This window comes from Faecalibacillus sp. MSK20_93 (assembly GCF_020589945.1).
GTDB lineage: Bacteria > Bacillota_I > Bacilli_A > Erysipelotrichales > Coprobacillaceae > Faecalibacillus > Faecalibacillus intestinalis.
Genome location: NZ_JAJDKA010000015.1, coordinates 1 through 50661, shown reverse-complemented (window position 1 = coordinate 50661; position 50661 = coordinate 1). Strand labels below are relative to the sequence as shown.

The 50661-nt window shown below is 29.2% G+C and carries 52 protein-coding genes, 2 tRNA genes, 1 CRISPR repeat array and 2 other annotated features; of the genes, 4 read left to right on the top strand and 50 right to left on the bottom strand.

Features of this window, described 5'->3' with window-relative positions:
- Positions 1 to 63: 63 nt before the first annotated feature.
- The 35 genes from dnaJ to LJD34_RS06320 form a co-directional block, all read right to left on the bottom strand.
- Entirely contained in the window at positions 64 to 1185 is a 1122-nt protein-coding gene (gene dnaJ / locus LJD34_RS06490) for a molecular chaperone DnaJ (RefSeq protein WP_227359479.1), read from the bottom strand.
- A 61-nt stretch (positions 1186 to 1246) separates the two neighbouring features.
- On the bottom strand, positions 1247 to 3064 hold the full coding sequence (gene dnaK, locus LJD34_RS06485) for a molecular chaperone DnaK (protein ID WP_227359478.1): 1818 nt from the start codon (positions 3062 to 3064) through the stop codon (positions 1247 to 1249).
- 18 nt (positions 3065 to 3082) lie between these two features.
- Positions 3083 to 3640 (bottom strand): nucleotide exchange factor GrpE, encoded by a 558-nt coding sequence (gene grpE, locus LJD34_RS06480; protein ID WP_032091580.1) that lies wholly within the window; start codon positions 3638 to 3640, stop codon positions 3083 to 3085.
- Positions 3641 to 3642: 2 nt separating this feature from the next.
- The gene (hrcA, locus tag LJD34_RS06475) at positions 3643 to 4671 is read right to left on the bottom strand and encodes a heat-inducible transcriptional repressor HrcA (RefSeq protein WP_032091581.1); all 1029 of its coding nucleotides are present in this window, start codon (positions 4669 to 4671) and stop codon (positions 3643 to 3645) included.
- A 140-nt stretch (positions 4672 to 4811) separates the two neighbouring features.
- A complete protein-coding gene (locus LJD34_RS06470) occupies positions 4812 to 6455 on the bottom strand; it encodes an AAA family ATPase (protein ID WP_227359477.1) in 1644 nt (547 codons plus the stop codon).
- A 51-nt stretch (positions 6456 to 6506) separates the two neighbouring features.
- Positions 6507 to 7580, bottom strand: coding sequence for a radical SAM family heme chaperone HemW (hemW, locus tag LJD34_RS06465; protein WP_264474797.1), 1074 nt, complete (start codon positions 7578 to 7580; stop codon positions 6507 to 6509).
- A 4-nt stretch (positions 7581 to 7584) separates the two neighbouring features.
- On the bottom strand, positions 7585 to 8796 hold the full coding sequence (locus LJD34_RS06460; protein ID WP_227359475.1) for an L-serine ammonia-lyase, iron-sulfur-dependent, subunit alpha: 1212 nt from the start codon (positions 8794 to 8796) through the stop codon (positions 7585 to 7587).
- Between the two features lie 8 nt (positions 8797 to 8804).
- Positions 8805 to 9755, bottom strand: a complete 951-nt coding sequence (holA, locus tag LJD34_RS06455) for a DNA polymerase III subunit delta (protein ID WP_147579948.1) — start codon at positions 9753 to 9755, stop codon at positions 8805 to 8807.
- Between the two features lie 23 nt (positions 9756 to 9778).
- On the bottom strand, positions 9779 to 11785 hold the full coding sequence (locus tag LJD34_RS06450; protein ID WP_227359474.1) for a ComEC/Rec2 family competence protein: 2007 nt from the start codon (positions 11783 to 11785) through the stop codon (positions 9779 to 9781).
- Entirely contained in the window at positions 11776 to 12234 is a 459-nt protein-coding gene (locus LJD34_RS06445) for a ComEA family DNA-binding protein (RefSeq protein WP_175301556.1), read from the bottom strand. The genes LJD34_RS06450 and LJD34_RS06445 overlap by 10 nt, the downstream gene beginning before the upstream one ends.
- Positions 12227 to 13216, bottom strand: a complete 990-nt coding sequence (ruvB, locus tag LJD34_RS06440) for a Holliday junction branch migration DNA helicase RuvB (RefSeq protein WP_022002220.1) — start codon at positions 13214 to 13216, stop codon at positions 12227 to 12229. The genes LJD34_RS06445 and ruvB overlap by 8 nt, the downstream gene beginning before the upstream one ends.
- Before the next feature lie 10 nt (positions 13217 to 13226).
- Complete coding sequence (ruvA, locus tag LJD34_RS06435) at positions 13227 to 13784, bottom strand: Holliday junction branch migration protein RuvA (RefSeq protein ID WP_022002221.1); 558 nt, start codon at positions 13782 to 13784, stop codon at positions 13227 to 13229.
- Positions 13785 to 13913: 129 nt separating this feature from the next.
- Positions 13914 to 15194, bottom strand: a complete 1281-nt coding sequence (gene obgE, locus LJD34_RS06430) for a GTPase ObgE (protein WP_032091588.1) — start codon at positions 15192 to 15194, stop codon at positions 13914 to 13916.
- A gap of 45 nt (positions 15195 to 15239) precedes the next feature.
- A complete protein-coding gene (gene rpmA / locus LJD34_RS06425) occupies positions 15240 to 15524 on the bottom strand; it encodes a 50S ribosomal protein L27 (protein ID WP_022002223.1) in 285 nt (94 codons plus the stop codon).
- Positions 15525 to 15528: 4 nt separating this feature from the next.
- Positions 15529 to 15852 (bottom strand): ribosomal-processing cysteine protease Prp, encoded by a 324-nt coding sequence (locus tag LJD34_RS06420; RefSeq protein WP_032091589.1) that lies wholly within the window; start codon positions 15850 to 15852, stop codon positions 15529 to 15531.
- Positions 15852 to 16163 carry a 50S ribosomal protein L21 gene (rplU, locus tag LJD34_RS06415; RefSeq protein ID WP_032091590.1) on the bottom strand — a complete coding sequence of 104 codons (312 nt, stop codon included), beginning with the start codon at positions 16161 to 16163 and terminating at the stop codon, positions 15852 to 15854. Before rplU ends, LJD34_RS06420 begins: the two co-directional genes overlap by 1 nt.
- Positions 16164 to 16179: 16 nt before the next feature.
- Positions 16180 to 16250, bottom strand: a sequence feature (ribosomal protein L21 leader region).
- Positions 16251 to 16291: 41 nt separating this feature from the next.
- Positions 16292 to 16996 carry a site-2 protease family protein gene (locus LJD34_RS06410; protein ID WP_227359473.1) on the bottom strand — a complete coding sequence of 235 codons (705 nt, stop codon included), beginning with the start codon at positions 16994 to 16996 and terminating at the stop codon, positions 16292 to 16294.
- Between the two features lie 99 nt (positions 16997 to 17095).
- Positions 17096 to 17533, bottom strand: coding sequence for a M23 family peptidase (locus tag LJD34_RS06405; RefSeq protein ID WP_227359472.1), 438 nt, complete (start codon positions 17531 to 17533; stop codon positions 17096 to 17098).
- A 26-nt stretch (positions 17534 to 17559) separates the two neighbouring features.
- Positions 17560 to 18339, bottom strand: coding sequence for a septum site-determining protein MinD (gene minD, locus LJD34_RS06400; RefSeq protein WP_022002228.1), 780 nt, complete (start codon positions 18337 to 18339; stop codon positions 17560 to 17562).
- Positions 18332 to 18907: a hypothetical protein gene (locus tag LJD34_RS06395; RefSeq protein ID WP_227359471.1), complete on the bottom strand. Its 576-nt coding sequence runs from the start codon at positions 18905 to 18907 to the stop codon at positions 18332 to 18334. The genes minD and LJD34_RS06395 overlap by 8 nt, the downstream gene beginning before the upstream one ends.
- Entirely contained in the window at positions 18891 to 19415 is a 525-nt protein-coding gene (locus LJD34_RS06390; RefSeq protein WP_227359470.1) for a hypothetical protein, read from the bottom strand. Before LJD34_RS06390 ends, LJD34_RS06395 begins: the two co-directional genes overlap by 17 nt.
- Positions 19405 to 20262: a rod shape-determining protein MreC gene (gene mreC, locus LJD34_RS06385; RefSeq protein WP_227359469.1), complete on the bottom strand. Its 858-nt coding sequence runs from the start codon at positions 20260 to 20262 to the stop codon at positions 19405 to 19407. Before mreC ends, LJD34_RS06390 begins: the two co-directional genes overlap by 11 nt.
- 47 nt (positions 20263 to 20309) lie before the next feature.
- Positions 20310 to 20993: a RadC family protein gene (gene radC, locus LJD34_RS06380; protein WP_032091596.1), complete on the bottom strand. Its 684-nt coding sequence runs from the start codon at positions 20991 to 20993 to the stop codon at positions 20310 to 20312.
- On the bottom strand, positions 20994 to 21500 hold the full coding sequence (locus LJD34_RS06375) for a biotin transporter BioY (RefSeq protein WP_032091597.1): 507 nt from the start codon (positions 21498 to 21500) through the stop codon (positions 20994 to 20996). It lies immediately after the preceding gene.
- A 46-nt stretch (positions 21501 to 21546) separates the two neighbouring features.
- The gene (locus LJD34_RS06370; RefSeq protein ID WP_032091598.1) at positions 21547 to 21930 is read right to left on the bottom strand and encodes an SPOR domain-containing protein; all 384 of its coding nucleotides are present in this window, start codon (positions 21928 to 21930) and stop codon (positions 21547 to 21549) included.
- 67 nt (positions 21931 to 21997) lie between these two features.
- Entirely contained in the window at positions 21998 to 22156 is a 159-nt protein-coding gene (locus tag LJD34_RS06365) for a hypothetical protein (RefSeq protein WP_167389340.1), read from the bottom strand.
- Between the two features lie 125 nt (positions 22157 to 22281).
- A complete protein-coding gene (locus tag LJD34_RS06360) occupies positions 22282 to 24903 on the bottom strand; it encodes a valine--tRNA ligase (RefSeq protein WP_032091599.1) in 2622 nt (873 codons plus the stop codon).
- On the bottom strand, positions 24881 to 25555 hold the full coding sequence (locus LJD34_RS06355) for a hypothetical protein (RefSeq protein WP_032091600.1): 675 nt from the start codon (positions 25553 to 25555) through the stop codon (positions 24881 to 24883). Before LJD34_RS06355 ends, LJD34_RS06360 begins: the two co-directional genes overlap by 23 nt.
- A 32-nt stretch (positions 25556 to 25587) precedes the next feature.
- Positions 25588 to 25795, bottom strand: a binding site (T-box leader).
- A 15-nt stretch (positions 25796 to 25810) separates the two neighbouring features.
- Positions 25811 to 26731 carry a hypothetical protein gene (locus LJD34_RS06350; protein WP_227359467.1) on the bottom strand — a complete coding sequence of 307 codons (921 nt, stop codon included), beginning with the start codon at positions 26729 to 26731 and terminating at the stop codon, positions 25811 to 25813.
- Positions 26700 to 27389, bottom strand: a complete 690-nt coding sequence (locus LJD34_RS06345; RefSeq protein WP_117845227.1) for a LysM peptidoglycan-binding domain-containing protein — start codon at positions 27387 to 27389, stop codon at positions 26700 to 26702. The genes LJD34_RS06350 and LJD34_RS06345 overlap by 32 nt, the downstream gene beginning before the upstream one ends.
- 61 nt (positions 27390 to 27450) lie before the next feature.
- Complete coding sequence (gene yihA, locus LJD34_RS06340; protein ID WP_032091603.1) at positions 27451 to 28050, bottom strand: ribosome biogenesis GTP-binding protein YihA/YsxC; 600 nt, start codon at positions 28048 to 28050, stop codon at positions 27451 to 27453.
- A 52-nt stretch (positions 28051 to 28102) separates the two neighbouring features.
- A complete protein-coding gene (gene lon / locus LJD34_RS06335; RefSeq protein ID WP_032091604.1) occupies positions 28103 to 30424 on the bottom strand; it encodes an endopeptidase La in 2322 nt (773 codons plus the stop codon).
- 43 nt (positions 30425 to 30467) lie between these two features.
- A complete protein-coding gene (gene tig, locus LJD34_RS06330; RefSeq protein WP_107029915.1) occupies positions 30468 to 31751 on the bottom strand; it encodes a trigger factor in 1284 nt (427 codons plus the stop codon).
- Positions 31752 to 31827: 76 nt separating this feature from the next.
- The gene (locus LJD34_RS06325; protein ID WP_022002243.1) at positions 31828 to 32748 is read right to left on the bottom strand and encodes a hypothetical protein; all 921 of its coding nucleotides are present in this window, start codon (positions 32746 to 32748) and stop codon (positions 31828 to 31830) included.
- On the bottom strand, positions 32745 to 32894 hold the full coding sequence (locus LJD34_RS06320; RefSeq protein WP_227359466.1) for a hypothetical protein: 150 nt from the start codon (positions 32892 to 32894) through the stop codon (positions 32745 to 32747). The genes LJD34_RS06325 and LJD34_RS06320 overlap by 4 nt, the downstream gene beginning before the upstream one ends.
- A 111-nt stretch (positions 32895 to 33005) precedes the next feature.
- Here LJD34_RS06320 and LJD34_RS06315 point away from each other — a divergent pair, with 111 nt between their 5' ends.
- From LJD34_RS06315 to LJD34_RS06300, 4 genes are all read left to right on the top strand, one after another.
- Positions 33006 to 33911 carry a GerMN domain-containing protein gene (locus LJD34_RS06315; RefSeq protein WP_032091607.1) on the top strand — a complete coding sequence of 302 codons (906 nt, stop codon included), beginning with the start codon at positions 33006 to 33008 and terminating at the stop codon, positions 33909 to 33911.
- Between the two features lie 33 nt (positions 33912 to 33944).
- Positions 33945 to 34415: a metallophosphoesterase family protein gene (locus LJD34_RS06310; protein WP_227359465.1), complete on the top strand. Its 471-nt coding sequence runs from the start codon at positions 33945 to 33947 to the stop codon at positions 34413 to 34415.
- A 61-nt stretch (positions 34416 to 34476) separates the two neighbouring features.
- Positions 34477 to 34553 (top strand) — tRNA-Arg (locus LJD34_RS06305).
- A 146-nt stretch (positions 34554 to 34699) separates the two neighbouring features.
- Positions 34700 to 34776: transfer RNA gene (locus LJD34_RS06300), tRNA-Arg, on the top strand.
- A gap of 162 nt (positions 34777 to 34938) precedes the next feature.
- A CRISPR array of direct repeats spans positions 34939 to 36030; the repeat unit is 36 nt; unit sequence GTCTTATTCTAGCAAAAATCCATATGGTAACAAAAC.
- A 49-nt stretch (positions 36031 to 36079) separates the two neighbouring features.
- On the opposite strand, the gene LJD34_RS06295 is transcribed toward LJD34_RS06300, so the two are convergent.
- The 15 genes from LJD34_RS06295 to LJD34_RS06225 form a co-directional block, all read right to left on the bottom strand.
- A complete protein-coding gene (locus LJD34_RS06295; RefSeq protein WP_227359464.1) occupies positions 36080 to 36913 on the bottom strand; it encodes a hypothetical protein in 834 nt (277 codons plus the stop codon).
- Positions 36910 to 37218 (bottom strand): CRISPR-associated endonuclease Cas2, encoded by a 309-nt coding sequence (gene cas2, locus LJD34_RS06290; protein ID WP_032091802.1) that lies wholly within the window; start codon positions 37216 to 37218, stop codon positions 36910 to 36912. Before cas2 ends, LJD34_RS06295 begins: the two co-directional genes overlap by 4 nt.
- 4 nt (positions 37219 to 37222) lie before the next feature.
- Entirely contained in the window at positions 37223 to 38116 is an 894-nt protein-coding gene (gene cas1 / locus LJD34_RS06285) for a type II CRISPR-associated endonuclease Cas1 (protein ID WP_227359463.1), read from the bottom strand.
- Between the two features lie 102 nt (positions 38117 to 38218).
- Complete coding sequence (cas9, locus tag LJD34_RS06280; RefSeq protein WP_227359462.1) at positions 38219 to 41533, bottom strand: type II CRISPR RNA-guided endonuclease Cas9; 3315 nt, start codon at positions 41531 to 41533, stop codon at positions 38219 to 38221.
- A 354-nt stretch (positions 41534 to 41887) separates the two neighbouring features.
- Positions 41888 to 42151 carry a metal-sensing transcriptional repressor gene (locus LJD34_RS06275; RefSeq protein WP_032091612.1) on the bottom strand — a complete coding sequence of 88 codons (264 nt, stop codon included), beginning with the start codon at positions 42149 to 42151 and terminating at the stop codon, positions 41888 to 41890.
- A 2-nt stretch (positions 42152 to 42153) separates the two neighbouring features.
- On the bottom strand, positions 42154 to 44640 hold the full coding sequence (locus LJD34_RS06270; RefSeq protein ID WP_227359461.1) for a heavy metal translocating P-type ATPase: 2487 nt from the start codon (positions 44638 to 44640) through the stop codon (positions 42154 to 42156).
- Positions 44641 to 44710: 70 nt separating this feature from the next.
- Positions 44711 to 45010 (bottom strand): helix-turn-helix domain-containing protein, encoded by a 300-nt coding sequence (locus LJD34_RS06265; protein ID WP_052011157.1) that lies wholly within the window; start codon positions 45008 to 45010, stop codon positions 44711 to 44713.
- A gap of 60 nt (positions 45011 to 45070) precedes the next feature.
- The gene (locus LJD34_RS06260; protein ID WP_227359460.1) at positions 45071 to 46306 is read right to left on the bottom strand and encodes an MFS transporter; all 1236 of its coding nucleotides are present in this window, start codon (positions 46304 to 46306) and stop codon (positions 45071 to 45073) included.
- 3 nt (positions 46307 to 46309) lie between these two features.
- Complete coding sequence (locus LJD34_RS06255) at positions 46310 to 47119, bottom strand: zinc dependent phospholipase C family protein (RefSeq protein ID WP_227359459.1); 810 nt, start codon at positions 47117 to 47119, stop codon at positions 46310 to 46312.
- A gap of 152 nt (positions 47120 to 47271) precedes the next feature.
- On the bottom strand, positions 47272 to 48186 hold the full coding sequence (locus LJD34_RS06250) for a hypothetical protein (protein WP_032091616.1): 915 nt from the start codon (positions 48184 to 48186) through the stop codon (positions 47272 to 47274).
- 74 nt (positions 48187 to 48260) lie between these two features.
- Complete coding sequence (locus LJD34_RS06245) at positions 48261 to 48797, bottom strand: phosphohydrolase (protein WP_176827854.1); 537 nt, start codon at positions 48795 to 48797, stop codon at positions 48261 to 48263.
- A gap of 11 nt (positions 48798 to 48808) precedes the next feature.
- Positions 48809 to 49207, bottom strand: a complete 399-nt coding sequence (locus LJD34_RS06240; RefSeq protein ID WP_227359458.1) for a hypothetical protein — start codon at positions 49205 to 49207, stop codon at positions 48809 to 48811.
- Positions 49208 to 49210: 3 nt separating this feature from the next.
- Positions 49211 to 49720, bottom strand: a complete 510-nt coding sequence (locus tag LJD34_RS06235) for a GrpB family protein (protein ID WP_227359457.1) — start codon at positions 49718 to 49720, stop codon at positions 49211 to 49213.
- Positions 49717 to 50010: a Dabb family protein gene (locus LJD34_RS06230; RefSeq protein WP_032091620.1), complete on the bottom strand. Its 294-nt coding sequence runs from the start codon at positions 50008 to 50010 to the stop codon at positions 49717 to 49719. Before LJD34_RS06230 ends, LJD34_RS06235 begins: the two co-directional genes overlap by 4 nt.
- Complete coding sequence (locus LJD34_RS06225) at positions 50003 to 50512, bottom strand: AAA family ATPase (RefSeq protein ID WP_227359456.1); 510 nt, start codon at positions 50510 to 50512, stop codon at positions 50003 to 50005. The genes LJD34_RS06230 and LJD34_RS06225 overlap by 8 nt, the downstream gene beginning before the upstream one ends.
- Positions 50513 to 50661 lie beyond the last annotated feature (149 nt).

Sequence of the window (50661 nt, the reverse complement as noted above, 5' to 3'; positions counted from 1 at the left end):
CAACTATAAAAGCCAAAAAAGTGAGATGAAACTGAACTCACCCCACTATATTTACTCGCTATTCTATCTTTTAAATCCTTTCTTAAATGATTCAAAGATAGATTCTTTTTTACTTAATTTTTGTAATTGTTCATACAATGATTTTTCTTTACTAGAAAGTTTTGTAGGAATTTTAACTTCAACCTTAACCATTTGATCTCCGTATCCGTTTCCTCTTAAATCTTTGACCCCTTTACCTTTTAATCTTAAAGTTGTTCCAGATTGTGTTCCTGCAGGAATTTTAACTTTCACGTCACCTTGTACTGTTGGTACATCTACCTCACATCCTAAAGTTGCATCAACTGAACTAATAGGAATTGTAACATAAATATTACGTCCTTCACGAATAAAGTGTGTATTGTTTCTTACACGGATTTCTACAAATAAGTCACCATTAGATCCACCATTAGATCCTCTTCCACCTTTACCAGCAACACGTAATTGTTGACCATCATTGATACCAGCAGGGATATCTAATTGAACAGTAACTGTTTTTGTAATATATCCTTTACCATGACAGTCAGGACATTTAACTTTAATTTTTTTACCAGTACCATTACAATGTGGACATGTTGTTTGTGTTACAAATGTACCAAATGGAGATTGTTGTTGTTTAGAAACAGTTCCTGTACCATTACAATGCGAACATGTTTGTACATCGTTTGGTGTTTTTGCACCACTACCATGACAATGAGGACATTCTGCATCATAAGTTACTTTAATATCTTTTTTAACACCATTGATTGCATCCATGAAATCAATTTCTAGACGCATTAAATGATCATCACCACGACGTGGTCCATTTTGTCTTTGACGACGACTTCCCCCGCCACCAAAGAATGATCCAAAAATATCTCCTAAATCGACATCTTCAAAACCAAATCCACCAAAGCCACTGGCTCCAGCACCACCTGCACCTTGTTCAAAGGCTGCATGTCCATAACGATCATAAGCCGCTCTTTTATTATCATCAGATAAAACTTCGTAAGCTTCTTGAACTTCTTTAAATTTTTCTTCTGCATCAGGTTCTTTACAGATATCGGGATGATATTGTTTTGCTTTTTTACGGTATGCACGTTTTATTTCATCAGCGTTTGCTGTTTTTGAAATCCCTAAGACTTCATAAAAATCTCTTTTACTTGCCATAAAATCATCCTTTCTATAATACTTTTAAAAAACCAAGGAAGAACCTTGGTTTTTTAAGTGATTAGTTCTTTTCTTCGAAATCAGCATCAACAACATTATCATCATTGTTATTTGATGTTGTTTGTCCAGCACCACTATTAGGGTTTGCTTGTTGTTGTTGATAAGCATATGATGCCATTTGTTGAGCCATTTGTTCTAATTCTGACATTTTAGCTTCAAGAGTAGTCATATCATTGTTATCTAAAGCAGTTTTTAATTCAGTTTTTAATTGTTCTGCTTGTTGTTTTTGATTAGCATCAATCTTATCACCTTGTTCAGCTAAAGCTTTATCAATTTCATTGATCATTTGTTCAGCTTTATTTCTTGTTTCGATATCTTTACGTTTCTTTTCATCTTCAGCTTTATTAGCTTCAGCTTCTTTTACCATACGATCGATTTCTTCATCAGATAATCCTGTAGAGTTTTGAATAACGATCGATTGTTCTTTTTGAGTTTTTAAATCTTTAGCTTTAACATTTACGATACCGTTAACGTCAATTGAGAAAGTAACTTCGATTTGAGGTACTCCTCTTGGAGCTGGTTCGATACCATCTAATTTGAATAAACCTAATTGTTTATTATCTCTAGCCATTGATCTTTCACCTTGTAATACGTTGATATCAACAGCTGGTTGATTATCAGCAGCAGTAGAGAATACTTGTGATTTAGTAGTTGGAATTGTAGTATTTCTTTCAATCAATACTGTCATAACTCCACCCATTGTTTCGATACCTAATGAAAGTGGTGTAACATCTAATAATAAGACATCTTTAACGTCACCAGCGATAACTCCACCTTGGATAGCAGCACCCATAGATACAACTTCATCTGGGTTTACTGATTTGTTAGGTTCTTTTCCAAGTAAACGTTTAACAGATTCTTGAACAGCAGGAATACGAGTAGATCCACCAACTAATAATACTTGATCAATTTCACTTGGTTGCATTCCAGCATCACTTAATGCTTGTCTAACTGGTCCTTCAGTAGCTACAACTAAGTCTCTTGTAATTTCATCAAATTTAGCTCTTGTTAATGATAATTCTAAGTGTAATGGTCCAGCAGCACCAGCTGAAATGAATGGTAATGAAATTTGAGTTTGCATTACACCAGATAAGTCTTTTTTAGCTTTTTCTGCAGCTTCTTTAATACGTTGCATTGCCATTTTATCGTTAGATAAATCAATTCCGTTTTCTTTTTTGAATTCATCTACGATGTAGTCCATGATTTTCTTATCGAAATCATCCCCACCTAATTTATTGTTACCAGCAGTAGCTAATACTTCAAATGTACCATCAGCTAAGTCTAAGATAGATACGTCGAAAGTACCACCACCTAAGTCATATACTAATACTTTTTGTTCTTGATCTAATTTATCAAGACCGAATGCTAATGCTGCAGCAGTTGGTTCGTTGATGATACGTTCAACATCTAAACCAGCGATTTTACCAGCATCTTTTGTTGCTTGTCTTTGAGCATCATTGAAATATGCAGGTACAGTGATAACTGCTTTTGTTACTGTTTCACCTAAATAAGCTTCAGCAGTTGCTTTTAAGTTTTGTAAGATCATTGCTGAAATTTCTTGTGGTGTATAAGATTTACCATTTACGTTTTCTTTATGATCAGTACCCATATAACGTTTAACCGACATTACTGTATCAGGGTTTGTTACTGCTTGTCTTTTTGCAGCTTCCCCAACAATAATTTCACCATTTTTGAAAGATACAACTGAAGGAGTTGTACGATTTCCTTCTGGGTTTGCAATTACTTTTACTTCATTGTTTTCTAACACACTTACACATGAGTTTGTAGTTCCTAAGTCAATACCAATAATTTTTGCCATAATATAAATCCTCCTATTTTATTCACTTACTTTTACTAAAGATGCACGAATAACGCGATCTTTTAACATATAACCTTTTTGTAACTCTTCAACAACCATACCAGGTTTAAAGTTTTCATCACTTACAGTCATTACTGCTTGATGGAAGTTAGGATCAAATTCTTTACCTTCAGCTTCAATCACTTTAACTCCTTGGTTTTCTAATAATGTCATGATTTGTTTATAAATCATTTCATATCCTTTTAAGAAGTTTGCCACTTCTTCACTTGGATTTTCAATTGCTAATGATCTTTCAAAGTTATCAACGATTGGTAACATTTGTTCAATAAAACCTTGCATCATGAACTTTAAGTTATTTGCATGTTCATTTTGCATACGTCTTTTAATGTTTTCCATATCCGCAAACACTTTATAATAATCATTTTTCCATTTATCAACTTCACCTTGAAGAATTTTAATTTGATCTTCTTGATCAACTTTTTCCTCTTCAACAACTTCAGCCTCAGCTTCTTTGTTTTCTTCAACTTCTTCAGTTACTTCTTTTTCAACTTTAGTTTCCTCAGCCAATTTGTTCACCTCTATTTCTCATCTTGTTTATCTTCTAAACAAGCCTTTTCAATATTTTCAGATATATACTCTACTAATGCCACTACTTTTTCATAAGGCATTCTTGTTGGACCAATTACCGAAATAGAACCTTTTGATGTTTCCCCTGTTTTAAATGAAGCAGAGATTACTGAAACATCATTCATTTTTCCTAGAGGTGTTTCATTTCCAATATTGATTTGAATACCATCCTCACTCGATAATGGTAGAGTTTTCCACACTTTTGAATTTTCAAAAGCACTTACAAGTCTTCTTAATTTATCCACATCATTAAATTCTGGTTGATAGAGAATATTTTCTTTTCCAGAAAAATAAACACTATTTGAAGCAAATTTAACGAATGCTTCCAAAAACGCATTAAATAATTCTTCATGTTGCTTCACTTGCGTTGTAAGAATTGGTCGAACATCTCGTTCTAAACGAAATGCTACTTCACTGATAGGTGTTCCTATCAATAATTCATTCATCACATTAACACAACTTAATAAATCTTCCATTTCTACATCACTTGAAAATTGGAAAACTTTATTTTCAACATGACCTTGACTTGTAATGATAATTGCTGTTACACGTCCATCATCCAAAGGAACAACAGAGATGCGTTGCAGCATATCATCTGAAGCATTTCCTAATGCAACACTTGTAAGATGAGTTAATTCACTCAACATGTTACAACTTTCATGCACCATCTCATTTAAATTTCGACGATGCTTATTAATAATTGTAGCAACTTGATTTTTTGTTCCTTCATCCAAATCAACTTTTCCTAAATTATGAACATAGAAACGATAGCCTTCTTTAGAAGGTACTCTTCCAGAAGAAATATGTGTTTTTTCTAGATAACCATAATTTTCTAGAAAATTCATTTCATTACGAATCGTTGCACTTGAATAAGGAAGTTGATATTTTACCATCAATGCCTTGGATCCAACCGGTTCAGCATTTTCAATAAACTCTTCAACTATACATTTAAATATCAGCATTTGTCTTGCTGTTAACATCAAGTTCACCACCTTTAGCACTCCTATTTCTCTTGTGCTAAATACATTATACATTTTATTTTAGCACTGTCAATAACTTGGTGCTAAAAAATCAAAAAAAATCGTAAAATAAAGAACCTCTGTCTACTTAACAGAGGCCCTTAACTTTCAACCCATTTAATACTTACATCTTTACCATGATGGGCAAGTCCTATATAAATGACTTTTCCTTTTAATCCATAATCATATTTATTATCCTTGATTTGTTGAATAGCTTTATTAGATAATTCATCTAATGCTTTTTCAAGATCTTTTTTATCTTCTTTTAGATATTTGAATTCTAAGACGAATGATGTTTTCTTTTCATCTTTGGCTTTTAAGATGAGATCATCTCTTCCTTTTCCTACTTCTCTATTAGAAATGATTTCATAATCTTTATTTAAACATAAACACATTCCTAGCATCATCATATGATAACTGTTTTCTTTCTGTAAATCATGATAACTTGGTACCATTAAGATTTCTTGATAGCTTTCTAAAAATGTTTCTTGATCTTCTTTGGTTAGACTTTCAGTTACTGTATCTAATGTTCCACTGCTTAATCCTAACTGATATTCTGTCAGTTTTATAAATTCCTGTTCGACTTCTTTATTTGGTATTTCGATACAATATTTACCTTTTAAAAGATCTATTTCTTTTGTAACTGTAAGATACCCTGCATTGACAAACAATCCCCATAAAGTTGAATTATCCGCTTCTTCAAAGAAACTTGTCTGCATTGAAACATAGGTATCTAACTTACCATCTTTAATGAGTTTATCATATTGATTTTTAAATGTATAGCTTGCTTGTTTCAAAGCTGTCTTGATCATACTGTTGGCACTGGTATTGACCCAATAAGATGTCAATTCTTTTGTATCAACATAATTTAATAATGACCATGGATTATAGATATCTCGATTGCCTATATGATAGCCATCATACATCTCTTTGACTTTATTATTTAATTCTAATCCATAGTATTCTAGTAATTCTTTTGTTTCATCACTGTCAAAGCCAAAATAAGCAGCATAACGTTGATCCGTTACATCACAAACAACAAGATTATTTAAATCACTGAAGATATTTTCTTTAGCTACTCTTTGAATACCTGTAATAAAGGCATACTTTAAACTGTTCGATGTTTTAAGAGAATTATGAAGCAAACCTGATAATCCTCCTCTTACTTCTTCATAGAACCCTTTTGTATGTGCTTCTATAAAAGGTGTATCATATTCATCAATAAAGACCATTACTTCCTTATGATAGTAATCTTGTAATTTATCCATTAAAAAAGCTATCGCATCATTTATTCCTACAAGACTTCCATCTTCTGTTTGTGTTAATATTTTTAATAGGGATTGATATATTGGTAAATCAAACTCATCTAAACCTTTAAAGATATATTTATATTTTTTCCATTGCTTTAATATTTGCATCTTTATTGTGGAAACAACCGCTACTTTATCTCTTTTTGCATCCGCAAAAGAGATAAAGATCGTTGGATATTGATTTATTTCACTTACATAAGGTGTATCCATGATTTTAGTACCTTTAAAGATTTCTTTAGAATCTTTCGTAATATCAAAGAATTCTGACATCATTGACATATTAATTGTTTTTCCAAATCTTCTAGGTCTTGTAACAAGTGTTACTTCTGATCCTATTTCTAAAAAATCTTTAATCATTAACGTTTTATCAACAAAGTAGTAATTTTCTTCTTTAAGCTTACTAAAACTTTTTATTCCTGTTGGTATTTTCTTCATGTTCATCACCTCTTTGTTTTATTATAAACCATTTATTATCCGTATACCACTTTACATAAAATCAATTAATATATCATTTAAAACATACTGACCTTCTTGAGTTGCTTTTAAATAATCATTTTCAATCATCAATCTACCCTTTTCTATATTTCTAGTAATCGCTTCTTTATATAGAATACGGGCATCTTCTTGATATCTTTCTTTAAATTTATTTAAATCTAGCCCTTCTTTTAAACGAAGTGACATCATTATTTGATTAAACATTGTTTCTTCTTTTGTTTCATCAATTGTTGTTGTTTTAAAATCACCATTTAAATATTTAGTAAGTGATCGACTATGTTCTATAATTTGTCCATCAATTTTGCTACAAGCACCTAATCCTATTCCATAATAATTATTATAGTACCAATACATAAGATTATGTTTCGATTGATATCTTTGTTTAGCATAATTAGAAATTTCATATTTTTCAAAACCTATTTTTTCTAATTCTTGATCAATGAATAATGTTAATTGATATTCGCTTTCTTCATCTAAAGGCTGATAATTTTTATATTTTAAAATCGTTCCTTCTTCTAAAATCAAAGAATAATAAGAAACATGTTGCAAATCTAAAGATTTTAAAATTTCTATATCCTTTTGAATATCTTCTTTTGTTTGTTTTGGTAACCCATACATCAAATCAATTGAGATATTATCAAAACCTATTTCTTTAGCATATTTAATAATATTTTTTACTTGGATTGTATTATGATGACGCTCTATTTCTTTTAATAAATGATCTTGAAACGTTTGTACACCAATACTTAAACGATTAATACCACCTTTTTTTAAAATCTTTAACTTATAATAATCCATTGACTCTGGATTAACTTCCATACAATATTCTTCCACTTCTAAACTATAGGGTTTTAACATTGACATTAATTTTTCTAATTGTTCATCATTTAAAGCACTAGGGGTTCCCCCTCCAATATAAATCGTTTTTAAATGATGTTGCTCTATTTGTGATAATTCTTCATTTAATCTTTGTAAATAGAGATCACTTTGTTTTTGATCATAATAGACCTTGCAAAAATCACAATAACTACAAATAGATTCACAAAAAGGAATGTGTACATACAAACTTCTAGTCTCCATCTTTTAAACCAAATTCCTTTGCTAGTCCACCTAAAGAAGTTTCCTTATAAGCACTATTTAAATCTTTTCCAGTTTCTTTCATAACATTCACAATTGAATCAAATGAAACTTTGTTCTTTCTTAAATAACCTAATTGTTTAGCATAACTTGCTGCATCGATTGCACGTAAAGCACCAAAACCATTTCTTTCAATACAAGGAATTTGAACATAGCCACCAACCGGATCACATGTTAGTCCTAAATTATGTTCAAGCCCCATCTCTGCAGCATATTCAATTAAAGAATTATTAAGTTCTAAAATCCAACCATAGGCTGCTGCAGCCATTGCACAAGCACTGCCAACTTCTGCTTGACATCCGCCATCAGCCCCTGAAATTGTCGCATTATGTTTAATGACATTTCCAAATAAACCAGCAACCGCTAAAGCTTTGATCAATTCTTTACGAGGAATTTCTAATTGTTTATAACAATAAAATAAAACAGCTGGTAAAATTCCACTTGCTCCACATGTTGGCGCAGTAACAATTTTATTACCACAGGCATTTTCCTCAGAAACAGCATAAGCATAGCTTGAAACAAGCAATCTTTCTCGATCACTTTCTCTTCGCGTATTGATTGCTTGTTGATACATACTTTTAGCAACTCTTTTTAGTTGTAACCTTCCAGGAATCACTCCTTCATGATGTAAGCCATTTTGTACACAGGTAAACATACTATCTAACACTTCAAATAAGTAGGCCTTAAAATGTTCATCTTCATAATTTAAAACATAATCATAGAAGGAAATACCATTGTCTTCAATATATTGAATAATTTCTTTAAGATTTTTATGAGGATAGATTTGTTTTGTTTGTTGCAACTTACTTCCTTCATATTCAACAGTTCCTCCACCTATAGAATAAGCAGTAATTGTATCAAGAACTTTTTCATCTTGGTACACATAAAATTTCATGCCATTTGGATGATAAGGTAAACGATCACTTTTAAAACGAACAATCGTTTGCTTGCCCAATGTTTGTTTAATAATATAATCTGTTAAATGACCTTTTCCAGTTAAGGCAAGCGACCCATATAATTCAACTTCGAAACGTGAAGCATTTGGATACTGTTCTTTTATTTTAGAAGCTGCTCTTTGAGGACCCATTGTATGTGAAGAGGATGGTCCAAATCCTATCTTAAACAATTCTCTTAATGATTCCATAATTTCTCCTATATTCTTAACATAAATAATTCTAAGCCTAATTTTTTATCTATTTGTCCCGTCTTAATTTTAACATCCAATAAAGATAATTCATTTAAACATCTAAGTAGTTCATCTATTTGAAAAAATTGGCCTTCTTTTCTTACATATTTTAAGCGAAAAGGATTAACTGCCAACATTTTAGCAATTTCTTGATCAGTATACCCTTTTCTATCTAATAATTTTACTTGATAAATCAAACGCATAGAATTAGCTACCAAAACAATCAATTTAACTGGTTCTTCATTAATTGTCATTAAATCTTTATAAATAGACATCATCTTTTGTTTATCTTTACTTAAAATAGCTGTTGTTAAATCAAAAACATTTTCATCTAAGGGACGATTGACAAGTTCTTCAACACAATGAATATCAATATGCTGTGTATATAAACAAAGCTTTTCTACTTCACTAGCAATATCCATTAAATTTGTTCCTTTTCTACTTAAAAGTAACTCTAAAGCATCATCATCAATAGTACAATTTCTTTTTTTAACAGCCTGTCTTGCTGTATCAGAAACTTTATAATAATTTAAAGGATTGATTTCATAAAACTGTGCTTCTTTTCTTAACATCTTGACAACTTTTTTTCTTTCATCAAAATTCTTTTCATCATTAAAAATAACAAGATGTACTGTTTTATCTAAATAAGGTAAACATTGCATAAAATAATCTATATCATGATTATCTTTTTTTATTTTTTTGGTTGTTAGAAAATCTGCTTTTTTAATAACAACCATTTTTTCATCACTTAAAAAAGGAGGTGTCATTACATCTTCTAAAACAACTTTCATTCCCTCTTTAGAAACATCATAAACTGTATAATTCATCTGTTCTTGATTACAATGATGATCTTTTTTTAACTTATCTAAACGTTGATCCATCAGTAATCTCTCTGTTCCATATAATACATATAACATATCATCACCATAGCTATTATAAACTAAAAACCACTTGAAGTCATGACATAATTCTTACCTACATAATAAACAATCTTAACCATTCCTTGAAGATCACTGCGATAAATTTTCACCCCATATGCTTCTAATCTTTTTAATGTTAAATAAGATGGATGTCTATAACGATTATTCTTTCCTACAGAAATAAGCGCTACTTTAGGATCAATCATTTTAAACAAATCTTCACTTGAAGAACTGCTACTTCCATGATGTGCCACTTTTAAAACGTCGACATCTAAATGATGATATGTCTGATATAAATCACTTTCCACCTCTTTAGAAATATCACCTGTAAATAAATAATTTAAATGGTTGATAGTCACGTAAATAATAGAAGAGCGATCATTTGAATTTGTATAATATTTATCTAAAGCTAAATTTTTAAAAACTAAATCGCCAATTTTCTTTTTTTTAAAATCATAGAGAACCTTTTTAACTTTAAAATGTTCTTTCAAAGACGCTAACGCTCCACAATGATCATAGTCTTCATGTGAAATAAAAACGGCATCCAAATAAAAAACGCCCTGACTTTGTAAATAAGGAATCAACCGAGAAGTCGCAAGATCACTCTTTTGTAATCCCCCCGTATCAATCAATACATTTCCTCTGGCATAAGGCTGTTGAATAAAAAAACAATCCCCTTGGCCCACATCAATCATCACAACTTGTCCTTTCATGTTGTAATAAGGATAAAAATAAAAAGCAAGTAACACACTTAATAATAGACATACTTCTTGGATTACTTTTCTATTGACATTCAATTTATAAATTCCTTTTAAATAAAGATAATAATAAACACCTATAAAAAATAAAGTCGGTTGACTAAAAGGCAATGTAAAAGAAAAATCATAAATAAAAGCAATCATTTTTAATAACAATTCATATTCTAAAGATAAAAAAGGTAAAACATATTTTCCAAGTAATAAATAATAAAGCATACTTTTATAAATCATTTCTATATAAGGCATTAGAAGAATACCTATCAAAAAAGAAAACACCGGTAAAACATGTTGAATAGAAATAATAATGGGAATTGAACCTAAAAATAAATAATATTTCCCTGCTTTTTGATTTTGTAAAAGTAAAATAAAAAAATAAATCAAATAAGAAAAAATAAAAGATAAATTATAAATCAAATAAGGATTATACATTAACATACCAACTGTTAAAAAAGAAAAAATATCCAACTGATTTAACCATTTACCAAAAATCATTGGTAAAAAAAGCATTAGATACGCTCTTAAATAAGAAATATTATAAGGAATACTAAACATGTAACCCCCAATCAATATAAGAGATATACATTTTTGTCCTTTTTTTGAAAAAAAGAATTTTAAAAAATTCATCAACCATTTCTGTAAAATTGTAAGATGCATACCCGAAAGAGCAAATAAATGAACAATCGAGAGTTGCGTTAACTTTTGATAATATTCTTTCATTTGTTCATCTTTTGTTCCTAAAATAAATAAAGATAACAGACTTTTTACTTTGGAAGATGTCTTGATTCTTTTTTCTAAATAATGATATAGATGATCTTGATGTTGATTACTTTTTATTTTTTCAAGTTGTAAAGTATCAAAAATATTTAAACTATATAAATAATATTGATAATTAAACGCATAATCATTTTGTATTTGATGGAAGTTATAAGGTTTTCCTATCAAAGAAATATCATCAAACAACGAGATATTTTTAAATTCTCCATAAACCTTTACTTTATGATACCCCCTCTTGACAACAATACTTTGATCATCTTTACTTACGACCTTTCCTGAAATTTCATTTTGATTTAAAGGTTGTGGTAAATAAAAAAAGAGAAATAAGAGAAATGATAACAGTAAACTTACACTCAATAGTATTTTAAAATGTTTTAAATACAGAAAAATAAAATAAAAAATAAGAAATACATATAAAATAGGATGTAACATTTTAGCTAAAACAACCACCAATAAAGGAAGTGCTAGATAAAAACCTTTTCCTTTTATAAACATAAATACTCCCTTAATCGAAGATATGTCTTTTCACCAATTCCTTGAATATTCATTAAATCTTCAATTGTTTGAAATGGTGTTTTTTGTCGATACTCATCGATCTTTATGGCTGTTTTTTCTCCTATTCCTTTTAATGTCATTAAATCATCAAGTGAAGCATGATTTAATGAAATCAGATTTTGACCATGAGGTAAATAAAGTTTACTTTCATTTGTAAGTTGATAATTTTCATTAAATTGATAATGGTTATCTGTTTGCAGTTTTGTTAAAACATCATTAATTGTTGGTTTTGTTTTAAAGGAGAGTTTTTGTTCAAACTCTCCTTCTACATAAATGATAATATTTTGTTTGGTTTGAATATTTTCAACAATAGCTGTTGGCTTTACATAACTATAAATGAGAGAAATAAAAAATAGGACAATAAGTCCTATCTTTTCAAAACTATTCATAATCTTGTTCAATATTTAAATGACGATAAGCCTCAGCTGTTGCTATACGTCCTCTTGGCGTTCTTTTAATCAAACCAATTTGTAATAAATAAGGTTCATTGACATCTTCTAAAGTTTGTGGTTCTTCCCCAATAGATGCAGCAATTGCTTCAAGTCCTACAGGTCCTCCTTTAAAACGATGAATGATTCCTAATAAATACTTATGATCAACATCATCTAATCCTAAATTGTCTACTTTTAATCTTTCTAATGCTTCAATTGTTCTATCTCTTGTAATTGTTGCATCGCCATAAAACTGTGAAAAGTCTCTAACTCTTCTAAATAATCTATTTGCAATACGTGGTGTCCCACGACTTCTTCTTGCAAGTTCCCTTTTAGCATCATCATCCATAACAATATTATACACACGACTTGTACGATCAATAATTTGAGTCAGTTCTTCTTCACTATAATATTCTAATTTTGAAACAATACCAAAACGGTCTCTTAATGGTGCTGATAAATCACCTGCTCTCGTTGTTGCCCCAACAAGGGTAAAAGGTGGTAAATCAATCCTTACCGATCTTGTAGATGCTTCTTTTCCGATAACAACATCAACACAAAAATCTTCCATCGCTGGATATAAAATTTCTTCTACCACTTTATTTAAACGATGAATTTCATCAATAAATAAAACATCACCTGGTTCAAGAGCTGTTAAAATAGCTACTAGATCCCCTGTTTTTTCAATACTTGGACCTGTTGTAATTTTAATATGAGTTCCCATTTCATGAGCAATGATCATTGACATAGTTGTTTTTCCTAAACCTGGTGGTCCATAAAGTAAAACGTGATCTAACGACTCATCACGAAGCTTTGCAGCCCCTACAAACACTTTTAAATTTTCTTTAAGATTTGTTTGTCCAATATATTCATCAAAATCACTTGGACGAAGCGAACTTTCATCATCTTCTACAATTTCAGGATCTAAAACCTCGTTCATGTTTTCCCTCCTATTTAACAATTAAACTTAATGCTTTTTTGACATAACCATTTGTATCTAAATTTTCATCTGTCAATTTCTTAACAACTTTATCTACTTCACTTTGTTTATAACCTAATGCAATTAATACTTCCATAGCTTCTTCCAATTCTTGATTAACGACAGTTTGTTTTGTAGCAGTTACTTTTCCTTGTAAATCAAGAATAATTTGTCCTGCTGCTTTAGGTCCAATACCTGGTATTTTCTTTAAATAGGTCATATTGCCACTTTCAATAGCTTCACAAATTCCTTCAACATCTCCACTTGCTAGCATTGTACAAGCACTTTTACAACCAATTCCTTTAACTGAAATCAATTTTAAAAATAAATCTTTTTCTTCTTTTAAATTAAATCCATACAATAAAATACCATCTTCTTTTACTTGTTGATAAAGATAAACAACCACTTCTTTTCCTTTAGAAAAAGCATAAGGATTGCTCACATAAATTAAATAACCAATCCCATTATTTTCTAAAACAATATGATCACTTTGAATATCAACAATCAAACCTTTTATATAGCTATACATACATTTCTCCTATTACTATTATATTATAAAAAACGAATCATTTCGTCTCAAATTTGTGTCAAATTTGTCTCAATTATATCATAGTATCTATTAACTGAAAATAAAAAATCAGGCATAAAGCCTGATTCATTAATCATAGAATTCGAATTCAAAATCAAGAATAGAAACAACATCTCCATCTTGACATCCTGCGTTTCTAAGAGCTTCATCAATTCCCATATTACGCATTTTAATAGATAAACGTTTAATTGCATCATCACTTACTAGAGAAGTCATGGATACAAGACGTTCAATCTTCTTACCAGTAATTGTCCATTGACCATTACCTAAATTGTGAACAACAAATGGTGCCTCTTCTTCTTCATAATTATAAACAACTGTATTTTCTTCTACTTCTTCCATATCAAACTTAGGCGCAGTTTCTAAAGCATCTGCAACAGCATATAATACTTGATCAACACCTTCATGAATAATTGCTGAAATAGGGAATACTTTAACATCTTCTCCTACTTTTTCTTTGAAAGCTTTTAAATTTTCTTCAGCATTTTCTTCATCCATTTTATTAGCTACGACAATTTGTGGTCTTTCTAATAAACGATATTGATATTGTCCAAGTTCTTCATTAATTGTACAATAATCTTCATAAGGATCACGTCCTTCAATACCACCCATATCAATAATATGAACAATAACACGACATCTTTCAATATGTCTTAAAAATTGATGACCAAGTCCTTTACCTTGACTTGCCCCTTCAATTAATCCTGGAAGGTCAGCCATAACAAAGTTACGACCATCTTTTGCTTGAACGACTCCTAAATTAGGAACAATAGTCGTAAAATGGTAATCAGCAATTTCTGGTCTTGCACGTGAAACAACAGATAAGAATGTTGATTTACCTACTGAAGGGAACCCTACAAGTCCAACATCTGCTAATAATTTAAGCTCACAGCAAACATCAAATTTTTCTCCCGGTTCTCCTCTTTCACAAATTTGTGGTGCAGGATTTCGAGAAGTTGCAAAACGCGCATTTCCTCTTCCACCACGACCACCTTTAGCAAGAACGACACGTTGTCTGTCTTCTGTTAAATCAGCCATAATTTTTCCAGTTTCTTCATTCGTAATAACTGTCCCCACTGGTACCTTGATTACTAAATCACTTGCATCTGCACCATGCATTTTTTTAGCCATCCCATTACCACCAGGACGTGCCTTATAAACACGTTTATATTTTAAATCTAATAACGTTGATAAAGATGTTGTTGCTTCAAAAATAATACTTCCACCTTTTCCACCGTCTCCACCGGCAGGTCCACCTTTTGGAACATGTGCTTCACGTCTAAAAGCCACCGTTCCATCTCCACCTTTACCAGCTTCAATATATATTTTAGCTTTATCGATAAATTGCATACTTCCACCTCTCTTTCAAAAAAAAATCCCTTTTCAGGGATTTCATTATGCAGCTGGGTAAACTGATACTTTTTTTCTATCTTTTCCCATTCTTTCGAATTTAACAATTCCATCACACATAGCGAATAAAGTGTCATCTCCACCTTTTCCTACGTTAGTACCTGGATGAATTTTAGTACCTCTTTGTCTATAAATAATAGAACCAGCAGTAGCGAATTGTCCGTCTGATAATTTAGCTCCTAATCTTTTTGATTTTGAGTCACGACCGTTTTTAGTTGATCCAACCCCTTTTTTAGAAGCGAATAATTGTAAATCTAATTTAAACATCATGATGTTATTCCTCCTCATAGGTTATCTTGATATATTGATGATAGTCTTCTGTAAATGATTCCAAACTAATCACAAGAGTCTCTAGTATCACTTGCATTATTTCATCATTTTCATACACATCTATCATTATATTACCATTTTTTAAAATAATTGCACACTTTTTTTCTTCTAGAAATCCCTTTTTAGCAAGAGTATTGCAAATACCTGTAGCTACAGCACTTACGCCAGCACACACAAGATCTTTGCCATATTCACCAAACTGGGCATGTCCTTTTATTTTAATTTGAGTAATATATTTATTATTTCTTTTTATTTGAACTTTAATCATTATTTAACGTTGATTGAATCAACAATTAATTTTGTATAAGGTTGTCTATGACCTTGTTTTTTGTGGTAATGTTTTTTAGCGTTATATTTATAAATAGTTACTTTTCTTTCTTTACCTTGTTTTTCTACAGTAGCTTCTACAGTAGCACCTTCAACGTAAGGAGCACCAATAGTTACAGTTTCATCTCCAACTAATAATACTTTATCAAAAGTAACTTTTTCTCCTGCTTCAACTTCTAATTTTTCTACGAAAATTGCATCACCAGCTTCAACTTTTAATTGTTTTCCACCTGTTTCGATAATTGCGTACATACCGCACCTCCTATAATTTTTTTCTAAGACTCGCCAACCAAGGCAGCAAACGCATTTAATACCTCTTATGTGCGGTTGTAGTCTAGAGGTCTACAACAAGTGCATTATACTGAATATTCCAATTAAAGTCAATGCGATTTCTTAGATTTTATCAAATAAATTTTTATTGTGTCAAAATCATAAAATCGTTGATGAAAATGATAGATATTTTGATAAGGTCGAAAATATTCAAGATGTTTATTTATTTTCACTCTTTTTTTACTAAGATGATCACTCATTAATGTTTCCATATAAATCAAACGATAATTTTTAAGATATAAAATAACTTGATAAAATAAATATCCTAAAATAATTTTTCTCCCTATTTGTTTCGTAATAATCCATAGAATACAAATAAACAATAGTGAAACTTTTATTTGTATTTGCATGGCTTTTTGATAATCTATGACATAAGATAAAAATAATAATAAAAGTTTTGAACCATCCAAAGGATAAACTGGAAGTAAGTTGAATATTAAAATATAAATATTGATTTTAGCTAACAATGGTTCTTTTATAAAAAGAAAAAAAATAAAACAAATAAGATTAATAAATGGACCACAAAGAAGCATCCCTATTTCTTCATAAACATAATGTTTTCCTAAATCTTTTAACGATAAAAAAGCCCCAAAAGGAAGTATCATAATCTTTTCAATTTCAAAAGAAAAATAAAGTGCCACAAGATAATGACCTATTTCATGTAAAATAGAAAAAAATAAAAAAGCCACATAATAAGAAGAACCTGATATAAAGGCTAAAAGTAAATAAAGATAAGTAAGGGGATGTATTTTCATTTTACATCCCCAAATATTCTTGATAAGTGATTTGTTTTCCTAAATATTCAAATATCATTTTAAACTTTTGTTGATACAAAGCAATTGTATCCCCTTGTTTTATTTTTTAAATTTATTTACTTGAATATCTTTTAACTTAGAAAAAGTAATTTCCGTACCATTTTCATCTAAAATAGTCACTTGTTGTTTTTTTACATCAATCACTTTACCGTTATTCATTGCAAGAACCTGATTTCCTGTTCCTTTATAATAGTCATCCTTGATCAAGGTATATTGTAATTCTTGACTTACTTTAACATCTTCTGGTAAAAAATCTAAAACACTTTGTGAAACAAAGGTAATCAATTGTTGTAAATATTTTTGATTAAATATTTTTTGTTCAAGTTCTGGATTTTTCAAAACAATCAATGAACCTAAAACAACAATCATCATAACCATCAAACGTACCATCCCATTATAAAGCTTTTTGAAATTATGATCATTAAGTGGTCTTTTCCTTTTTTCAATGCGTTTTCTTACATCATCCAAATCTGACATATAATCACCTATTACATCATATGAAATCATCCCAAAAAGATACGACTTAATAAACCTCTCCTTTTACATTTAGCAAAAGCTCTTTTATGTCCTAACAAACGATGTGCGATATTATCAAAACAATCATGTAAAAGATGACCCTTCAACAAATAAACAGGGCGTCCTTTATTATTAGCTTCAATCATTTCATGATCTTCATAAACAATTCCTAAAAGTGGTAAGGATAAAATATCTAAAGCATCATCGATCGTTAATGATTTGCCATCTTCAATATCATCTAAATTCACTTTATTAATAATCAACTTTAAATCCTGTATTCCCTTTTTAAGCAATAGGCCAATCACTCGGTCATTATCTCTTAATGTTGCAAGATCAAGATTAACAACAATAATTGCTTCATCAGCAATTGATGAGGCATAAGTAAACCCTTGTTCAATTCCTGCTGGTGAATCTACAATAATAAAATCAAAATCATTTTTTAAATAATCAATCAGTGCAGCCATGATCGATGCATCTAAATTTTGAAAAGACAACGTTTTACACGCTGGTAATAAATAAAGCGTTTGTTCTCTTTTATCTTTGACCAACACCTGATGAATTTCACATTTACCAGAAATCACATCATTTAAATCATAAACAACTCTATTTTCCAATCCCATCATAACATCTAAATTCTTTAAACCAAAATCTCCATCAATCAAACATACTTTTAAGTTTTGATGTGCCAAAGCAATTGCTAAATTAACACTGATACTACTTTTACCCACACCACCTTTTCCAGATGTCACAGTAATGATTCTAGACATGTATGTAATCCCCCTTTTCTACAACGATATCGTTATCTTTATAATAAACAAGTGACATTTCGAAAGTTGTAAAATGGTGTATAGATTTTCCAAAAAAGCGAATTGTTGCGTTCTTAAATCTTTGACTGGAAATACAAGCTTCTTCACTTTGGACTTCTATAATCCCAAAAACACCTTGCATGACATATAATTTAGCATACACTTGAACAATGGCCCCTGGATTGATTTTACCTGTAATTAATGTATCTTCATAAATTTCTATTTTTTCTCCCGCATGTATAGAAGCATCGATCATTCTTAATTCTTTTTTCTCCTCCGTTTTTTCTTCTATAAAACCACCAAACAAGAGACTTTTACATTCTATAAGAACACCAAAAAATTGTAATATCTCATCATTTTCCAAAATTCGACCCTTCAAATCAAAAAAGGCCTTTGGGTAATAATCCTTCTTTTTAAAGAAAGATTGCACCAAAAGACCTTTTAATTCATTTAATAAAACTTCAAAATCGACTTCATTATCCATTATAAAAATCAAACGTCCATTAAGATTCTTAACTAAAATATACATCAATATCACCTTCAAGATTTAATTTATCGTGGATAAAATACACCCCATTAAAAATAACAATATTGAATAGTAATGTTGGTAGTAGTCTCTTAATTAGAAATGTTGTTATCACTAATTGAGTTGTATTTGTTATCCACATTAAAGAATATAACACACTCTCCTGTACAAAAATTGTCAAAACAACGATGACAATCGCCTCAAAATAAGTCATAACAGCTTTTTTCATATAACGCTTTTCAAAAAAAGAATACATAAAGAACAATAAGACATATACAAAAATAGAATTTCCATAAATTACACTAAAATAAATTCCACAAATTCCTGCAAAAATATAACGATGATCTTCATCAATTGTATTCGTCAATAAATCAAACATCATCACACCAACATAAGGAACAATTGTCAAATTTAATTTCAAAATTGAAGATGGTAAATAAAAACGTAAAATACTGTCGATAACAAAGGAAATAAACATGATAATTAAATATCTAACAAGCTTATTCTTCATTACCATTGACCTTCTTTACTACACTTACATAAGATAAATCTTTAAACTGCGCAGCCATTTTAACAGTTAAAGTCATTGTTGTTCCATCACTTTGAGTTACCAGTTTTTTTGCTTTACCAATATAAATTCCTTTAGGACATTTTCCATCTCCACCTAAACCAGAAGTATAAACTTTCGCATTTTTTTCTAATTTATCAATTCCTGAAAGTAAAGTAATATTTAAAACTTTCTTATTAACATCATAATTTTTTAATAATCCATAAATCGTTTGATCACCATTAATAATCATTACTGGAATTTGATTTGATGGATTTTCACTTGTAAGTAACGAAACAGTAGAACTAATTTCCGTTACATGACTAACAACACCGATCATTCCTTTAGAATCACAAACTGCCATTCCTTCTTGAACATTATTTAAACTTCCAGCATCAATTGTAATTTCATCATTCCAATTTGTTTGATCACGTATTTGTACACTAGCTGCCTTCGTTTTATAATCATTTGGAAGATAATCCATTTCTGTTAATTTCTTTAATTTTTTAATTTCTGATTGTAAAACTTCATTTTCAGATTCAATATTGACATAAGAATCTAACTTTTCTTTTAAAATTCTATTTTCATCATAAACATCCTTTAAATCATTATATTCATTAAAGATATCATTTACAAAAGAAATAGGTTTTTTAATAATATAGTATTCAATCATAGAAATAGAATTACTTAATGTCTTTTCTAAACGGGATTGTTTTCTCCCTACAAAAAAACCAATAACTGATACTAAAATAACAACGACAAAAACACCAATCATAATTCTTTTATTTCTTTTTTTTCTACGATTGTTCATATAATCACCTCTAGTATCATTCATTATATAGAGTTCACTAAAAAAAATCAATCTTCTTTATTTTGATAGATTTTTTTTGAAGCAAAACTATAAAAACAATGCTTGCCAACAATTAGATGATCTATGAACTCTATTTCTAAACAATCCGCCATTTCTTTAATCTTTTGCGTTATTAGTTCATCTTCTACAGATGGTGCAGGATTTCCACTTGGATGATTATGTATCAAAATAATTCGATTAGCACCACATCTAAGTGTATGTTGAAATACCTCTTTTGTTTCTAACATAGAAGCATCCCCACTTCCTATAAATAATAATTTCTCTTGAATGATTTCTAAACGGCTATTTAAACAAAGTAAAATGACTTTTTCCTGTTTTTCAAACATCAATTTATGTTTAATATATTCATAACCATCTTGAGGTTCTTTAATAACAAATCTTTTTGTATTTTCTTTTTGCATTCTTTTCGCAAGTTCTATACTTGCCATTAATTCAATTGCTTTTGCTTGTTTAATACCTTTGATCTTCGTTAATTGATAATAGTCTACATCTTTTAAAGCTTGGAACCCTCCTATTTCTTCTAATAATAAAGAAGCCAAATTTAAAACAGACATTTCTTTATTTCCTGTTCTTAAAATTACTGCAATTAATTCTTGATTCGATAGAGTTTCAATCCCATTATAAATTGCTTTTTCTCTTGGTCTTTCAAATTGAGGACAATTCAACATCATTTAAAGCTTTACTTTTATTTTTTTACTTAAACAATAGGCTAATACTATTTTTATAAGATCTCCAGGTATAAAAGGAACAACACACATCATTAAAGATGCACTTAAATTCATCTTCGTCACAAACATAAACCACAGTGTTCCAATAAAATAGCAGATCACACTTCCGATAATACATGCTAAACCAATAGGAACTCTTGTTTTTAATTTTGAAATAACATAGACCATTATTGGAAACGAAAAGATATATCCCCCACTATAACCTAAAAGTGATCCCATACCACCTTGAAATCCAGCAAAAACAGGTAAACCAACCGCTCCCATCAACAAATAAACAACACATGCACTAACTGCTACTTTACAAGGAGCAATCAATGCAATTAAACAAACCATAAAGGTTTGTAATGTAATTGGTACATATCCTGGTAAATCAATTTTAATTTGCGAAAATATAGCCATCATACATGCCATAAGTGCGCAATAACACATTTCTTTTGTTTTGAAGTTCAAAGTTTTCACCCCCCTGAAAGCATACTATCAAAGAGTAACTTCCTTGTCAATTTGTTTTTAAAAATTGATAAATTGCATTATATTCTTTTTTTTCAATCTTCTCTTGATAACGATCATCTATAAAATATTCTTTAACCACACATGTATTTCCTTTTTCAGCAATCTCTTTTGCTTGTTGATGTGCCTCTTTTTGTTTTATAAAAATATCAGTAATAACAACATACTCTTGATCTTGATACATAGAACTCTTATATCCTAATTCTTCTATTTGTTTCATTGTATTTTCAGCATTTGCTTTTTCTTTATAACGTCCTACTTGGACAACATAGATATTGATTTCTTGTTTAAGTGCTCGATTTACATAATACATAGTTAGTGTATTACATAAAAGCATCAAAAAAGTAAAAATAAGCATTCCTTTCTTTTTCATAGACTCACCTCTTTCTAGTCTATGAAAATTAATAAAGAATATGAAGGTACCGAAGTACCTTCATCTATTATCTCCATTCAATAGAAACAAGTCTTGGAATTGAAATACGACCACTAGAAGAATATAACATTTTATAAACGGCTGCTCCCACAACAACACATACAATCCATGTTCCTACTCCTCCACCAATAATTTCCATTTGATTTGTTAATTGTAATTCTTGCATTTTCATTTCCTCCTTTTTTTATTTAAGGAACAGACACCCACTAACTTCCTCACTATTTATATAGACATTTTTTGAGTATTTTTCTTTTAAAAATTAAAAAAAATCAAGTTTTTTCAAACTTGATTTTACATAGCTGCTAATTTTTCTTTAACAGCATTATATTTAGATGTATAATCTTCTAATTTTTGACGTTCACTATCAACTTTTGCTTGAGGTGCTTTTGATACAAATTTTTCATTACTTAACATATTTGTACAACGTTTAATTTCCCCTTCAAGTTTTTGAAGTTCAGCTTGTAATTTTTGTTTTTCTGCTTCTTTATCAACATAAGCACCAAGTTCAACGATCAATGTATTACCACCTTGAATCATTGCTGTCGCAACATCTTTAGAAGCTTCTTGATTATAACCAACACAAGTTGCATTACATAATTTCTTTAAGTAAGGAACACATTGGTCTAATAAAGCTTGTAAGTTTTCATCTTTTGTTTCAATTGAGTATTCCACTTCGATTGCATTTTTAATTGTATAGTTTGCACGAATTTCACGAACACCTTTAACAATATCCATTAAATAAGTAAATTGTTTGTTGATGTTTTCATCATTGAAATCAGGATTTACTGTTGGATATTTAGAAATACAAATTGATTCTTCTAAATGTGGAATTGCTTGATAAATTTCTTCAGTTACAAATGGCATGAATGGATGTAACATTCTAACGATTGCATTTAATACATAAACAAGAGTATGAGCACTTGCTTGTTTTTCAACTTCATTATCACTATTTAAATGAACTTTTGTAAGTTCGATATACCATGAACAGAAATCATCCCAAATGAATTTATATAATTCGCTACCAACATTAACGAATTCAAATTTATCCATGTTGGCATCTACCTCTTCAATTACGTTATTTAAACGATTTAAAATCCATTTATCACATAAATTTAAATGATCAAATTTTAAATCCTTATATTCTAAATCTCCATCAATATTCATTAAAACGAATCTTGCTGAGTTCCAAATTTTATTAATAAAATTCCATGATGCTTCTAGTTTTTCAGGAATATATCTTAAATCCATACCTGGTGCTGAATTGGTAGTTAAGAAGAATCTTAATGTATCAGCACCGTATTGATCGATAACATCCATTGGGTCAACCCCATTACCTAATGATTTAGACATTTTTCTTCCTTGTTCATCACGAATTAAACCATGAATCAAAACATGTTCAAATGGTCTTTGACCTGTAAATTCTAATGATTGGAAAATCATACGACTTACCCAGAAGAAAATAATATCATATCCTGTAACTAAAGTATTTGTTGGGAAGTATCTTTTAAATAAAGGATCTTCTGTATTAGGCCAACCTAATGTTGAAAATGGCCATAATGCACTAGAGAACCAAGTATCTAAGACATCTTCATCTTGTGTCCAGTTTTCGGTATCTTCTGGTGCAGTTTTTCCAACATAAACTTCACCTGTTTCTTTATGATACCATGCTGGTACTTGATGTCCCCACCATAATTGACGTGAAATACACCAATCTTCGATATTTTCCATCCATTGTGTAAATGTTTTTTCAAATCTTTCTGGTACAAAGTTTACTTTAGAATCTTTCTTTTGATTAGCTAAAGCAGCTTCAGCCAATGGTTTCATCTTAACGAACCATTGTTTTGATAAATAAGGTTCAACAATAGCTCCTGATCTTTCTGAGTGACCTACTTGATGTAAATGTTTTTCAATATGATCAACAATACCCGCTGCTTCAAAATCAGCAACTAATTGTTTACGGCATTCAAAACGATCCATACCTTGATATTTATGACAAAGTTCATTCATTGTTCCATCATCATTCATACAAATAGGCATGTCTAAGTTGTATTTTTTAGCTAAAGCAAAGTCATTTGGATCATGAGCAGGTGTACATTTCATTACCGCAGTTCCAAAATCCATATCGATATAACTATCAGCCATAATTGGTAATTTTTCACCATTAGCTGGGTTGATTGCATATTTACCAACTAAATCTTTATATCTTTCATCATCAGGGTGAACAAAGATAGCTTGATCGGCAAACATTGTTTCAGGACGTGTTGTCGCAATGACTAATTCTTGGTCACTATCTACAATTTTATATTTGAAATAATACATTGCCCCTTCAATTTCTTTATGAATAACTTCGATATTACTTAAAGCTGTTCTTTGTACAGGATCCCAGTTAATAATTCTTTTACCTTGATAAATATATCCTTTTTCATATAAACGAACGAAAACTTCTTTAACCGCTTGAGATAATCCTTCATCTAAAGTAAATCTTTCTTTCGAATAATCTAAAGATAAACCTAATTTTTCCCATTGAGCACGAATAATAGAAGCATATTCTTCTTTCCAAGACCAAGCTTTTTCTAAGAAACCTTCTCTTCCTAAATCATAACGAGAAATTCCTTCTTCTCTCATTCTTGCTTCTACTTTAGCTTGTGTAGCAATTCCGGCATGGTCCATACCAGGAAGCCATAAAGCATCATAACCTTGCATTCTTTTATAACGAATAATCATATCTTGTAAAGTTGTATCCCAAGCATGTCCTAAATGAAGTTTACCTGTAACGTTTGGTGGTGGAATAACGATTGCATAAGGCTTTTTAGAAACATCTCCTGCTTTAAAATATTCTTTTTCTAACCAATGTTGATATTTACCTTTTTCAACACTTTTATGATCATATTTACTCGCTAATTCTTTTTTCATTTTCATCATCCTTTTCAATAAAACTTTCTTTATGTTCTTTAATGTATTCTCCTAATTTATCACCAATTCCTGAAGAACGTAATAAAGAAACAAATTCATTTGTAAAATCAGAGAAATTGTATGTAGCGTATTCACTTGTTTCATCAATTTCATCTTCTTGATCGTTTTCAATTAAAATAGCTAATTTTTCAGCTTCTTCTAATAAATGAGCAATATCATAACATTTCATTGTTTCAAATGCTTCTTTATAATAAGGTCGATAATTACAATAAGGTTCTGTTATAAAAAACGAATGGATTGAACCTCTTCCCCCTTCTAAAGAACATTCTAATTGGTACATTGTATAAATCAATAATTCCTCATGTGTTAAATAAGGAATAATATTTCCATCATAGTTATCATCTTCATATAGACGATCTTCTTTCGCATTAATATGAAAAATAACAGCTCTTGTTAGATCAATTGGTTCAATCTTATCAAAAACATCACTTGTAAGATGAGAAAACATATCTTTTTCTTGAGCTAATTTTTCTTCATATTGCTTTCTTTTTTCTTTTAATTGTTTAAATTTTTTACCATAAAAACTAAACAAGAACACACACATGATAGCAAAAATAATCCATACATACCAATACTCTGTAAAATAATTCATCTTTTTCCTCCTTAAAATAAAAAAGCCATTCCTCTAAGGACGACTTATATCGCGATACCACCTTAGTTCTAAGCATAAAACTTAGCACCTTAAAACTTTAACGCAGTTCTACGTGTTAAACTACTTCATTTCATCTAACATGCTCCTTGGCTACCTTCACTCTTTTCATTTATCCCTTTCCAGCAAACGGGACTCTCTATCAAACAAAGAAGAACTACTCCTCCAAATCATTGCAGTTCTATTCTATCAAATAGACTATTTCTCGTCAATCATTAACTTTTTGAATATTTCTTGTAAACCATCTAAATAACAAATTAATTTTGACATTTGATAAATATTGACTTCTTCTTGTAAATTTAATTGAACTTGTGGAACAATTGATAAAATACATTGCATTAAGATTTTTTCTTCTTTTAAAAGCTTTACTTCTTTTAAATAATATTCTAATAACGGTAAACTATCATAGAGTTCATCATGATTTTGAAAAATATCTATCAAATCATAAATACAATAATTAATTTTCATTCGATCAATTGAAATAAGTGTTTCATCACTAACAAAAATATGTTCCTTATTAAAATGATTATACGTTAAAGAAAGTCTAATTTCATTTTTACCTTTCATTATTTCTTGATATTGACTTAAATAATAATGTGCTTGATTTAAATAATGAACGATACGATAATAATTTAAAACAAGCATCCAACCTGCTGGAGATTTAAATTTTCTAAATTCAAATTCTCTCATTAATTCTTCATAATCATTTTTTCTTTGTTGAATCAAAGAAAAAAGATCATCATACTGCTTTTTAAAAAAAGCATCTTCTTCATGTTGCATAAAAAAAGAATGATTGTGTAAATACGTTAGGATTTGATAATATGTTTTTATTTTCATTCCTTTTTTTATATGATTATCTTCTTGTAAATAAGGCATAAGATAGATATATCGATCTTGAAAAGGTGTAAAATAGTGTTGTTCATTATTTAATATCAAATGAATAAAATGATGGAGATGTAAGGTATTAAGATGTTGATAAGCAACTTCTAGTTTCTTTTCATCAACAATCTTAACACAATAAAAATGATTAGCTGTTTTCACTTTATAGACATGCGGACTGATTTGAATCAGTCCAATTACGTCTAAATCATACTTTGTTTGAATGATCTTTTGGAGCATAAGGAATAATAAGAATTTGTCCTGCATCTAAATTTAGATCTTGATTATAGTCTCTAATCATTTTTTCATCTACCTGGTATTGTCTAGCTATTGAAGCATACGTATCATTTGGTAAAACGACATATAAATAATAAACACCTAGATCCTCGTCATCATCAACCTTTTCTTCTTTTTCTTTCGTTTCATAAATTTTTTCTTGTAACTTTTCAACATCTTGAATTTCTTCGGGTGCCTCAGCAACGACTTGTTCATTTATCGTTTGCGTCTCAACATCCCTTGATAATTTTTCAATTTCATCAATAGGATCTTCATCAAGTTGAATATAACGATTTTCACCTTCTTCAACCCCATACACTCCAACTTCAATTTTAATTTTCAAATTACCATCAATAATATCATAATGAAAATCTTCAACCTTTAAATGAAAATCTTGACGATCTATAATCTTTTGATCATCCGCATAAACATCTAATTCCACATTTTCTAAAAAATGTCTTTTTTCTTGACTAATATATTCTCCTTTAATAGCAAGACTCCCCACCGCTCTAACACCATGATCTTCAATCTTATAGTCGATAGATTCATCAACCGTTAAAGAAACTAATTCCTTCAATTGATGTAATAAATCAATTTCCTTTTCGTAAAATATTTTTTGCATAGTCATCCTCCTAACAAAGTCTATGCAATAAATCATCAGATATGAAAAAAAGTAGGTTTCCCTACTCAAAATCTAAATCACACAATTCATAAATTGCATTCCAAGCTTCTTGAATTCCTTTTTTCTTTAAACTTGAAAAACGAATAAATGTATCACTTGGATCAAAATGTAATGTATCTTTAATTAATTTTTCATTTTTCTTTAAATCATTACGTTTAAGTTTATCTTCTTTAGTCGCAACGACAATGACAGGTACACCATGATGTTTAACAAACTCATACATCATCACATCATCTTTTGTTGGTTTATGACGATAATCTACAAGTAAAATAAAACCTCTTAAAGTCTGTCTTTCACTAATATATTCATCCATCGTTTTACCAAATTGTTTTGTGACATTATTAGCAACTTTGGCATATCCATATCCAGGAACATCTACAAAATAAAGTGCATCATTGACATTAAAGAAATTCAAAGTTCTTGTTTTACCTGGCGTACTTGATACTTTTGCAAGACCATTTCTAGATAACATCGCATTAATAAAACTACTTTTTCCAACATTTGATCGTCCAGCTAAACACATTTCTGGAAAGCTTTCTTCAGGCCATTGGCTTTTCCATGCGGCTGATAATATATATTCTGCTTTTTTAATTTTTACCATTTTTCTCACCTTTTTTATTGTACAAAAAAAATAACGGAAATTCAAGTTTCCGTTATTTAACAATTGCATGTTCTAAAACTGTATCGATATGATCAGCTAAAACAATTTCTAAATCATTTCTTACTGATTCTGGGATATCTTCGATATCCTTTTCATTTTCTTTAGGAATGATGATTTTTCTAATTCCAGAACGATGTGCTGAAATAGATTTTTCTTTTAATCCACCAATTGGTAGAACATTTCCACGTAAAGTGATTTCTCCAGTCATCGCAACATCATCTCTTACAGGTTTATTTGTAAACGCTGAATAGATAGCTGTTGTAAGAGTTACCCCTGCAGATGGACCATCTTTTTTGATAGCTCCTTCTGGAACATGGATATGAATATCTTGTTTTTCAAAGGCTTTATCATCTAAGCCATATTTTTCTTTGTTAGCTTTTAAATAATCTAATGCAATTGAAGCAGATTCTTTCATTACATCACCTAATTGACCAGTAATAATAAATTTACCAGTACCATCAAAATGATTAACTTCAATTGGTAAAATATCTCCACCAAATTGAGTATATGCCATACCAGTAACAACACCTACTTGTGGACGAGGAAGTTTCTTAGTATGATCAAATGGTGCTTTTCCTAAGAATTCAACAAGTTTATCTTGATCAATTGTAACTGATTCAACTTTTTCTTTTAAGATAGCTAAAACAGTTTTACGACATAATTTAGCAATATATCTTTCAAGTTCACGAACACCTGCTTCACGTGTATAGTGTTGAATGATTTCCATGATGATATCATCAGAAATAATCATTTGTTCAGGTTTTAATGAATGCGCATCTAATTGTTTTTTAATTAAATGTTCTTTAACAATCATTAATTTTTCTTGTTCTGTATAACTTGAAACTTCAATAATTTCAAGACGATCTCTAAGTGGTCCAGGAATTCCTCCTAAATCATTAGCAGTCGCAATGAATAAAACTTTAGATAAATCATATGGTTCTTCGATATAGTTATCAGAGAATTGAGAATTTTGTTCAGGGTCTAAAACTTCAAGCATTGCACTTGTAGGATCTCCTTTATAATCACTTGCCATCTTATCAATTTCATCTAATAAGAAGACAGGATTTACAACACCAGCTTTTTTCATTCCTTGAATGATACGTCCAGGCATTGATCCTAAATAAGTACGACGATGTCCACGAACTTCTGCTTCGTCTCTTACCCCACCTAAAGAAGCTTTAACAAATTTACGATCTAAAGCACGGGCAATACTTTTAGCAATACTTGTTTTCCCCACACCTGGTGGACCTGCTAAACAGATAATTGGTGCTTTTAAAGATTGTGTCATTTGTTTAACTGCTAAGTGTTCAACAATTCTTTCTTTTACTTTTTCTAAACCAAAATGATCTTCTTCTAAAATAGCTTCAATTTTAGAAATATCCTCTTCATCTTTAGTTTCTTGATACCAAGGTGTTTTCATCACCCAATCAATATAAGTTCTTACAACGTTCGCTTCTGAAGATGCTGGTGGCATAGCTTCAAAACGACGTAATTCTTCTTCAATTTTATCCTTGATATATTGAGGATATGGATTTTCAGCTAATTCTTTACGAATTTGATCAGCATCGTCCCCTTTATCAACAGTATCACCAAGTTCATCTTTAATAGCTCTTAATTTTTCTCTTAGATAGTATTCTTTTTGATTTTCATCAATACTTTCTTTGACTTTTCTATTGATTGTATCTTCTAATTGACTAATCATTTTTTCAGATTCAATAGAACTTGCTACTAAGAATAATCTTTCATTAATTCTTTGTTCTTCAAGAATTTTTTGTTTTCTATCTAAATCAATTGGTAAATATTGACCAATTGTATCAGCAAGTAAACTAGCTGATGTTCCATTTGAAAGCAATGTTAAACTTTCAGCTGGAATATGAGGCATATGACGTCTTGCTTGTTCAAAATAAGCTGTTGTTTTTCTTACTAAAGCAACTTCTTCATTTGTGTCTCCATAAATATCTTCTAAAACTTCAGCTGTTGAAAAAATTGAACCATCTTCAATTTTAAAATCTCGAAGAGCAACTCTTTTTTCTCCAGTAACAGTTAATTTGATTGTCCCTGCACTATCGCGACGGATTTTCTTTTCAATTTTACATAAAGTTCCAACATGATAAACATCATCATATTTCGGATCATCAACAATAGGATTGATTTGTGATACAAATAGGATATTGTTATCAAAGTCACGACTTGAAAGTTCAAGTGCTTTTAAACTAAGTGGGCGACCAACATCTAATGATAAACGGTTACCCGGAAAGACAATCATTCCTCTTGTGCACACAACAGGAAGGGTTAATAATGTACTTTCACTCATAATAATCCTCCTTTTTTAAAAAGACGCTTACGCGTCTTTTAAACTATTTCTTTAAGTTTTCTTTAACAACGTCTAACGCTTTTCTATTTAAAATATCAGCATCGATTTGGTACATATTTTGAGCGAAGATTTGTTTGATTTCTTCTAAGTCTCTATTATATGTATTTGCGATTGTTTCTAATTCGCTATTACGTTCTTCATCAGTTACTTCAATATTTTCAGCTTCAACGATAGCAGCTAAGATTAAGTTTAATTTAACTCTGTCTTTTGCTTGATCAGTTAAATCAGCTTTGATAGCATCTTTGTTTTTACCAGTGAATTGTTCATATAATTCAAATGATAAACCTTGTTGTTGCAAGTTCATTTCAACTTCTCTTAACATTGTATCTAATTCAGAATTTAATAAAGCTTCGCTATCTTCTACTTTACAACATTCAATTAAAGCTTGAGTTAAATCAGAGAAGAATTTATTTTCTACTTCATTTTCTTTTTGTGATTTTAATTGAGCTTTAATATGATCTTTTAATTGATCTAAAGTTTCAACACCTTCGATGTTAACATCTTTAGCTAATTCATCATCAGCTTCAGGTAAAACTTTTTCTTTAATTTCATGAACAGTTACTTTGAATGTAGCTTCTTTACCAGCTAATTCAGTAGCTTGATAATCTTCTGGGAATGTTACAACAACATCTTTTTCATTTTCACAAGTCATACCGATCATTTGATCTTCAAAACCTGGAATGAATTGTCCAGAACCGATTTCTAATGAATGATTTTCAGCTTTTCCACCTTCGAATGCTTCACCATCGATGAATCCTTCAAAGTCCATAACTACTGTATCACCTTTAGCAACTTCACCGTTTTCTTTAGTTGTTAATTCAGCGAATTGATGACGATAGTTTTCAACTTGTGCTTCGATATCTTTTTTAGCAACAGTTACTCTACCTTTTTTAACTTCTAATCCTTTGTATTCACCTAATTCAACTTCAGGTTTAACAGGACATAAAATTGTAATTTTTAAGTTATCATTATCAACACTATCAATATTTAATGTTGGTTGAGCAATTGGAGCAACTTCAGCTTTTTTCATGATATCAGCATATCTTTTTTGTAAGATTTGATCAGTAGCTTCATCATAGATAGCTTGTTTTCCAAGTCTAGCTTTAATCATAGCAACTGGAGCTTTACCAGGTCTGAAACCATCTAATTTAACTCTTGTAGCTAATCTTTTTAAAGCAGCGTCTTGAGCTTCTGCCCATTCTTTTTTATCAAATGTTACTTTAATTTGAGTAACAGCATTTTCTAATTTTTTTGTAGTTGTTCTCATTATATATTTCTCCTTATTCCGTATCAAAAGACATTATATACTAACCTTTTTTTAAATTCAACTATATTAATAAATTTTAATATTCGATTGATTGTATTGTTTCCAATACATCTTTTACATCCTCTTGATTGCAATTATATAAATACTCAATATCTTCTAATTCAATATCTATATATTGTAAAGATGCTAAATGATAATGAATAGCTCCTGCAATACTACGATAATCTTGTTCATCAATATATTTTGGATAGATTGAATAAAGATAAAAATTTAAAAATTGTTCACACATCGTAAGTAAAGATGGATTATCATCTTCTAAAGCATCCATCAACAATTTATAAATTTCAACACCAGATTCTTGATTCAAGACCATTGGGGCATAACTTGGGTTAATGTCGTAGTGCACACCTTTTTTGACAACTTCCAAATCTTCATCAATTTCTTGATCAATCATTAATTCTATTAATAAACTTTTGGCAAAATCAGGTTGATCATTATCTCTAATAAATTGACGAATAGGAACAATCATACGACGAATATTCATGCCTTCCATTTGTTCAATAGCCATATAAAGTAAATCTTCATTTGTATCTTTTTTAGTTAAAATATTTTCAATATCTTCTTCATTAAAGACTTTTTGAGTCACCCCATCAAAAGATGCTTCTTGTTTCGCTAATAACAGTTCATCATAAGCTGCATTAAAAACTGTTTCATATTGATAAGGAATATAAGGCATTGATAATTCCTCTACAATAATATTAATAGCTTCTTCAAACTCTTCTAAATCTTTTAAAATCGATACATAAATAGCAACAACATCATAATAAGTTTCTCCAGCAAGAACTTTTGCTTTCATACCTTCTCTTTTAGCTTGTTGTAACTCTTTCAATCCATATAAACAAACAAGTCTTTGATAACGTACTTGTTCATTATCCATATCATTTAAATATTGCAACGCTTCTTTATATTGACCTGTTTCAATTAAATCTTCTATCATTTTTCTTCTTCATCCTCATCATCATCTAATTGTAAATCATAAGTGATTTCGGGTTGTGTTTGTTCTTCTTCATGTAATTTTTGAATCATTTCACTATAACCCTCTAGTTTCCCAATCTTCACAAAATCATCATCAGTAAGTGGCACAACTATCCCTCCTTCATTTTCGCTATTATAATATAAAATAAATCTTTAAAAAAGGCAAATTTTAAGACTATTTTATCACTCTTTTCATATTTTAAATAGTGAGGTGATTTCATGTATAAAAAATATTTAAGAAATATTTCAATGATTTTTTTATGTGCTTTTGCAACCTTTGTTTATTTTAAAAATGATGATGTTAAAACAGTGAAAAAGAAAGCCAATATGCAAACAGTTATTTTTAAAGATCAAGATGAAACGCTTATTCCTGTTTCTGTAGATATTGGTGTTAAGGATAATAAGGAAAATAATATTCGAGGCATTATTGAAACAATGAAATCAAAAGATTTTACTCAATTAGGACTTTATCCTATTTTTAATAAGAAATTAGAACTTAATGCTTTAATTATGGAAAGTAATCAACTTACATTTGATTTTACAAATAACTTTAAAGTATCAAACAATCAACAAGCTTTAGATATTTGTGAAGCTCTTAGCTATTTATTTTGTAAAGATGGTATTTCTAAAATCAATATGAAAATAGATGGTAAAGCTGTTTCTTCATTTGAAAATACAACAATACCATTAAGTTGTATCACTCCTAATTTAGGTATTAATAACTTTGAAACATCCACTTTTGATCTTTATCAAACCTCTTCCGTCCTTGTTTATAACGAAAAAGAAATTGCTGGAAAAACATATTATATTCCTACAACAACACGTATTCAAAACACAAACCAAACAATTGATCAAAAAGTATCTTTATTATTAGATCATTTTGAAAATAATACTAAAGTAGAAACAACTAAAAAATCACAATTAAACGATGGCTTACTTTCTATCTATTTATCATCACGTATTCTAGATAATAGCGAAAATATTTCCCCTACTCTTTATAGTCGTCTTGAAAAATCATTTTTATCACTTCCTGATGTTAGTTCAGTCCATATCTATATTAATAATGAACTTATTCAAGAAGATCAAAATGTAAGTACATCAATCGATAATATTGTACAAATCTAGTAAAGTTTTGTTATAATGTTTTTGGTGATGAAAATGAAAAAAATAGTAGTAATGTCAGATAGTCATGGTTATCATCAAATGATTAATCGTGTAAAAGAACTAGAACCCAATGGGGATTATTATGTTCACTGTGGTGATAGTGAAGCTGAAACATATATGATGCAAGATTGGTTATGTGTTAAAGGAAACAATGATTGGTATAGTGATTTCCCAAATCAAATCAAATTTAAAGTTGAAGATTTAAACTTTTTAGTTGCTCATGGGCATCGTTTTGGATATATGGATCGTGAAACAAGTATGATCTATACTTTGCAAGAAGCAAACTGTGATATACTACTTTCAGGACATACGCATGTTCCTATGTATAAAGAAGTTGATGGTTATACACTTATTAATCCTGGATCTACAACTTTACCTCGTGGAGGAAGTAATCGAAGTTATTGTGTTATTTATGTAGAAGGTAAAGATTTAAAGGTTGAATTCAAAAATTTAGATGATTTTTAAAAAAGTATTGCTTTTTAAAAAAATATATGCTATTCTAGTTGAGCAGTTGAAAGTAAGCAATGTCTACGTAGCTCAGCTGGATAGAGCACACGCCTTCTAAGCGTGCGGTCAGGGGTTCGAATCCCTTCGTGGACGCCATTTAATAAACAACAACCTTCGGGTTGTTTTTTATTTTATATATATCTCTTCAAAATATAAAATATAAATTTTAAAAAAATTGTAATTTTTTATTGCAATCATTTCATATTCATGCTAATATATATGAGCAGTTGAAAGTAAGCAATGTCTACGTAGCTCAGCTGGATAGAGCACACGCCTTCTAAGCGTGCGGTCAGGGGTTCGAATCCCTTCGTGGACGCCATTTAATAAACAACAACCTTCGGGTTGTTTTTTATTTTATGTAAATATTTTTATAAACAAAAAGAGATCCTTGAGAAATCTCTTTTTATGCATTTAAATTAAATCTACCAAAAAATATATATGGTAACAAAACTCACGTCCATCTTTAAACAATATTGACAATGTCTTATTCTAGCAAAAATCCATATGGTAACAAAACTGTCAGCAATTCCTACATCGCTTTATACATGTCTTATTCTAGCAAAAATCCATATGGTAACAAAACATAGGTAATGGTAAAGTGTGTGAATGCTCTGTCTTATTCTAGCAAAAATCCATATGGTAACAAAACGAAAGTCGATCACAAGATGCTATATACATTGTCTTATTCTAGCAAAAATCCATATGGTAACAAAACACTGGTCTAGGTTCTTTAGGACCTTATAAGGTCTTATTCTAGCAAAAATCCATATGGTAACAAAACGTGGCATTAAAGTTTCTTAATGTTTCATAAGTCTTATTCTAGCAAAAATCCATATGGTAACAAAACGTTCCGTCATTGAATTTTGTAGACATATTTGTCTTATTCTAGCAAAAATCCATATGGTAACAAAACGCTGTAAACTTGTTTCAATAGTTGCATCAAGTCTTATTCTAGCAAAAATCCATATGGTAACAAAACAACAATCATATTAAGCCTTGTTTAGGCTATGTCTTATTCTAGCAAAAATCCATATGGTAACAAAACTGGGTAGGTGATGCAATTGGATAAACACGAGTCTTATTCTAGCAAAAATCCATATGGTAACAAAACTCACGAGGAGAATTCTCACCTTTTTCAATTGTCTTATTCTAGCAAAAATCCATATGGTAACAAAACTTTTCTCAAAAGTAAGTCCTCGAAGAGCGCGTCTTATTCTAGCAAAAATCCATATGGTAACAAAACTGAGGTGAATAGAGTTTTAACCGAAGATACGTCTTATTCTAGCAAAAATCCATATGGTAACAAAACTTGATAGAAGAGGTTGAGCTAAAAGATGATGTCTTATTCTAGCAAAAATCCATATGGTAACAAAACGAATTTCAATTTCTCTATTCCTGGATTAAAGTCTTATTCTAGCAAAAATCCATATGGTAACAAAACCAAAGCATACATAACCATCAATACAAACTTGTCTTATTCTAGCAAAAATCCATATGGTAACAAAACCAAGTGCTAAAAATGCGATTATCAAAACTAGTCTTATTCTAGCAAAAATCCATATGGTAACAAAACCTCAAATACATGTTACCATATATTTAAAAATAATAAAATATCGAATATTTTACAAAGTTATAGATATATCAAGTTTAGTTTTTATATTATTTATTATCATTTCTTTTGCCTCCTGTAGTGTGCATACACCTTTATTTAAATAGATATTATATATTTGTTCATCATTATTTAAATCTACTATTAAATCATCAAATATATAAGTATCTTTTATATTTAAAACACTGTTTGTTTTATAAAACATAACAACAATAAAGCAATTTTTCATATTTATGAGATAGTCATTTATTTCTTTTGATAGATATGGTAATTCTATAAGACAAATTATTTTAGTTGTTTGATGTTTAGATATATAATCTATCATTTTTAGTTGAAATAAAATGATTTCATCATAGGATAGATCATATTCATTTGCTTGATCTTCTTCTTTTAAAAATATTGGTAACAATATTTTTAAGAATTGTTTAGGTGTATATGTTATAAATTTTGGATATATTAATTCATTATCTAATTCGTTTGTAAAAGATTCTAATAGAAGATTTATTGTATTGATTGTGTCTATATTATCATCTTGTGCGATAAGTATTTCTAAATATCTAGTAATTAGAGAATGTGCTGTTAACTTTAAATCATTTGTAATCGAATAATGATGGTTTATTTGATAGAAATTTATCTCTTTTACTTTAATTTCTTTATCATTTATCAAAACTTGTGCTTGTCCACTATTATTTATCGAATATTCGCTTTCTTTAGATAATAAAAATACTTCTTTTAAAATATTTACAAAATTATATTTTTCTTCAAAATCATTTCCTATACAATATTTTATATTATTTATTTGTAAGTCATATCTTTTATTTCCTTTTTTTAATGTTAATAGATTCATAATTTTATAAAAGAATCCGCATTTACTGTTTTTTCTTGATTCGAGACCCCACCAACAATAATTTCTATTTTAGAATATTGCTTTTCTGTAACCAACAATAATCTAATTTGTCCTTCTTTAGGAACATTCTTTTTTAATATATTTACATGTTTAACTGCAGCTTCTCTATTTGGAAAAATCTTACAATAAACAGAAAACTGCATCATCATATATCCATTCTTTATAAGATATTTTCTAAAATGTGTATATATTTTTACTTCTTTTTTTGTTTTCATGGGGAGGTCAAAAAATAATACCAATCTCATAAATTCATAAATCATATAAAATTGGTTTAGGAAATAAATAGACATCTTTACTTGTTTCTAATTCTTTTAAAATACTTTCTAAATAAACATAAATAGCATTATTAACCGTTTGTTTTCTTCCATCGATTTCTATTTTCTTAGCTGTAAGTTGTATTAACGCTTCTCTATGTTCTTGTTTAAATAAAATATCTTCCATCATATTATTATAAACATAATGATCTACAATTGGTCTGAATACTTCTATTACATCATCACTTAAATTAAACATATTTTGTTTACCTCGGTGAAAAATACCTAAATTAGGTAAATAACCTTTAGCTACAATAATAGAAGATATTAATGATCTAAAAATACTATATCCATAATTTAATCCAGCATTGATTATATCTTCATCAAATCGTATAAAATCATCACCAAATAATTCTCTAAAATACATTTTTGCAGCTAGACCTTCTCTATTTGTAACATCATCAATTTGAACCTCATTTTCAAATTGATATAGTTTATTTATTACATCTTGACTTTTATTATTTACTTTTAATATTTCTGCTTGATTATGTATTTTAGCCCTTACTATTTTTTGATGCATGATTTGTTTTCTATTATTATCCCATTCTATTTGTTTATTAATATTTCCACTTTGTGAAAAATGACCATTCATTGGAAGTATGTAACTTTTAGGAATATGATCTATTCCACATACAACTGTACATACATTATTTTCTGTTAATTTATTAATTAAGGGTATACTTAAACTTGATTTATAATTATCTATAACTAATATTTGAATGTCTGAAATTGGTAGTAGAATATCATTATCATTGTAAATAATCTTAATATTATCTAAATATAATTTCAAACATTCACATTTTTCAATATATATGATCCTATGACTCATTTTTATAAAAGAAAAAGGCTCCGAAGAGCCGAGTCCGGGATAAACCCTTGTTTTGTTAGGTCATATAAATTTTTGCTAGAATACAACCACCTATATTATAGACTAATCGAACTCTAATTTCAATCTATTATCTTTAACTTCATATGTATTTCCTAAAACATCCGTAGCAAATTTTTGAATTTTAATAAAAGTTCCAACTGATGGCATTAATTGTTTTTTACAAATCGTATTAATCGGTTTTACTTCAAACCTTCCAGATTCATCATTGTTCGTTGCAGTAAATTTTAAAATTTCATAATGTTTACCATCATGATATTGTGTTTGACCACCATTAATTGAAGCATCATAAACAAACTTTTTACCCTCAGGTTTGATAAGTCCAATCAGTTCATCTCGATGCATTGAACATACAAATTTCCAACCATCTTGGATTCCTTTTTTAGTTTTTTCTTCATGATACCAATTTTCATCTATGACAAATTTATGAATTGTTTCTTTATAGAAAACATCTTTATATCTAATTGTAACAAATTTATATTTTCCTTCAGGAGATACATAAAAGTCTGTTCGATATGGGCTTATTTGTTTTAAAATTACCTTTTTATTATTTGTATTATAATTACTTGTAATTGCTAAATGATTCCCTAGTTTTTCAGAGTAAAATTTCATTGATGTAATTGCTGGTCCATTATTTTTCTTAGAATATTTAGTAATAGCTCCATTTTCATTATAATATGATGTTAAAGGACTTTCTTCTTTTAAAGAATACTTACCTTTTTTGTCAATTACATAATATTCTTTTGAATCTTTATAATCATTAAAATGATTTAATACCACTTCTTTTATTTTTTCAAAAGTTTGTGGATCTTTATGTTTCATAATGTACTTATCAGTATCATCATTAATAATATTATTAACAAGTTCAATTGCTTTCTTTTCTTTAGGATCATAGATATTTTTTATTTTTTCAACTAGCATATCTTGTCCTTCAATATTTCTTGTACTATATATTGTTTCATCCGCAATTTGCCTATTTGGTTTTGTATCTATTTTATGAGATACCTTGATAAGTGGATAATGCATTTGTTCTTGGGTAATATAACCTAAGTTATATTGATTCGATTCTTGATAAATATTTTTTAAATCAGAGATAAATGAAATATATCTTTGATCAATAAATTGTTTATCAGGTAAAACATCAAATACTTCCCCTGTTTCTTCATCATATAAATCACTATAGTCATAATGCATCAAATATGAATTAACGATATTCATTTTCTTTAACGAAGCAACAATTAAAGCATCAATAGCATGATGGAAATAATCTTGTTCTCTATCTTTTTGTAAATTTATTCGTTTTCTAAAAATATTCGTTGATTGTCCTCTAATTATATGAACTTTCGTATCTATTTCATTATCTTTAAAATAATGTTGTAAAGTATTTAATACTGTACGACACGCATAACTTGTATCTACCAAATTACGATTGATAAACTTTCTTGCCACATCTTCTTTTGTAATATCTTGTTCATCAAGTAAATTACTTCTTTTCTTATGATTAAAATTCTTATTACTATTTACAAATAATTTATATCTTTCTAAATTACCATCCGTAAATTTTCCCTTTAAATAAGCCATCATTGGTGTTAGATTACCTTTTTGTTGGTTTTCTAAACGAGAAGCTAATACTTTATTAGTAAGAGAATCATCCAATGAAACGGATATTGGAATAATATGATCGATTTCATATGCTTTATCATCAAAAATCAATATATGTAAATCAATATCTTGTTGCGTATAGGCTGTCTTACAATCTTGTTGTAAATAAAGACGTACCTTAATTTTAGTTTTTCCATTAACTCTTTCTGGATCAATACCTGCATTTTTAATAATTTCATCAACTTGATCATTTTCGTTTTTAAATCTTTTTTGATTATCATTTATTCTCTTTACTTGTTCTTTTGAATTTTTATCCCTTGTCATTTCAATAACAATACTATCAAATTCGCCATATTGTTTTCTTAACGCATTAATGACTTTAAATGTTTCTCGATGCGCTCTTTTAGCAACTGGAGATAGAATAGCTTCTTCATCAGGTTCAATATTTTTCTTACCCTTTAATGATTTTCTATTTTTATCAAACATTTCTATTTCATGAAGAACTTGTATTTGATTCATTTCTGTTGTAAGCATTTCTTTATTGATTATATGCATTGCTTTAAAAGATAATGAATGATAAGCAGAAACACCTTTAACTGAAGCTAATTCTTCAATTAACTCATTATCAAATTCAGGATATAATTCTTTAATATCTTTTTTTCTTTCATCAATACCTTTTGATTTTGTACATATGTCAATAACTTGATCAACAATCAATTTATCTTCTAGTAATTCTTGTTGGTTATATTTTTTAAAGACTTTTAAAACTTTACTATAACCCTTAAATTCTGTAATTAATGGTTTATCATTTTTATCAATTCTAAATCCTGTAACTTCATCTTCTTGAGCATCTAATAATTTAAGTAATTGTTTTACTGTAATACTTCCTTTTTCATTAACAAATGCAACAACCTTTTCTTTTTCTTCAACTGTTATTTTCTCACCTTTAATTGTTAAATTATTTAAATCATTTAACAAATTAAATAATTCTGCTGTATAAGATTGTTTAGGCGCTCTAAATTCATCTGGATAGACACTACATCTTCCACGCATTTCATCAATCAAATTAACATGTTTTAAAACACCATCCACCATTCGATAACTTCCATAAGGAGTTGGTGATTTTTCACTACCTGGGCCTTGATCATAACGTCTTCTTCTTGAAACCATTTCAATAATTTGATCACACAATTCTTCATTTAAATCTTGGTGTTTTAATATTTCTTTGAGTTCTTTGACATAATCTTCTGTTTTGAAATTATTTTCCGTTCCTCTTACTTTATGATCCTTATTTAATCTATCCAATTGAACTTCACAAATATATTTTCCATCATTTAATTCTTTAGCATTTTTTGAAAGTGTAGCTTTTGTTCCTTCATCATCTTGACTTTCATCAGCAAGTGCTTCTAAAGTTGTTCCTCTTGATTTTGTTATATGCATAATTGCTGTACATAGTTCTTCAGGCAATAACTTTTCTTTTAATCCTTTAACCCTTACCTCATAAGGATTATAATTTCGATAATCTTCAAAATATAATTCATTTTCCTTTAAAAGATTTTTCATATCATTTAAACGATTAGATTTTCTTCTTTTTAAACGTCTTGAACCCCTTTTAGTTCTTCGCGTTTCATTTTCTGCAGCAGTTCCTTCTTTGAAAAGCCTTACACCATAATCCACAAATAAATTATTATCAATATCTATTACACCATACCCTACAGAAGTAATTCCTATATCTAATCCTAATACATATCTGCTCATAATTCTTCCTCCTAACTACTATTAGTTTAATTATACACTTTTATTTTTCTATTCGATACAAACAATGGATATATTTTCACATTTTCTAGCACTATTTATAAGGTAACAAAACAGTTGTGTTATTTTGAATGATTCTTTTATTTAAGATTCTCTTTTATCCTTGATTGATTTCACCAAACATACAATTAATACAATATTCAATACAATTTCTATTACATTTAAAATTCTTTTTTATATATAACCTTTTCTTTTTGTTCATCTATAGTATATACTTTGTAAATCACCAATACCGGCTTATATAAGCCGGTATTATACTTTTTTATCATAAAAATAAGAAACCTTTTTCAAGATTTCTTATTTCAATAAATTATCTAATACTTTAATCATTTCTTCTATTTTTTGATCACAATCTTTACTATTGACTGCATCATGTACACAATGTGTCATATGAGCTTTTAAGACTTCTTTGTTGGCTCTTTTTAAAATAGCTTCACTGGCCATGATTTGATGTGAAATATCAATACAATAGCGATCTTCTTCCACCATTTTTAAGATACCATCAATTTGTCCTCTTGCCGTTTTTAAAAGTCTTGTGACCTGTTTTTTATCGGCCATCATACTTATTCAATTCCTTTATAAGTATATCCAGCTTCTTCAATGGCTTGTTTTAGTGTTGCTTCGTCAGTTTCACCTTCTACAAAAGCACAGTTTTTTTCTAGATCAACTGTTGCTTGAATACCATCAATAGCATTTAATGCTTTTTCTACATGTGCTTTACAATGTTCGCACATCATTCCTTCTACTAATACTTTTTTCATTTTCTTTTCTTCCTTTTTCCTATTTTCTTGTATTTGAATAATTTGATGTTTTGGTTTAAAGAATCTTAATCTAAGTGCATTCGATACAACAAAGACAGAACTTAATGACATTGCTGCTGCCCCATACATTGGATCTAACAACCAGCCAAAGATTGAATAGAACACCCCTGCAGCAATAGGAATACCAATGACATTATAGAAGAATGCCCAGAATAAGTTTTCTTTAATATTTTTAATTGTCGCTTTTGATAGTTCATAAGCCACAACAACATCTTGTAAATCATTTTTCATTAAAACGATATCAGCAGATTCGATAGCAATATCAATACCTGAAGTCATCGCAATACCAACATCACTTCTAACAAGAGCGGGTGCATCATTGATTCCATCACCCACCATGATGACACGATGTCCTTTTTCTTGTAAGTCTCTTACATGTTTTTCTTTATCTTGTGGTAAGACTTCTCCAATAGCTTCAATACCTAATTCATCAGCAATCGCATTGGCTGTCAATTGATTGTCCCCTGTCAACATATAGATATTCATGTTCATATCTTTTAAACAATCAATGGCATGTTTACTTGTTTGTTTCAAGACATCTGAAACAACGATTAAACCAATAAGTTGACCGGCATAGCTATAGAATAAAGGTGTCTTTCCTTTAGATGATAATTCTTTATAGAGATCTTCAATCGAAGAAAGATCAACATCATTTTCTTCCATCAAACGTCTATTTCCTGATAAAAGAATTTCTCCCTTTAATTCACCTACAAGTCCTAATCCTTGTTTCATTTCAAAATGATCTAATGAATCAATAGATATTCCTTGTTCTAAAACATAACTATGAATCGCCTTGGCAAGTGGATGTTTAGAATATTGTTCAATCGAACCCGCATATTTCAATAAATCATTTTCACTTACACCAATTGGATAAACTTCTGTAACTTGAGGTTTTCCTTCAGTAAGTGTTCCCGTCTTATCTAAAACAATCGTATCACATTTAGAAAGTTCTTCTAAATGTTGTGCTGATTTAACTAAGATACCTAAGTTAGCCCCTTTCCCTGTTCCAACCATGATTGCTGTAGGAGTGGCAAGCCCTAAAGCACATGGACAAGAAATAACAAGGACTGAAATTGCACAGTTTAAGGCAAAGTGGAAATCTTTATTTCCAAGGGTCAACCATAAAATGAAAGTAATGATTGCAATTGTAATAACGGTTGGTACAAAGACACCACTGATCTTATCGGCAAGTTTCGCAATTGGTGCTTTAGAAGCACCTGCTTCTTCTACTAAACGAATGATTTTAGAAAGCGTTGTATCATTTGAAGCATGACTAACTTCTACTTGCATATAACCATCTAAGTTATTGGTTGAACCAATAACTTGAGCACCAACTGTTTTATCGACCGGTAAGCTTTCTCCAGTAATCATCGCTTCATTGATAGAACCATGTCCTTGAATGATTTTTCCATCCAAAGGAATATTGTTACCTGGTTTAACAATCACAACATCACCAATTTGAACATCTTCAATGGCTATTTCAACTTCTTTTCCTTCTTTTAAGACAATAGCTGTTGAAGGCATCAGCTTCATCAATTTTTCAATCGCTTCTGACGTTTTTTGTTTAGAACGTGATTCTAAATATTTACCTAAAGAAATTAATGTTAAAATCATCCCTGCCGATTCAAAGTAAAGTTGCATCATATAATGATGGGTCATATCCATATCCATTCTTCCTAGATAATAAGCCATCATAAATGTTGCATATAAACTATAAATAAAAGCAGCAGAAGATCCTAAGGCAATCAAGGAATCCATATTTGGACTTCTATTCCATAAAGTTTTAAATCCTCGAATATAATATCCTCTATTAATAAACATAATAGGAACAACCAAACACAATTGAACTAAAACAAAGATCATCATATTTTCATGACCTAAGAGAATACTTGGTAAAGGCCAATTCATCATATGTCCCATACTGATATAAAATAAAGGAATCAAGAAAATAAATGATAAAATCAAATTCTTCTTTTTATGTTCATTTTCATCTTCTTGAACATTCGAAACCTGTTTTTCACCAATATTTTGAGCTTTATAACCTGCTTTATCTACGGCCTCAAAAATTTGACTTTCACTTAGTTTATTTTCATCAAATTCAACAGTCATTGAGTTTTGTAATAAATTGACATTAACATCATCAACACCATCCAACCCTCTTACTGCTTTATCTACATGAGCTGAACAAGCACTACATGTCATCCCAACGACATCATATTTCTTTTTCATCCAAACACCTCCCACCCCTATAGGGTATCTATATCATACTTGAATACTAAAAAATAAGCAAGAAATACGCTTACAAAATTTCTTGATTTTCTAATGTCATTTTCCCCTCTTTCATTTGATAAATACAATAACCCCATTCTTTTCTTTCATCTTCTTCAATTAATTCATTCATACTTACCCCAAATAAACAACTTAATGCATATAAATGATGAATTGAAGGATATGTACTTCCTTTAAACCAACGATAAATTGGTTGAGGACATTCTAAACATAAATACTCTTGAATATCTTTTACTTTATACCCCATTTGATCAACACATCTTTTTAAATTCTTTCCTATTTTTAAAGGATTTATTAATTTTTTCTTCATTTCTATCACCACTATTATTTTAAAATAAAAAAAGAAGGCTGTCATTGAACTTGTAGTTCACTAACCTTCTCTTTTTTCAGACATTCTAAAAAAAACAATTCCTAACATAAAGAAAATAGATAGCGCTCCTAGAGAAAGATTAACTTGTCCTGTCCATTGTGATAAAACACTAATCACTGTTGTTCCTAAAAAAGAAGCTCCTTTACCACATACATCCATCAAACCAAAATATTCTCCCGATTTTTCTGAAGGAATGATTTTTGTAAAATAAGATCTTGATAACGATTGAATTCCTCCTTGAAACATTCCTACCAAAATAGCTAACACCCAAAATTGCCATTGTTTTGTAAGGAAGATAGCAAAAATAGAAATACCTAAATACGCTAAAATACAAATAACGATTAATTTTGAAGTATTATATTTTGTTGCAAGTCTTCCAAATAAAATTGCGAAGGGAAAGGCGACAACTTGGGTAAGTAAAAGAGCTAGTAATAAACTTGTACTTTCAAACCCTAAAGCTGTTCCATAGGCTGTTGCCATATCTATAATGGTATAAACCCCATCAATATAGAAGAAAAACGCTAATAAGAATAAAAAAATCTTTTTTTCTTTTCTAATATTTTTTAAAGTCGTTCCTAATCTTTTAAAACTATTTGAAATCGCTTTGGGTTGTCTTTCTACATAATACTTTTGTTTGTATGTTTTTAAAAGTGGTAGTGTTAAACAAAACCACCATAAAGCAATAATAGCAAAAGAAATAATCATCGACATTTCCATAGAAAGACCTATTTTACTTGCTCCTAAAACTAAACCAAGACAAATTACAAAAGGGACACAGCTACCAATATAACCCCAAGCATATCCTTGAGAAGAAACATGATCGACACGCTTTGGTGTTGTCACATCAATCAACATCGAATCATAAAAGATCAAACTTCCTGAAAAACCTATCTTAGCAATTAAAAACACAATTAAAAAGACAAACCAATAGTTGATAAATCCTAGAAGAAAACAACCAATACATCCAATAAGTAACATCATTGTAAAAAGCGGTTTTTTATAATCTTTTGTATCAGCTAATGTACCTAATACCGGTCCTAAAAAAGCAACAATAATTGTCACAAGCGAGGCCGTATAACCCCAAAAAGCTAAATAATCTACCGAAGATAAGCCTGCTTTTTCAGCTAGATAATTAAAATAAATCGGTATAATTGTTGATACTAATAAAACAAAAGCTGAATTGCCTACATCATAGAGCACCCAGTTTTTTTCTTCAGTTGTCATCTTAAATTTCATATTTTACTCCTTTTTCCCACTAAATGTATATTGATAAAAATCATCTTTTGTTTTTTCTAATGATGAAAGCTGCACATACTCACTGATCAATTCAACAGCTTTTTTGATGGCTTGTTTATAGAATTGATTTAATTTTTCTGTACTATCTTTACATAAAGGATTAGCCTCATAATTAACAAGCAAACCGTGCATTTCCTGATAATTTCCTGTAATACGAAGTAATGCATAAATAAACTTTCTTTTTAATTTTGAGGGTGCAATTAATAAATCATTATAGAATTTCATACTTTCTAATGATTTAACGACTTGTTGAGCTGTTACATTAAAAAAAGGAGCAATGATTCTTGCATAATCAATAGATGGAATAATATGATTGGTAAGTTTATGTCTTATCGGATCTAATCCATCTTCAATCATTAAAAAACGATCAAATTCAACTTCTATTTCTCCATGTGATACTCCACTTTCATGAATTCTTTTTTCAATATAACCGTGACACGTTGCATCTAAGGCAAAATGACAAATAAATCCATAATAATAAGCTAGGTAATAATTGATTTGTTTTTTAGAAGTCATCATTTTTCTAAAAGTATCAAAGACTTCTTTTCCTGTTTTTTCGTGCATGTTATAACCTATTGAATTAATCTCATTGGTTTTTAATGGTAAATAATAAAACAAGAGATCTGGACCATGTAGTCCAATATCATAGAGTTCTTTATTTTCTATAATTATTTTTTTGATATCGTTTGGTAGTTCTTTTAAAACTTCTTGTCCAAATCGATAATGTGCATAAGTTGATGGCATTTTTTTCATTTCCCTTTCTTTAGTTTAGAAAAAGCATACTTATTTTTAAGATAATCAACTATCATTTTTACGAAAAGAAATGTTAAGTAAAAGTAAAAAAACGATGATTCATCTCATCGTTTCTCTATAAATTCATTTTCAATTGTTTTAAAGATAACATCTTAATCATATTCTGGCATAAGGCTTTCATCAACAGCATAAGCTATCCTATTGTATAGAATTCTTAATAAATCTTCTTTAGCACCATTTTCTAAAAGCTCTTTCCCAAGTTCAGATTTAACTAAATGAGTTAGACAGTCATATTGGAAAGCATATTTAAATGGGGCATAGTCATTTCTAAACATATAAATTGAATACTTATCACTGGCAAAAGGAATATCACTATCAACATGTACACCATATGTACCATATTTTTCTAATGGAAAATCATTTTTTCTATATCTATAATGTATTGTATCTTCTGTACCATAAGTTTTAGAAAAAGCATAGAACTCCCTAAATTTATATATCTTATAGATATCCCCCTCTTTTTCAAAATAAGAGTCTGAATCTAAACCAATGGTCATTGTAAATGGAAAATCAAAGACTTTTCCACTTTTATATGAGTTAAATGAAACACTTCCTATAATATCTAAAGAACCTTGGTTAAAAGTTTCTTCTTCATGTATTTCATTAAATCTTAATTTTATTCCAAAATCAGAATCAACATCCCCACAATTATTATATTTATTGATATCCTCTAATAATTTGTTATGAGAAACATTGTCAAAAAGTTCATTGTAAGAATAAGCACTTTCTAAATCAACATTGGCTATTTCATTAGCACTGTTTTTAAGTTTGCTTTTTTCTTTTTCATCCATCATTTTTTTATAACAGATAAACTTATCAAAAACAGCTTTCTTTAAATTATTTTCAAATTTATTAAATTGAAAAACAAGTTTTCCCAAAAAATTGTCTTGTATATAAATTTCATCTTGATTTAAACCTTCAAAATATTCTTTTAGTCCAGGAATATACCAATCAGCATCTTCATTCTTTACAAAATCAAAAAATTCATCAAATGTAACATGTTCCATATAAGAGTCCCCCTTAAAAATATATACTCAAATTTTAGCACAGAAATAAGGAAAGGGTAAAGAAAAAGACGATTTTAAATTTCCATCGTCTCTTTATAAAATTCTATAAATTCATTTTCAATTGTTTCAAAAGCTACAAAACTTAAATCAACTTTTCTTTGCAACTTTAAATAATTCCGATTGATTTCATCATTTAATAATTCTTTTAATTCCAAAGATAACATTTCATCATCAATTTCAAAAACTAATTTAGTTTCTTCTTTTGTTAAATCTCTTTGAATAAAATGTTTCCAAATAACATTTTGTAAAACATCTTCCACTTCTAAATAATAAGTAAGTTCTTTTTTTATCGGTCTTGTAACATCACTTAAATAAACTTCACTTCCATCATGCAACAAACATCCTAAAATAACTTCTTTACTATATCCTCTTGTCTTTGCTTCCTTAGCACAAGCAAGACTATGTTGAGCTACGGAATAAAAATATTGAACATGTCCATTTCCTCGACATATTAAAGAAAGTGCATGTGCAATATCTTTAATATCTAATAAACTTTCATCAACATTTAATGGATCAAAATATTTTTTTGTATACGTTGTAATAAAACTCATAAAATACTCCTTTATAACTTAATAGATGTCGTGCTTAGGGCACACACCATAATTAACAAACAACAAATTGTCATATTCATTCCAAATGAAAATGACAAAAAATAAGCTATTATTGAATAAAATAAATACAATAAACATGTTATAAAAAAACGTATAAAATGTTTATAAGCATACTTTTTTCTTGATATACTTGTTGCCTCAATTGCTTCTTGATAAGACATTCCTGAATACCAATAGATTGCCTCATTTTTATAAATCATGCCCGTAAGAATGGCAAGAGTTATAAACATATAATTACCTAAAACCAAACCTACTAAATCTATATTCTTGATATCCATAAAAATAATCGCCAACACACCTACACAAAACAAAACCAACCAGGCAATAAATCCTTTATAACTTGTCTTCATTTTTTATAGACCTATTTCCTTATAAATTTTTTCAATAATTTGTGATTTATACATACAATATTTTTCAATATCATTTGGATACAACTTTGCTGCTTCTTTTTTAACTTTACCGTATTCTTTTACAGTATTTGGATGATTTCTTAAATAATTTCTAAAAGCAAGATGTCTTTTTAATTCTTTAGAATCTTGTGGACATACATAAAGATGATGTATTCTTAAGTGTTCTTTTCCTTCATATCTAAAAGCTTCACGATCTTTAAGACCTAAATCACCTTCATAAATATAACCATGCTTTTCTAAAAGAAAAATCACTTCTTTTAAATCTTTACGATCAATGACAACATCTAAATCAATGATTGGTTTAGCTGCTAGTAAAGGAACAGAAGTGCTTCCTACATGTTCAACAGCAAGCACTAAATCTTTTAAAGCTTCTTCTATTTCCCCTTTAATTTGATTGAAATCATTTACCCACTTCGAATCATAATCTACAACTTCAATATGTTCTGTTTTCATCTTTCAATATCTCCACATAAACGCTCACAAACAAGATCTTTACAACGCTTTTTATGGGCTTCATGTAATGGATGATTTTGAAAATTCTTTAATGCCTCTAAATTTTCAAACTCACTATAAAAAACAAGATCATAACCTGAAGTCAAGTTTTCTTCCATTTCCACACATAATAAGCCTTCAATTCCTTCTAAAGTTTGAACCGATTCTTTTAATTTTTGAAGTGTTTCTTTTTCTAAATGGTTTTCTTTAACTTCTTTTGTATAATTCCAAAATAAAATATGTCTAATCATTTTCATCACCTACTTTTATTATTTCTTTAACAACTTCTTCAATTGTTTTATTAGAAACATCAATTTTATATGTATTTAATTTTTGATACATTTCTAATCTTTCTACACTACGAGCAAGGACATCTGGTTTTCTAATTCCTTGATTGATATCTTTTTGAATTCTTTTTTCCAAAGCTTCTTTTTGACAAACTAAAGAAATAGATATCACTTTTACATCTTTTAAATCAAGATGTGAAAGTAGAACATCAATAATACTTTGTTCATGCATGACCCAACAAAAAATAATATGATCAAATACACTGCATTTTAAATCATTATTCAATAACATGCAGATATTCTCTAAAACTAACTTTTTTGTTTCTTCATTAACCATGAACGGATGCATATCCCAGCACCAATCTCCATCTATAAAAACACTTCTATCTAATTTTCTTTTAAGGATCTGACACGTTGTTGTTTTGCCAATACCCATTGTTCCACCTATTAAATATAATTTTTTCATAACTTTCCCTTCTTTTTAAAATATTATACAAAATATTTATCAATAATTATATAACTTCTTTCTTTAGTTGTTTAAACAAAAATAATAATTTTTAGCTAAAGTGAAAAGTTAAATTCCACTTTAAAAAAATGAAAAATAAAAGTAGAATT

Coding starts and splice junctions, on each gene's coding strand:
- LJD34_RS06370 (WP_032091598.1), bottom strand. CDS start 21,930: ATGAAAAAGAAAGGAATGCTTATTTTTACTTTTTTGATGCTTTTATGT.
- LJD34_RS06360 (WP_032091599.1), bottom strand. CDS start 24,903: ATGAAAAAAGAATTAGCGAGTAAATATGATCATAAAAGTGTTGAAAAA.
- LJD34_RS06315 (WP_032091607.1), top strand. CDS start 33,006: ATGTATAAAAAATATTTAAGAAATATTTCAATGATTTTTTTATGTGCT.
- LJD34_RS06395 (WP_227359471.1), bottom strand. CDS start 18,907: ATGTATATTTTAGTTAAGAATCTTAATGGACGTTTGATTTTTATAATG.
- LJD34_RS06230 (WP_032091620.1), bottom strand. CDS start 50,010: ATGATTAGACATATTTTATTTTGGAATTATACAAAAGAAGTTAAAGAA.
- yihA (WP_032091603.1), bottom strand. CDS start 28,050: ATGGTAAAAATTAAAAAAGCAGAATATATATTATCAGCCGCATGGAAA.
- dnaJ (WP_227359479.1), bottom strand. CDS start 1,185: ATGGCAAGTAAAAGAGATTTTTATGAAGTCTTAGGGATTTCAAAAACA.
- rplU (WP_032091590.1), bottom strand. CDS start 16,163: ATGTACGCAATTATCGAAACAGGTGGAAAACAATTAAAAGTTGAAGCT.
- LJD34_RS06405 (WP_227359472.1), bottom strand. CDS start 17,533: ATGTCAGATTTGGATGATGTAAGAAAACGCATTGAAAAAAGGAAAAGA.
- ruvB (WP_022002220.1), bottom strand. CDS start 13,216: ATGAACGAGGTTTTAGATCCTGAAATTGTAGAAGATGATGAAAGTTCG.
- LJD34_RS06240 (WP_227359458.1), bottom strand. CDS start 49,207: ATGAAGACAAGTTATAAAGGATTTATTGCCTGGTTGGTTTTGTTTTGT.
- LJD34_RS06355 (WP_032091600.1), bottom strand. CDS start 25,555: ATGAATTATTTTACAGAGTATTGGTATGTATGGATTATTTTTGCTATC.
- LJD34_RS06235 (WP_227359457.1), bottom strand. CDS start 49,720: ATGAAAACAGAACATATTGAAGTTGTAGATTATGATTCGAAGTGGGTA.
- radC (WP_032091596.1), bottom strand. CDS start 20,993: ATGATGTTGAATTGTCCTCAATTTGAAAGACCAAGAGAAAAAGCAATT.
- rpmA (WP_022002223.1), bottom strand. CDS start 15,524: ATGATGTTTAAATTAGATTTACAATTATTCGCTTCTAAAAAAGGGGTT.
- LJD34_RS06310 (WP_227359465.1), top strand. CDS start 33,945: ATGAAAAAAATAGTAGTAATGTCAGATAGTCATGGTTATCATCAAATG.
- tig (WP_107029915.1), bottom strand. CDS start 31,751: ATGAGAACAACTACAAAAAAATTAGAAAATGCTGTTACTCAAATTAAA.
- ruvA (WP_022002221.1), bottom strand. CDS start 13,784: ATGTATAGCTATATAAAAGGTTTGATTGTTGATATTCAAAGTGATCAT.
- LJD34_RS06445 (WP_175301556.1), bottom strand. CDS start 12,234: ATGAATAGTTTTGAAAAGATAGGACTTATTGTCCTATTTTTTATTTCT.
- LJD34_RS06450 (WP_227359474.1), bottom strand. CDS start 11,785: ATGTTTATAAAAGGAAAAGGTTTTTATCTAGCACTTCCTTTATTGGTG.
- LJD34_RS06325 (WP_022002243.1), bottom strand. CDS start 32,748: ATGATAGAAGATTTAATTGAAACAGGTCAATATAAAGAAGCGTTGCAA.
- dnaK (WP_227359478.1), bottom strand. CDS start 3,064: ATGGCAAAAATTATTGGTATTGACTTAGGAACTACAAACTCATGTGTA.
- LJD34_RS06390 (WP_227359470.1), bottom strand. CDS start 19,415: ATGAAGAATAAGCTTGTTAGATATTTAATTATCATGTTTATTTCCTTT.
- hrcA (WP_032091581.1), bottom strand. CDS start 4,671: ATGTTAACAGCAAGACAAATGCTGATATTTAAATGTATAGTTGAAGAG.
- LJD34_RS06245 (WP_176827854.1), bottom strand. CDS start 48,797: ATGAGTTTTATTACAACGTATACAAAAAAATATTTTGATCCATTAAAT.
- LJD34_RS06270 (WP_227359461.1), bottom strand. CDS start 44,640: ATGAAAAAGAAATATGATGTCGTTGGGATGACATGTAGTGCTTGTTCA.
- cas2 (WP_032091802.1), bottom strand. CDS start 37,218: ATGAGATTGGTATTATTTTTTGACCTCCCCATGAAAACAAAAAAAGAA.
- LJD34_RS06350 (WP_227359467.1), bottom strand. CDS start 26,731: ATGCTCCAAAAGATCATTCAAACAAAGTATGATTTAGACGTAATTGGA.
- LJD34_RS06460 (WP_227359475.1), bottom strand. CDS start 8,796: ATGGAATCATTAAGAGAATTGTTTAAGATAGGATTTGGACCATCCTCT.
- LJD34_RS06275 (WP_032091612.1), bottom strand. CDS start 42,151: ATGATGGCCGATAAAAAACAGGTCACAAGACTTTTAAAAACGGCAAGA.
- obgE (WP_032091588.1), bottom strand. CDS start 15,194: ATGCAATTTATCGATAAAGCTAAAATATATATTGAAGCTGGTAAAGGT.
- LJD34_RS06345 (WP_117845227.1), bottom strand. CDS start 27,389: ATGCAAAAAATATTTTACGAAAAGGAAATTGATTTATTACATCAATTG.
- LJD34_RS06470 (WP_227359477.1), bottom strand. CDS start 6,455: ATGAAGAAAATACCAACAGGAATAAAAAGTTTTAGTAAGCTTAAAGAA.
- LJD34_RS06225 (WP_227359456.1), bottom strand. CDS start 50,512: ATGAAAAAATTATATTTAATAGGTGGAACAATGGGTATTGGCAAAACA.
- LJD34_RS06420 (WP_032091589.1), bottom strand. CDS start 15,852: ATGATTAAAGTTCAAATAAAAAGAAATAATAAATATATTACTCAAATT.
- lon (WP_032091604.1), bottom strand. CDS start 30,424: ATGAGTGAAAGTACATTATTAACCCTTCCTGTTGTGTGCACAAGAGGA.
- LJD34_RS06260 (WP_227359460.1), bottom strand. CDS start 46,306: ATGAAATTTAAGATGACAACTGAAGAAAAAAACTGGGTGCTCTATGAT.
- LJD34_RS06410 (WP_227359473.1), bottom strand. CDS start 16,996: ATGAAAATACATCCCCTTACTTATCTTTATTTACTTTTAGCCTTTATA.
- cas9 (WP_227359462.1), bottom strand. CDS start 41,533: ATGAGCAGATATGTATTAGGATTAGATATAGGAATTACTTCTGTAGGG.
- minD (WP_022002228.1), bottom strand. CDS start 18,339: ATGTCTAGAATCATTACTGTGACATCTGGAAAAGGTGGTGTGGGTAAA.
- holA (WP_147579948.1), bottom strand. CDS start 9,755: ATGTTATATGTATTATATGGAACAGAGAGATTACTGATGGATCAACGT.
- mreC (WP_227359469.1), bottom strand. CDS start 20,262: ATGAACAATCGTAGAAAAAAAAGAAATAAAAGAATTATGATTGGTGTT.
- LJD34_RS06295 (WP_227359464.1), bottom strand. CDS start 36,913: ATGAATCTATTAACATTAAAAAAAGGAAATAAAAGATATGACTTACAA.
- LJD34_RS06265 (WP_052011157.1), bottom strand. CDS start 45,010: ATGAAGAAAAAATTAATAAATCCTTTAAAAATAGGAAAGAATTTAAAA.
- cas1 (WP_227359463.1), bottom strand. CDS start 38,116: ATGAGTCATAGGATCATATATATTGAAAAATGTGAATGTTTGAAATTA.
- LJD34_RS06250 (WP_032091616.1), bottom strand. CDS start 48,186: ATGGAACATGTTACATTTGATGAATTTTTTGATTTTGTAAAGAATGAA.
- LJD34_RS06365 (WP_167389340.1), bottom strand. CDS start 22,156: ATGCAAGAATTACAATTAACAAATCAAATGGAAATTATTGGTGGAGGA.
- LJD34_RS06255 (WP_227359459.1), bottom strand. CDS start 47,119: ATGAAAAAAATGCCATCAACTTATGCACATTATCGATTTGGACAAGAA.